General features: G+C 67.3%; 51 protein-coding genes (2 of these 51 only partly in view). 20 read left to right on the top strand and 31 right to left on the bottom strand.

Going from position 1 to position 57,671, the window contains the following annotated elements; translation table 11 throughout:
- From MJ603_RS18585 to MJ603_RS11840, 3 genes are all read right to left on the bottom strand, one after another.
- Positions 1-2,955, bottom strand: the 5' portion of a protein-coding gene (locus tag MJ603_RS18585; RefSeq protein ID WP_308220594.1) for an AAA family ATPase. Its footprint begins 6 nt before the window's first position; only the first 2,955 of its 2,961 coding nucleotides appear in the window; it begins with the start codon at positions 2,953-2,955; its stop codon lies off the left edge, out of view.
- A 58-nt stretch (positions 2,956-3,013) separates the two neighbouring features.
- Entirely contained in the window at positions 3,014-3,208 is a 195-nt protein-coding gene (locus MJ603_RS11845; RefSeq protein ID WP_243063937.1) for a hypothetical protein, read from the bottom strand.
- An 89-nt stretch (positions 3,209-3,297) separates the two neighbouring features.
- Positions 3,298-3,492, bottom strand: a complete 195-nt coding sequence (locus MJ603_RS11840; RefSeq protein ID WP_243063936.1) for a hypothetical protein — start codon at positions 3,490-3,492, stop codon at positions 3,298-3,300.
- Positions 3,493-3,642: 150 nt separating this feature from the next.
- Between MJ603_RS11840 and MJ603_RS11835 the strand changes: the two genes are divergently transcribed.
- Complete coding sequence (locus MJ603_RS11835; RefSeq protein ID WP_243063935.1) at positions 3,643-3,921, top strand: acylphosphatase; 279 nt, start codon at positions 3,643-3,645, stop codon at positions 3,919-3,921.
- 18 nt (positions 3,922-3,939) lie between these two features.
- Here MJ603_RS11835 and MJ603_RS11830 read toward each other — a convergent pair whose 3' ends face one another.
- On the bottom strand, positions 3,940-5,235 hold the full coding sequence (locus MJ603_RS11830) for a M18 family aminopeptidase (RefSeq protein WP_243063934.1): 1,296 nt from the start codon (positions 5,233-5,235) through the stop codon (positions 3,940-3,942).
- Positions 5,236-5,299: 64 nt separating this feature from the next.
- Between MJ603_RS11830 and MJ603_RS11825 the strand changes: the two genes are divergently transcribed.
- Positions 5,300-5,806: a glutathione peroxidase gene (locus MJ603_RS11825; protein ID WP_243063933.1), complete on the top strand. Its 507-nt coding sequence runs from the start codon at positions 5,300-5,302 to the stop codon at positions 5,804-5,806.
- A 35-nt stretch (positions 5,807-5,841) separates the two neighbouring features.
- The gene (locus MJ603_RS11820) at positions 5,842-6,072 is read left to right on the top strand and encodes a hypothetical protein (protein WP_243063932.1); all 231 of its coding nucleotides are present in this window, start codon (positions 5,842-5,844) and stop codon (positions 6,070-6,072) included.
- Between the two features lie 14 nt (positions 6,073-6,086).
- Here MJ603_RS11820 and MJ603_RS11815 read toward each other — a convergent pair whose 3' ends face one another.
- The 4 genes from MJ603_RS11815 to MJ603_RS11800 form a co-directional block, all read right to left on the bottom strand.
- Complete coding sequence (locus MJ603_RS11815) at positions 6,087-9,608, bottom strand: bifunctional RecB family nuclease/DEAD/DEAH box helicase (RefSeq protein WP_243063931.1); 3,522 nt, start codon at positions 9,606-9,608, stop codon at positions 6,087-6,089.
- Between the two features lie 37 nt (positions 9,609-9,645).
- Positions 9,646-10,677: an aldo/keto reductase gene (locus MJ603_RS11810; RefSeq protein ID WP_243063930.1), complete on the bottom strand. Its 1,032-nt coding sequence runs from the start codon at positions 10,675-10,677 to the stop codon at positions 9,646-9,648.
- Between the two features lie 28 nt (positions 10,678-10,705).
- The gene (locus MJ603_RS11805) at positions 10,706-11,068 is read right to left on the bottom strand and encodes a MerR family transcriptional regulator (protein ID WP_243063929.1); all 363 of its coding nucleotides are present in this window, start codon (positions 11,066-11,068) and stop codon (positions 10,706-10,708) included.
- Positions 11,069-11,153: 85 nt separating this feature from the next.
- A complete protein-coding gene (locus tag MJ603_RS11800) occupies positions 11,154-11,813 on the bottom strand; it encodes a nicotinamide mononucleotide transporter family protein (protein ID WP_243063928.1) in 660 nt (219 codons plus the stop codon).
- Between the two features lie 238 nt (positions 11,814-12,051).
- On the opposite strand from MJ603_RS11800, the gene MJ603_RS11795 reads away from it, so the two are divergent.
- The 5 genes from MJ603_RS11795 (at position 12,052) to MJ603_RS11775 (ending at position 15,707) form a co-directional block, all read left to right on the top strand.
- Complete coding sequence (locus MJ603_RS11795) at positions 12,052-12,402, top strand: hypothetical protein (RefSeq protein ID WP_243063927.1); 351 nt, start codon at positions 12,052-12,054, stop codon at positions 12,400-12,402.
- An 85-nt stretch (positions 12,403-12,487) separates the two neighbouring features.
- Positions 12,488-12,925 carry a hypothetical protein gene (locus MJ603_RS11790; protein WP_243063926.1) on the top strand — a complete coding sequence of 146 codons (438 nt, stop codon included), beginning with the start codon at positions 12,488-12,490 and terminating at the stop codon, positions 12,923-12,925.
- A 9-nt stretch (positions 12,926-12,934) separates the two neighbouring features.
- Positions 12,935-14,053: a sensor histidine kinase gene (locus MJ603_RS11785; RefSeq protein ID WP_243063925.1), complete on the top strand. Its 1,119-nt coding sequence runs from the start codon at positions 12,935-12,937 to the stop codon at positions 14,051-14,053.
- Entirely contained in the window at positions 14,050-14,706 is a 657-nt protein-coding gene (locus MJ603_RS11780; protein ID WP_243063924.1) for a response regulator transcription factor, read from the top strand. The genes MJ603_RS11785 and MJ603_RS11780 overlap by 4 nt, the downstream gene beginning before the upstream one ends.
- A gap of 62 nt (positions 14,707-14,768) precedes the next feature.
- Entirely contained in the window at positions 14,769-15,707 is a 939-nt protein-coding gene (locus tag MJ603_RS11775; RefSeq protein ID WP_243063923.1) for a phosphodiesterase, read from the top strand.
- A 21-nt stretch (positions 15,708-15,728) separates the two neighbouring features.
- On the opposite strand, the gene MJ603_RS11770 is transcribed toward MJ603_RS11775, so the two are convergent.
- The gene (locus tag MJ603_RS11770) at positions 15,729-17,306 is read right to left on the bottom strand and encodes a stealth family protein (protein ID WP_243063922.1); all 1,578 of its coding nucleotides are present in this window, start codon (positions 17,304-17,306) and stop codon (positions 15,729-15,731) included.
- Between the two features lie 32 nt (positions 17,307-17,338).
- Entirely contained in the window at positions 17,339-19,252 is a 1,914-nt protein-coding gene (locus MJ603_RS11765) for a thioredoxin domain-containing protein (RefSeq protein WP_243063921.1), read from the bottom strand.
- Between the two features lie 82 nt (positions 19,253-19,334).
- On the opposite strand from MJ603_RS11765, the gene MJ603_RS11760 reads away from it, so the two are divergent.
- On the top strand, positions 19,335-19,667 hold the full coding sequence (locus tag MJ603_RS11760) for a hypothetical protein (RefSeq protein ID WP_243063920.1): 333 nt from the start codon (positions 19,335-19,337) through the stop codon (positions 19,665-19,667).
- Between the two features lie 5 nt (positions 19,668-19,672).
- Here MJ603_RS11760 and MJ603_RS11755 read toward each other — a convergent pair whose 3' ends face one another.
- Genes MJ603_RS11755 through MJ603_RS11745 form a run of 3 tightly spaced genes read right to left on the bottom strand, consistent with a single transcriptional unit; the run spans position 19,673 to position 21,923 of the window.
- Complete coding sequence (locus MJ603_RS11755) at positions 19,673-20,368, bottom strand: phosphotransferase (RefSeq protein WP_243063919.1); 696 nt, start codon at positions 20,366-20,368, stop codon at positions 19,673-19,675.
- 54 nt (positions 20,369-20,422) lie between these two features.
- The gene (locus MJ603_RS11750) at positions 20,423-21,253 is read right to left on the bottom strand and encodes an aldo/keto reductase (RefSeq protein ID WP_243063918.1); all 831 of its coding nucleotides are present in this window, start codon (positions 21,251-21,253) and stop codon (positions 20,423-20,425) included.
- Positions 21,254-21,284: 31 nt separating this feature from the next.
- Positions 21,285-21,923, bottom strand: coding sequence for a helix-turn-helix transcriptional regulator (locus MJ603_RS11745; protein ID WP_243063917.1), 639 nt, complete (start codon positions 21,921-21,923; stop codon positions 21,285-21,287).
- 81 nt (positions 21,924-22,004) lie between these two features.
- Here MJ603_RS11745 and MJ603_RS11740 point away from each other — a divergent pair, with 81 nt between their 5' ends.
- Positions 22,005-23,279: an MFS transporter gene (locus MJ603_RS11740; RefSeq protein WP_243063916.1), complete on the top strand. Its 1,275-nt coding sequence runs from the start codon at positions 22,005-22,007 to the stop codon at positions 23,277-23,279.
- A 3-nt stretch (positions 23,280-23,282) separates the two neighbouring features.
- On the opposite strand, the gene MJ603_RS11735 is transcribed toward MJ603_RS11740, so the two are convergent.
- The 4 genes from MJ603_RS11735 to MJ603_RS11720 form a co-directional block, all read right to left on the bottom strand.
- Complete coding sequence (locus MJ603_RS11735; RefSeq protein ID WP_243063915.1) at positions 23,283-24,896, bottom strand: long-chain fatty acid--CoA ligase; 1,614 nt, start codon at positions 24,894-24,896, stop codon at positions 23,283-23,285.
- A 68-nt stretch (positions 24,897-24,964) separates the two neighbouring features.
- Positions 24,965-26,356: a M20/M25/M40 family metallo-hydrolase gene (locus MJ603_RS11730; protein ID WP_243063914.1), complete on the bottom strand. Its 1,392-nt coding sequence runs from the start codon at positions 26,354-26,356 to the stop codon at positions 24,965-24,967.
- Between the two features lie 191 nt (positions 26,357-26,547).
- Positions 26,548-26,859, bottom strand: coding sequence for an AzlD domain-containing protein (locus MJ603_RS11725; protein ID WP_243063913.1), 312 nt, complete (start codon positions 26,857-26,859; stop codon positions 26,548-26,550).
- Positions 26,856-27,572: an AzlC family ABC transporter permease gene (locus MJ603_RS11720; RefSeq protein ID WP_243063912.1), complete on the bottom strand. Its 717-nt coding sequence runs from the start codon at positions 27,570-27,572 to the stop codon at positions 26,856-26,858. The genes MJ603_RS11725 and MJ603_RS11720 overlap by 4 nt, the downstream gene beginning before the upstream one ends.
- A gap of 42 nt (positions 27,573-27,614) precedes the next feature.
- Between MJ603_RS11720 and hrpA the strand changes: the two genes are divergently transcribed.
- Together hrpA and MJ603_RS11710 are read left to right on the top strand one after the other, a co-directional pair.
- Entirely contained in the window at positions 27,615-31,484 is a 3,870-nt protein-coding gene (gene hrpA / locus MJ603_RS11715; protein WP_243063911.1) for an ATP-dependent RNA helicase HrpA, read from the top strand.
- A 139-nt stretch (positions 31,485-31,623) separates the two neighbouring features.
- Positions 31,624-31,878, top strand: coding sequence for a DUF302 domain-containing protein (locus MJ603_RS11710; protein WP_243063910.1), 255 nt, complete (start codon positions 31,624-31,626; stop codon positions 31,876-31,878).
- A gap of 167 nt (positions 31,879-32,045) precedes the next feature.
- On the opposite strand, the gene MJ603_RS11705 is transcribed toward MJ603_RS11710, so the two are convergent.
- Complete coding sequence (locus MJ603_RS11705; protein WP_243063909.1) at positions 32,046-32,261, bottom strand: hypothetical protein; 216 nt, start codon at positions 32,259-32,261, stop codon at positions 32,046-32,048.
- 1 nt (position 32,262) lies between these two features.
- The gene (locus MJ603_RS11700; RefSeq protein WP_279239329.1) at positions 32,263-32,808 is read right to left on the bottom strand and encodes an NAD(P)H-dependent oxidoreductase; all 546 of its coding nucleotides are present in this window, start codon (positions 32,806-32,808) and stop codon (positions 32,263-32,265) included.
- Between the two features lie 91 nt (positions 32,809-32,899).
- Between MJ603_RS11700 and MJ603_RS11695 the strand changes: the two genes are divergently transcribed.
- Positions 32,900-33,334: a CGNR zinc finger domain-containing protein gene (locus MJ603_RS11695; protein ID WP_243064265.1), complete on the top strand. Its 435-nt coding sequence runs from the start codon at positions 32,900-32,902 to the stop codon at positions 33,332-33,334.
- Positions 33,335-33,384: 50 nt separating this feature from the next.
- On the top strand, positions 33,385-36,102 hold the full coding sequence (locus tag MJ603_RS11690) for a phosphoenolpyruvate carboxylase (protein WP_243063907.1): 2,718 nt from the start codon (positions 33,385-33,387) through the stop codon (positions 36,100-36,102).
- Positions 36,103-36,126: 24 nt separating this feature from the next.
- On the opposite strand, the gene MJ603_RS11685 is transcribed toward MJ603_RS11690, so the two are convergent.
- Positions 36,127-37,743 carry a carboxylesterase/lipase family protein gene (locus MJ603_RS11685; RefSeq protein WP_243063906.1) on the bottom strand — a complete coding sequence of 539 codons (1,617 nt, stop codon included), beginning with the start codon at positions 37,741-37,743 and terminating at the stop codon, positions 36,127-36,129.
- A gap of 194 nt (positions 37,744-37,937) precedes the next feature.
- Here MJ603_RS11685 and MJ603_RS11680 point away from each other — a divergent pair, with 194 nt between their 5' ends.
- Positions 37,938-38,945, top strand: coding sequence for a LacI family DNA-binding transcriptional regulator (locus tag MJ603_RS11680; protein WP_243063905.1), 1,008 nt, complete (start codon positions 37,938-37,940; stop codon positions 38,943-38,945).
- A gap of 93 nt (positions 38,946-39,038) precedes the next feature.
- On the opposite strand, the gene MJ603_RS11675 is transcribed toward MJ603_RS11680, so the two are convergent.
- From MJ603_RS11675 to MJ603_RS11665, 3 genes are read right to left on the bottom strand one after another with little or no spacing between them, the layout of a single operon-like run.
- Positions 39,039-39,950 carry a carbohydrate ABC transporter permease gene (locus tag MJ603_RS11675; RefSeq protein WP_243063904.1) on the bottom strand — a complete coding sequence of 304 codons (912 nt, stop codon included), beginning with the start codon at positions 39,948-39,950 and terminating at the stop codon, positions 39,039-39,041.
- 1 nt (position 39,951) lies between these two features.
- A complete protein-coding gene (locus tag MJ603_RS11670; RefSeq protein WP_243063903.1) occupies positions 39,952-40,929 on the bottom strand; it encodes a carbohydrate ABC transporter permease in 978 nt (325 codons plus the stop codon).
- Between the two features lie 32 nt (positions 40,930-40,961).
- The gene (locus MJ603_RS11665; RefSeq protein ID WP_243063902.1) at positions 40,962-42,308 is read right to left on the bottom strand and encodes an extracellular solute-binding protein; all 1,347 of its coding nucleotides are present in this window, start codon (positions 42,306-42,308) and stop codon (positions 40,962-40,964) included.
- Between the two features lie 485 nt (positions 42,309-42,793).
- On the opposite strand from MJ603_RS11665, the gene MJ603_RS11660 reads away from it, so the two are divergent.
- Together MJ603_RS11660 and MJ603_RS11655 are read left to right on the top strand one after the other, a co-directional pair.
- Complete coding sequence (locus tag MJ603_RS11660) at positions 42,794-44,335, top strand: alpha-N-arabinofuranosidase (protein WP_243063901.1); 1,542 nt, start codon at positions 42,794-42,796, stop codon at positions 44,333-44,335.
- A 175-nt stretch (positions 44,336-44,510) separates the two neighbouring features.
- Positions 44,511-45,257 carry a class I SAM-dependent methyltransferase gene (locus tag MJ603_RS11655; protein WP_243063900.1) on the top strand — a complete coding sequence of 249 codons (747 nt, stop codon included), beginning with the start codon at positions 44,511-44,513 and terminating at the stop codon, positions 45,255-45,257.
- Positions 45,258-45,371: 114 nt separating this feature from the next.
- Here the strand turns inward: MJ603_RS11655 and MJ603_RS11650 are convergent, their stop codons facing one another.
- From MJ603_RS11650 to MJ603_RS11615, 8 genes are all read right to left on the bottom strand, one after another.
- Complete coding sequence (locus MJ603_RS11650) at positions 45,372-46,124, bottom strand: amino acid ABC transporter ATP-binding protein (protein WP_243064264.1); 753 nt, start codon at positions 46,122-46,124, stop codon at positions 45,372-45,374.
- Positions 46,125-46,153: 29 nt separating this feature from the next.
- Positions 46,154-47,161, bottom strand: coding sequence for an amino acid ABC transporter permease (locus MJ603_RS11645; protein ID WP_243063899.1), 1,008 nt, complete (start codon positions 47,159-47,161; stop codon positions 46,154-46,156).
- A 2-nt stretch (positions 47,162-47,163) separates the two neighbouring features.
- Complete coding sequence (locus tag MJ603_RS11640; protein ID WP_243063898.1) at positions 47,164-48,063, bottom strand: ABC transporter substrate-binding protein; 900 nt, start codon at positions 48,061-48,063, stop codon at positions 47,164-47,166.
- Positions 48,064-48,327: 264 nt separating this feature from the next.
- Positions 48,328-48,969: an FMN reductase gene (msuE, locus tag MJ603_RS11635; protein ID WP_243063897.1), complete on the bottom strand. Its 642-nt coding sequence runs from the start codon at positions 48,967-48,969 to the stop codon at positions 48,328-48,330.
- 212 nt (positions 48,970-49,181) lie between these two features.
- The gene (locus MJ603_RS11630; protein ID WP_243063896.1) at positions 49,182-50,930 is read right to left on the bottom strand and encodes an ABC transporter ATP-binding protein; all 1,749 of its coding nucleotides are present in this window, start codon (positions 50,928-50,930) and stop codon (positions 49,182-49,184) included.
- Complete coding sequence (locus MJ603_RS11625; RefSeq protein ID WP_243063895.1) at positions 50,927-52,009, bottom strand: ABC transporter permease; 1,083 nt, start codon at positions 52,007-52,009, stop codon at positions 50,927-50,929. Before MJ603_RS11625 ends, MJ603_RS11630 begins: the two co-directional genes overlap by 4 nt.
- 1 nt (position 52,010) lies before the next feature.
- Positions 52,011-53,111 (bottom strand): ABC transporter permease, encoded by a 1,101-nt coding sequence (locus MJ603_RS11620; RefSeq protein WP_243063894.1) that lies wholly within the window; start codon positions 53,109-53,111, stop codon positions 52,011-52,013.
- A 136-nt stretch (positions 53,112-53,247) separates the two neighbouring features.
- Complete coding sequence (locus tag MJ603_RS11615; protein ID WP_243063893.1) at positions 53,248-54,876, bottom strand: ABC transporter substrate-binding protein; 1,629 nt, start codon at positions 54,874-54,876, stop codon at positions 53,248-53,250.
- Between the two features lie 254 nt (positions 54,877-55,130).
- On the opposite strand from MJ603_RS11615, the gene MJ603_RS11610 reads away from it, so the two are divergent.
- The 3 genes from MJ603_RS11610 to MJ603_RS11600 all read left to right on the top strand — a co-directional run.
- Positions 55,131-57,155, top strand: coding sequence for a DUF5107 domain-containing protein (locus MJ603_RS11610; protein WP_243063892.1), 2,025 nt, complete (start codon positions 55,131-55,133; stop codon positions 57,153-57,155).
- Positions 57,156-57,213: 58 nt separating this feature from the next.
- Positions 57,214-57,489, top strand: coding sequence for a hypothetical protein (locus MJ603_RS11605; RefSeq protein ID WP_243063891.1), 276 nt, complete (start codon positions 57,214-57,216; stop codon positions 57,487-57,489).
- 91 nt (positions 57,490-57,580) lie between these two features.
- On the top strand, positions 57,581-57,671 hold the beginning of the coding sequence (locus tag MJ603_RS11600) for a membrane protein insertase YidC (protein WP_243063890.1). 656 nt of this gene lie beyond the right edge of the window; 91 of the gene's 747 nt are visible here — the first part of the coding sequence; the start codon lies at positions 57,581-57,583; the stop codon falls past the right edge of the window.

Here is a 57,671-nt window from a genome sequence, read left to right as displayed (position 1 = left end):
CGAAGCGCTCCTCGCCAGGTACGCAGCCTCGGTGCGGCTCGTCGCACCGAGCTTGCGCAGGATGGCCGAGACGTGCACGCTCGCCGTCTTCGTGCTGATGTAGAGCTTCTCGCCGATCTGCTTGTTGCTGAGCCCTTGGGCGATGAGCTCGAGCACCTGACGTTCGCGGTCGGTCAGTTCGGCGGCGCGACCGACGCGTCCCCTTGTCGTCACCGTGTGTTCTGCCGATGCGTGCACGTCGAGTCCCGCGCGTTGCACGAAGTCATCGAGCCATCCGATGATGAGGCCGGCGCCGAGAATCTCCGCGAGCCGTCGCGACTCAAGGGCTTCTTCGTGCGCCGCCGAGCGATCGGATGCCGCCACGAGCGCCTGCGCAAGGCGGAAGCGAGCATACGGTGCCAAGTAGGCAGGAGCCTCCGATAGCGCACTCGCCGTGACCGCGGCTCGCCAGGCGGCGACATCCAGGCCGTCGTCGGCGAGTTCGGCGTCGAAGAACGGCGACCACACCGCAGCCGTCGGCCAGTCCTGCGCGCTGGCCAGCACCTCTCGCAGCGCGGACTCGGCGCCGCCGAGGTCGATGTGCTCCACGCTCGAGGCGCCGGCCGCGCCGGAGCGCAGCAGGGCGAGCGTACGAGCCGCGTCGGCAAGAAGCGGAAGGTCGTATCCGCTCATGCTGCGGTGGTCACGGAGCAGCACGCTCACCGCCCGCCAGGCCCGTTCCACGTCGCCGAGAGCCAACGCCAGCTCGGCCTCGACGCGGGCAACCCCGAGCCGGGACTGCACCTCGATCTCGCACTGCACCTTCATCATCGGCGCCCAGGTGCGCCACAGTTCTTCTGCGGTGTTCTGCTCACCCTTCCAGGTGAGCAGCCACAGTTTCATGCGCTGCAGATGCACGCGGAAACCTGGTGGCGGCTTCAGTGCGAGGGCCGGCTCGAGCAAGGCGAACGCGTCATCCCAGCGCCCGAGAGCGGACAGCGGTTCGACCGTGTTGGACGCGAGAATGACGCCGCTCGTACGCTGCACTCCCAGTTCTCGTGCCCGCTCGACGCCCGCGTTGCCGATCTGTACGGCGTCGGCGTACCTGCCGATCAGGTGCATCACATCGGACGTGTTCACCCGGTAGCGGAGCATCGCGCCGTCTCGGGTCAAGGCGAGTTCTCTCGCCCGATCGAGATCGACCAGCCCTTGGTCGATGTGGCCACTGCCGACGAGCGAGACTCCACGGATGTTGTGGGCCACGGATTCACGCGACAGCGACCCGGAGGCCTCCGCTCTCGCCAGCGCCTTCGTCGCCACGTCGACGGCGTCGTCGAACCGGGCCTCGAGCATGAGCCGCCCGGCGAGGTCGCCGAGTACGGCCGATGTCGTGTCGGAGCATCCGTTCTCGCCCAGCTCGGCGAGGGCCTGCTCGAGGAGCGCCGTCGACCCCGGCCGGGACAGAGCGGCGAGATACCGAGCCTTGTCGACGAGAAGCCCCGCGTGCTGTTCGGTGTCTGTCGGATCGCTCTCCGCCAACGCGGCGTCGATCAGAGTCAGCGCGCGCTCCGTGTCTCCGGCATCGCGCCAGGCAGCCGACGTGTTCTGCATCAGGGCGGTATGCGACGTGCCAGCGACGGATTCCGGGTCGCTGATCTGCTCCCAGAGTTCGAGTGCGCGCTCACCCATGCGTGTCGCGCGAGCGAAGGCGAACGACTGCCGCGCCTCACGCATGGCATCGAGGCTGGCGGGAAAGGCGCGCGCCGCATCGTGTGCCGCCATGCGGTGCCGCGAGATCTCGTGCGCGACAGGGCGCCCTGCAGCCGCCTGGGTTTCGAGAGCATCTGCAAAAGCACTGTTGTACCGCACCAACTCGCCAGGAAGGACCTCGCCGACCACGGCGGCGCGCACGAGGGCATGGCGGAAGTCGTAGCAGGTCTCCTCGATCACCAGCATGCCGCCGTCGACAGCCGCGCGGATCTGCACCTCGAGCTCGATCGCGGATCCCGAGTAGACGAGATCGAGAAGATCATGGCGAACGCACTGCCCACCCACGGCAAGCAGGCGCAGAAGGTGCTGCGTGCCGTCATCGAGCCGCTCGTAGCGTGCCAGCAGCAGTTCGCGAAGCGTTTCGGGAAGCACGGGGTTCATCCCGGATTCGCCGGAGCCGCGGCCCGCGCCTGCAAGCTCCTCCACGAAGAACGGCACGCCCTCGCTCCGCTCGAACAGATCGTCGATCACGGCGTCGTCGATGGTGCTCTGCACGCCAGGGCTCTGCTCGTCGGCGCTGCCGACGGACGTGATGGCCGCAAGCTGCGCCGCGACTTGGTCGCGAGTGAGCCGCTCGAGCTCCCAGCGCGTCAGTCGGCGCGAACGCTCCAACTCCGGCAGCACGGGACGCAGCGGATGCCCGCGCACGATCTCGTCGCTGCGGTACGTGACGACGATGAGAATTCCTGCGCCCGTCAGCATTCCGACCAAGAATCTCAACAGCTCGATCGTCGACCGGTCCGCCCAGTGGATGTCTTCGATCACGAGCACGAGCCGGTGGTCTCTGGCTACGTTCTCGAGAAGCACCGCGACGAGCTCGTACAACCGCTCCGTTCCGGCGCGCGGCGGCATGCCGTCTGCCGATTCCAGTTCCGGCAGCACGACGGACAACACGGCACGGGCCGGCCCCGCCGCCTCGAGCAGGGCATCGGTGCCGATGACGGAGGCCAGCTGTCGCACGATGGCGGTGAAGGGTGCGTACGCCGCGCTCTCCGTGCCGATGTCGACCGACTTTCCGAGGAGTACCAGCGCATCGCTGTCGACCTCGCGCATGAACTCGCGCACCAGCCTCGTCTTGCCGATGCCCGCCTCTCCCCCGATGGCGACGGCCCGTGGCTCGTCGGCGCTACGCCGGTACTCGGCGCGAAGGGCCTCCAGGTCTGCCTCGCGTCCGATCATGCGGGGGCTGGTGATCGGGGTTCTCACATGACCGATGCTCCCACGAACCACCGACGGCCAGGCGTGTTGACCCGGCGGATCGGTCTCAGCCTGCGACATGCGCGATCCGCAGGGTGCGGCGCACTCCACCGGACCTCGCACGGGCGCTGTGCACGACCGGCTCGCCCGCGTTCACGACCCGCAGGGCCAGAATCTCTCGCTGTGCTCGCTCGCGCTCGAGGGTCACGTAAAGACGCTCCCGATCGGCGTTCAGAGCCGCAGCATATGCGTCGTTGTACATCGTTTCTCCCCTTCGTCTCGCCGTTTTCGTACTGTCGATACTGCCTGGTACCACCGACATTTCAGAGGGTCGAATCGACCCGTGAAACGTCATCTTCCGGCGTGTGCGATCCGCAGTGATCCGGCCTTCCTCCGGCGGGGACTGCGGGCCTTTTCGCCGCGCCGATCGGCATCGGCGGCAACACGCTGCGCGAGGATCTCGCTCTCCCGACGCTCCCGCTCCAGTTGGGCGTAGAGCCGCTCGCGGTCGGCGTTCATGGCCGAAACAAACGCGTCGTTGTACATCGTCTTCACCTTCGTCTTGTGGTTGTGAAGACGATGCTCGCGACTAAGGTAGGGCGTCCGGATCAGGCGGATGCCCTATCTTTCGATCCGCTCGTCGAAGGGCACGCTAAGGGGTCGCGTCACGCGGCATCGCTCAGGAGGGAATCGGGCATGGCAGAGGCGCGCACGCGCATCCTCGCCCAGGCCGTCGGCCACGTGCAGGGCGTCGGATTCCGCTACTCGTGCCTGCTGGTCGCCCGAGAGGCGGGAGTGGCCGGCTGGGTGCGCAATCGTTCGGACGGCAGCGTCGAGGCCGCCTTCGAAGGCTCGCCTGCGGCCGTGGAGGCCATGACGTCGTGGATGCGTCACGGCCCGCGAGGAGCGCGGGTGACAGCTGTCGAACTCACCGCGCAGTCGCCGGAGGGTGCGAGCGGCTTCGAGATCCGCTGAACACCGGGGTTCCGAAGGTCAGCGCCCCCGATAGAACGCCGACAGCGCCGCCGACAGCCGCCCCGGGTCGTCGACGTGGCACAGCTCCCTCGCCGAGTGCATCGAGAGCAGCGCGACACCGACATCCACTGTGCGGATGCCCAGCCGCGTCGCCGTCAGAGGCCCGATGGTCGTTCCGCACGGCACGTCGTTGTTCGACACGAACTCCTGGTACGGCACGTCAGCTGCTGCGCACAGCCGCGACCAGAGCGCAGCGCCGTGGGCATCCGTCGCGTAGCGCTGGTTCGCGTTGATCTTCAGCAGCGGTCCGCCGCCGGCGATCGGCCGGTTGGCAGGGTCGTGCTTCTCGGGATAGTTCGGGTGAACGGCGTGGCCTGCATCTGCCGAGACGCACCACGATGCCGCGAACGCCCGCTTGCGATCCTCGACGTCTGAACCCAGCGCAGTGCCGATGCGAGTGAGTACATCGTCGAGGATCGGTCCGTTCGCGCCAGAGCGCGACTCCGAGCCGAGCTCTTCGTGGTCGAACGCGACGAGCACGCTGATGTGGCCCGAGGACGGCTCCCCGTCGCCGCCAGCCTGCTCCAGCAGCGCGTGCAGGCCGGCGTAGACGGAACTGAGGTTGTCGAGCCTCGGCGAGGCGAAGAGGGTGCCGTCGGCCCCGAACACGTGAGGGGGCTGCGTGTCGCACGTCACCAGGTCGTAGCCCGCGACGTCGGATGCCTCGACCCCGCTTCCCTCGACCACCCGCGCCAGCAGATCGGCCTCGTTCACGTCACCGACGCCCCAGACCGGCGCAGTGTTCCGTTGCTTGTCGAGCTTCAGGCCCTCGCTGTTGACGCCGCGGTCGAGGTGGACGGCCAGCTGCGGAATGCGCAGCAGCGCACCGCTGCGCACGAGGTGCTCCGTACCGTCAGCGGTGACCACCCTGCCCGCCAGTTCGAGCTCGCGGTCCAGCCACGAGTTCAGCAGGGGTCCTCCGTAGACCTCGACGCCTGCTTGCAGCCATCCTGCCGCGCCGGTCGTCGGCATCGGCTTCAGCTTGAATCCCGGCGAGTCCGTGTGCGCACCCACGATGCGGAACGGCGTGGTCGCGTCGGCGTCGGCCGGGATCGCCCAGGCGACGACCGCCCCGTCGCGCACCAGCACTCCGCGCGACCTGACGCCGAGCTCTGCCGCCGGCCAGGCATCCGACTCGTCGACGCGAGAGAATCCGGCCCGTTCGAGCTGCTTCGCGGTCTCTGCCGCCGCGTGATACGACGACGGTGATGCCTGGATGAACGCGCTGAAGCCTTCGAGGTAACCGGATGCCATGGCCCCTATGCTCCCATGCAACGTGGAGGCACCACTTCGGGGCGGGCGTCTTACGCTGACGAACATGACCACCGTGACCGACACCGTGCGCGACATTCCGCTCACCACCATCGACGGCGAGAACACCTCGCTGCGCGCCTTCGACGACAAGGCGCTCCTCATCGTCAACGTCGCTTCCCGCTGCGGGCTCGCGCCCCAGTACGAGAAGCTCGAGGCTCTGCAGGAGCAGTACGGACCCCGTGGGTTCACTGTTCTCGGCTTTCCGAGCAACCAGTTCCTGCAGGAGCTCGGCAGCGAGGACGCCATCAAGGAGTACTGCTCCACCACCTGGGGTGTGACGTTCCCGATGTTCGAGCGCATCAAAGTGAACGGAAAGTCGGCGCATCCTCTCTATCAGGAGCTGAAGAAGACACCGGATGCCTCCGGCAAGGCCGGCCGCGTCACCTGGAACTTCGAGAAGTTCCTGCTGACGCCCGACGGCGAGGTCGTCAGGTTCCGCCCACGCGTTGAGCCCGACGCCCCAGAGGTGATCGACGCCATCGAGGCCGCACTGCCCGCCGCTGCCGCCTGAGCCGGCTCTCGGCTCGACGCCCTAGGCTGTCAGCCGTGAAAGCGCTCCTCCCCGTCGGCATCGTGCTCATCGTGATCGGCCTGTTCGGTGGCTTCGGCTACCAGGTGATCGTCGCGGTCAGCACGGGTTTGCCGACGAGCGGTATCGGCTGGCTGCAGACGACCGGCTTCGTGGTCGCGGCGGGCGGGGCGATCCTGATCGGCGCGTACATCGGCCGTCGGCGCAAGCAGCGCAGGGATGCCGATTCCGGCACCGTCCGCCACTGACCGATCAGCGCGCGTCAGCCCTCGACGAGCGTGATGAACGCGCTCAGTTCTGCGACAGCATCCGGCCAGTGCGGCAGGTATTCGGTGAGTTGCGGCGAATAGATCAGGAATGCCGCCCATTCGGCGCGCGAGATCGCGACGTTGAGCCGGTTCTTCATGATCAGGAATCCCATGCCGCGCGGCGCATCGAGGGCTGACGACGCGGCGAGCGACACGATCGCGATCACCGCTTCCTTGCCCTGGAACTTGTCGACTGTCCCCACCCGCACGCCGTCATGGCCGGCGGCGACGAGCGCGTCGTGCACGCAGCTCAGCTGCGCGTTGTAGGGCGTCACGACGATGATGTCGTCGTCGCGGAGCACACGTTCCCCGCCGCCCGACCGCCAACGTCGTCCGACCAGGTCGCCGACGAGCACCACGACGCGCTCGGCCTCGACCTGCGACGACGTGGAATCGCCGTCGTGGTCGACCGGAACCGGGTGCAGGCCAGGGTCGATGCTCTCGAGATACCGGGCGGCGGCATCCGGATGCGCCTGAAGCCTGCCCTCGTACGACAGCAGCGACACGGGTTCGGCGAGCGCCGGATGCATGCGCCTGGTCTGGGGCAAGAAGAAGCCGAGCTCGGCGGGGAGCACGTCGTGCCCGGCACTGATCCAGCCGAGGGCCGACTGGTCGACGGGCTCGGGATGCAGCCCCTGACTCACCTGAGGCAGCTGCTGCGGATCGCCGAGCAGAAGCAGATTGCGTGCGGCGACCGCGGCGGCCGTCGTCGACGCGAGCGAGAACTGACCCGCCTCATCGATCACGAGCAGATCGAGGCTGCGAAAGATCACCCTGGCCGGGTTGCTGAAGTCCCACGCTGTTCCACCGACCACGAACCCGGTGTCGGTGTGGTCGAGCGCGAAGTCGAGCTGCCCGTCCTTGGGGAGCGCCGTGAACGGCGAAGAGGGGTCTGGATCGGTTCCGCTCTGCGGCACCTTGCCGACCAGTGACCCGTCGAGCTGGGCCGTGGTCACGACGCCGGAGAGCAGGTTCTCCACGACAGCGTGGGACTGGGCGACGACGCCGATCTTCCAGCCCTTGTCGCGCACCAACGAGGCGATCACGTGAGCGCCCAGATACGTCTTGCCGGTTCCGGGCGGTCCCTGCACGGCGAGGTAGGAGTCGTCGAGCGACGCGACGGCATCCGTCACCACCTGAACAAGCGAATCGGCGGATGCCCGTGCCGCGCGCTGCGCAACCGACTCACCGTGCACTCGCGGCGGAACGCGCCGCAGCAGATCGGTCACCGGGTCTCGCGGCCACTCCGGCTGTGCGTCGACGATCGATTGCGCCCACGACCGGATGGCCACGTCCTGCGAACCCGCTCGGGGTGGTGGTCCCGGCGTCAGGGCGCTCGGCAGCACGGAGTAAGGATCGGCCTCGGCGGGCAGCGTCTCTTCGATCAGCACCCAGTCGTCGCCGACCTCGACGGTCGTGACCTGTTTCACGCTCCGCGCACCAGGTTCACCGCCGAACGCCGGGAAGGGGCCGGGGAATTCGTAGACCGCGAAGCGTTCGGCCCGCGCCTTCATCGTGCTGCCCGGCGCGAATTGCCCGTGCAGCCGGATCAGCCTGCGATCGACGCGCTGCCCGGGATCGCGGTACCAGTCCCGCTCCACGACGCCGCCGTCGACGACGAACACGTCCCTGGTGTTCGCCCAGGCCTCGATCGGTTCTACCAGTCGGGCGAAATGACTCCACCAGAAGCTCTTCTGCTCGCGGCGGTGATAGTCAAGTGTGGCAGCGGCGAACGCCGCAGCCGTCTCGTCGGCGCCGCGGGTGTGCGTGGCGTCGGCGGCGGTCTCGTGCGGTACTGCAGCCTCCCCGGCGAGCGCGAGCAGATCGTCGCGCAACGTCGACGGCTCGAGTTCCTGCACGGGGCGCTCCGGTGCGGGGAGCCCGATCGGCACCCCGGCATCCGTCGCCTGCCGCAGCAGGTAGTCGCGCAGCCGAAGCGTGGAAAGGCAGTCGTACTCGTTGTAATCGGCGATCGCGTCGAGCATCCGCTGGCCCGTCTCGATGTCGCCCGTCAGCATCAGTCTGCGCGCCGCCGCATACTCCTCGATCGAGGTTCCCGCGTCTTGCACCTCGCCCGTGCGCAGTTGATCGCCCATGTACAGCGGCTCGAGCTTCTTGATCGAGTACGACCTCGATCCCACCCGAAGCGTCTTGCGCACCATCGGGTAAAGATCGACGAGCACGTTGTCGCGCAGCAGGTCGTCGACGGCGTCTTCGCCGACGCCGTGTCTGGCCGCGAGCTGCAGCAGGTGAGTGCGCTCGTACGAGGCGTAGTGATAGATGTGCATCCGTGGATGCTCGCGCCTGCGCCGCGCGACATCGTCGAGGAACGCGATCAGCGCCTCCCGCTCCTCGGCGAACGTGTGCGCCCAGAACGGCACGAAGACGCCGTCCGTCTGCAGCACCCCGAACAGGTAGTCGATTCCCCATTGCCCCTCGAAGGCCGGCTCGGTATAGAGCGGATCGCCCTCGAAATCGAAGAAGACGTCGCCTGCATCGGGCTCGGGCAGCACTGCGAGCGCCGGCGCGTTGTAGACCCGCACCGGAGGCGGACTGCCGGGGACCGCATCCAGTTGCAGCCGCGCCTGCTCGCTCTGCGCGTCGAGCGTCGTCGTGGCGATGCCCTCGACCGCGGTTCCGCTCGGCCTGGCGGCCAGATCGTCGATGGTACGGATGCCCGCAGCCAGCAACCGCGGCCGCTGCGTCACCCGCACCCCGGCCACCAGCAGCACGTCCCGGTTCGCCTCGACCTCCTCGGCACACGTGTCGCAACGCCCGCATGCGACGAATCGCTCGTCGCCCCACTGCACCATCGCGCCGTCCGACAGATGTTCCCGCACGATCTGATGCAGCCGTGCGATGCGTTTGCGGTAGACCGGCACGATGTCGGCCAGGCGGTGGTTGCTCACGCTTCCGTCGCCGAGTAGCAGTCTGACCTCGTCGGCCGGTTCGACGCCGATGCGTTCCAGCTGCTCGGCGTACGCCGCGACCTGCAGCAGCGCGGTCACCTTGGCCCGCCTGGCGAGCTTGGTGTCTTCGACCCGGTACCTGCCGTCCGGCTCGCACACGATGAAGTCGGCGTAGCCGACGAACGCGAACGACGTCTGCTGCGATGGCGTCGAACCGCCGTCGAACGCGTCGAAGAACACCCCTTGATAGACGACAGGTGCGCCGGCGCGGAACGCCTCGGCTGTGGCCTGGGCTGCGGCGGCCAGCCCTTCGGCGTCCGGATGCTCGGGGCGCTCGAAACGCGCGACACCTTCGCCGAACTGCTCGATGTACCGGTCGAGCACCCTGTGTTCGTGCTCGTCGCCGAGACGCGAGGTGCGCTCGAGCATCGCGTCGATGGGTCGAACGACCCGTGGTCCCCAGCCGAGCCGGCCGTCGAGTCTGCGCAGAAAGTCGAACTCGCACGTCGAGGCCGTCGTGAGGTCGCTCGGGCTGAGAACCACCGTGCCGTCGTCGAGCAGGAACATGCGGCAACGCTAGCGCGCACGACCGTCATCGCGACGGTCAGCGACCGCCCTCGATGCGGCGGTGGCGCTGCTGAACGCCAGGCCCACCGTAGGGGTATGGCTCGACACGCGGTGCGCTCGCTTCGCCGAGAGCAGCCAGCTGCTCGGCGGTCAGCTCCACGTCCCCTGCTCCCAGGTTGTCGCGCAACTGCTCGAGAGTGCGCGCACCCAGGATGACGCTGGTCACCGCGGGCTGCGCGAGAAGCCACGCCAGCGCGACCTGCGACCGCGACGCGCCGAGCACGTCGGCGATCTCGGTGACGACGTCGAGGATGCGCCATGTGCGCGGATCGTCGTTGCGGGCCCGCCAGGCCTCCATGCCGCGCTCGGGATTCTCGCCGAGCCGGGTGGATCCCGTCGGCGGAACATCGCGCTCGTACTTTCCGCTCAGCCATCCGCCTCCCAGCGGGGACCACGGCAGCAGGCCGACTCCCGCGTCGAGCGCCGCCGGCACGATCTCGTGCTCGATGCCGCGCACGATGAGGTTGTACTGCGGCTGCAGCGTGACGGGCTCGGCCCAGCCGTGCGCCCTGGCGACGTGCACGGCCTTGGTCAGCTGCCAGCCGGTGAAGTTCGAGAAGCCGTAGTAGTTGATCTTGCCTGCTGTGATCGCGTCGTTCAGAAATCGGAGCGTCTCGTCGATCGGCGTGAGGGCATCCGATGCGTGCAGCTGGTAGAGGTCGATCGTCTCGACGCCCAGGCGCCGCAGCGACGCGTCGAGCGCCCGGGCGAGGTGACGCCGTGAGAGTCCGAGATCGTTCGGTCCCTCCCCCATCGGAAACCGTCCCTTGGTGGCGATGACCACCTGTTCGGCCTCGCTGGGGTGCGCCGCCAGCCATCTGCCGACGATCTCTTCCGAGACGCCGTCGCTGTAGACATCCGCGGTGTCGATGAAGTTGCCGCCTGCGGCGACGAATGCGTCGAGGATGGCGTGGGATGCCTCCTCGCTCGCCTCGTTGCCGAACGTCATGGTTCCCAGCGTGAGCTGCGAGACGGCTGTCCCGCTGCGGCCAAGTGTGCGGTAGAGCATGGTTCTCCCTGTCAGGTGGGTCGTCTCGTCATGAGGCGAACCCCTCGTAGTACTCGATCTTGTGCTGGATGTGTTCGAGCGCCTGCTGCTGGCGACGGATGTCTTGCAGCACCCTCTCGCGATGCCCGCGCAGGATCGCGAGGCGCTCTGCCTCTGTGCCGTCGCCCTCGCGCGCCAGTTCGACGAACGCGCGAACGGCCCTGATCGGCATGCCCGTCTGCCGCAGGCACTTGATGACGTCGATCGATTCCAGATCGACGTCGGTGTATGCGCGGCGGCCCGCAGCATCGCGGCCGACGGGCGAGAGGATGTCGGCGCGCTCCCAATAGCGCAGGGTCTCGGCCGGGATGCCCAGGTTCGCCGCCACCTGGCCCGGCGTCATCGTGGTCATGTCACCATGGTGACTGCTGGAGCGCGCTCCGGGTCAAATCCTTCGGAATACGTTGCGGCTCATCGTGACGCCTCGTCGTGACGTCTCAGGCGACGAGGTCCTCGTCGACCGCCTCGTCGGTGACGGAAAACTCGAGCGGTGCGGATGCCGCCGCTTCCCGCCGCCACCGCCGCCATCCGTACGTTCCTGCGACGACGATCAGCACGGAGGCCGCCGCAGTCGGCCACGACGACGCCGCAGCCGCGAGCACCATGGAGACGATCCCCGAGCCGATCACGGCCCACCATCCGATGACGAGGCTGCGGGCGAGCGCCGCAACCTGCACGAACACCGCTGCGACGATGACCGCCGAGCCCCACGCCACCGAATCGTCGGACTGATCCGTCAGGGCGTAGGCGGCGACGACCGTCACGATCGCGAACAGCACGACGCCATAGGCGATCTCTCGACTCTCGGCTCTGCGTGGGCGATCGATACCGCCCGCGCGTCGCACCTGCCACCCGTACGCGCACAGCAGGGCGAGCACGAAGCGGATGCCGGCATCCACGAACCGCCCGTCGGCGAGCGCCTCCACGCCGAACAGCACAGCTGCGATGGCGGCCGTCGGCCAGGCCCAGCGCAGACCGCGTGCCACCGTGACGAGACCGCCGACATAGGCGACGATGCCCAGCAGTGTCATCAGCGTGACGTCCTCGGAGCCGACCGTCGCCAGCGGCGAGGTGAGCACGTCGAGCACAGCGGGCATGGATGCCTTTCTCGACGGGCCTGCGGGAGCTACCCATTGTGCCGTGAACGAGGTTCGAGGGAGGCCTGCTGGGCGGCTGCCGGGCGACTCCTGGGGGAATCGTTATCGACGTGAGACACACGGTGTCGGTCGATTCGCACCCCCTCGGCCGCCGTCGTACTCTGGTCGCACGCGTACCCGCACCGGCACTTCGGCTGCGGGTGGGGAGACGTAGAACCGGGAGCAGCTGAGGGGGCGGATGACGGACATGGACGTCGAACGACGGTATCCGGTCAGCCTCGAAGTGCTGCGTCAAGAGGCCAGGGACGAGCTGGCCGCCGTGGTCGAATTCCGCTGCAGGCTCGGCGACGATCCGTGGGATTTCCTGCCCGATCTGCCGACCGTGGACGAACAGGTGGTGCTGACGCTGCGCGAGGAGACCATCGAGGCGCACGACCTGAGAGAAGCCCGTTCGCGCGCTTATCACCCGTCGGCGCCACGCCAGGACAGGGAGCGGTTCGAGTATCAGCTGCTGCGCAGGGTCGCGCTGGATCACCCCGAACTGTCGCTGGCGGTCTGGGGCATGCTCGGTCGGCTGAACGCCGCATAGCCACGCGTCGTCGACCAACCGATCGATGACGCACTGGGGCCGACCGGTCGATCCGCTCCGTGCCCGCTCTCGCGACGCTGTAGTCATGACTGAGACATACACTTCACGCTCTGCCCGTCAGGATGCCGACGTCGCGCGCCGCGCCGCGTTCCGTCCCGCGGTCATCCTCGTCACCGCCTTCCTCGCCATCAGCGCGGCGATGATGGCCTTCCTCGCCGTCGCGACCTCGATCGGGATCGGGATCGACATCGCCATCTGGATCCGCTGCTCCCTCGTCTTCGGCAGCGCGATCGTGCTGCTGGTGTTCACCGTGGGAACGTCGCGCGGTTCACGCGCTTCGTGGATCCGACTGCGCATCGTCAGCCCGATCATCGTGGTCGCCGTGATCGTGATCGTGTCGATCCCCGGGTTCCTGCCTGATTGGGTGCGCATCGAGCAAGCAGTCTGCGGGCTGCTGGTGCTGCCCGTCGCGATCATGGCCAACCTCCCGCGCATGGCCGCCCACTTTCCCCGGCACGCGTAGGGTCGAATCATGGTCGACCCGCGCTGGCGCAGCGTTCTCACGGTCGCGCCGTACGCGGTGCTGGCGTTACTGACCGCCTTCGCCCTCGCGACGCAGTGGGGCGACTGGGGGCGGGTCATCCCGCAGCTCGTACTCCTGGTCGTGTACGGGCTATGGGTGCTGACGCTGCGCGACCTGCGGATGCCGTGGCGCGACGGGCCGGCGACCGTGGCCGTGTTCATCACGGGCGCCATCGCGATCAACTTCGCGCTTGTGCTCGTCGACAGCTGGTTCGCGTTCCTCACCATCGCGACGTTCTCGTTCGCCTACTCGATGGTCGAATGGCCAGGGGATCTTGTCGCCGTCGCCGCGACGGCGGTCGTTGCGGGGTACGCGCAGGCATCCGGCTTCGACGACGACCCGGCGGGCATCGTCGGCAAAGCGGTGGTGATCCTGCTCAACATCACGGTGATGTGCGGACTCTCCTGGGGCCTGCGGCTGGCGCAGAAACAGCAGGAACGGGCGGCGACGGATGCCGCGACAGCAGCGGAGCGCGCACGTCTCGCCCGCGAGATCCACGACACGCTCGCCCAGGGTTTCACGGGCGTCGTGACGCAGCTGCAAGCGGCGGAGCAGGCACCGGACGAAGAGTCACGACGACACCACACCGACGCAGCGCTCGCACTCGCCCGCGACGGGCTCGCCGAGGCGCGGCGTTCGATGCAGGCACTGCGTCCGGCAGCGCTCGAGGCCGGCGGGCTGTCCGAGGCGATCGCCGCCGTCGCGCGCCGATGGTCGGAGCGCACGGGCATCCCCGCCGAGCTGCACACCGAGGGCGCCAGGCGAACGCTGCCGACGGACGTCGAGGTGGCACTCCTGCGCACCGCCCAGGAGGCGCTCGCGAACGTCGAGCGCCACGCGCACGCCAACAAGGTCGTCTTGACGCTCCGACACGATGAGCACGGCGCACGCCTGGAGGTACGCGACGACGGGCGCGGCTTCGACGTCACGGCGCAGCGACCCGACACCGTCGACGGCGGCTACGGACTCATCGCCATGCGCGAGCGCATCGAAGCACTCGCGGGCGACCTGGTCGTCGAGACCGTGCGGGGCAGAGGCACCGCCATCCGAGCGGAGGTTCCGGCATGAGCCCGGTGAGACTTCTCGTCGTCGACGACCACCCCGTCGTACGCGACGGCATCGTCGGCATGGTCTCCTCCGACCCCGACATCGAGGTCGTCGGCGAGGCATCCGACGGCGGTGAGGCCATCCGCCTCGCCCTGGGTCTGGAACCCGACGTGGTGCTGATGGACCTGCGGATGCCCGGCACCGACGGCGTCAGCGCGATCCGCGAGCTCGCACGCCTCGGCGTGCCCAGCCGGGTCGTCGTGCTCACCACCTACGACGCCGACTCCGATGTGCTCCCCGCCATCGAGGCCGGCGCGACCGGATACCTGCTGAAGGATGCCCCGCGCGACGAGCTCGTGCGCGCCGTGCACGCCGCGGCGCTCGGCCGCACCTCGCTCGCGTCGTCGGTCGCCTCGCGGCTGATCGACAGGGTGCGCTCGCCGGAGGCGAGCCTGCTCAGCCCGCGCGAACTGCAGGTTCTGGCCCTCGTCGCCGACGGAGCGACGAACCGTCAGGCCGGCGTGCGGCTGCACGTCAGCGAAGCGACGGTGAAGACGCACCTGCTCAGCATCTACGCCAAGCTCGGGGTTTCGGACCGCGCCGCCGCGGTCGCGGAGGGATTCCGGCGCGGGCTGCTCGGCCTCTCGCCGTCTGACTCCCCCGGCGCACGGTGACGAGTCTGCCGATTTCGCGTGGCATTCACGAGCCGGACAGTTTGCGATGATCGAATGATGTCGTGACTGTGCGCACGGCGGAGTATCCCCGACCCGACCACTTCCTGGTCCACATCAGCGACACGCATCTGCTGGCGGACAGCGGACGCCTCTACGACCGCGTCGACTCGGCCGAGCACCTGAGCCGGGTTCTCGACGAGCTCTCGGCATCCCGCGGACGTCCTGAGGCGATCGTCTTCACCGGCGATCTCGCCGACAAGGGCGAGCCGGATGCCTACCGACAGCTGCGCGAACTCGTCGAGCCAGTCGCCGCCGAGCTCGGCACCCAGGTGATCTGGGTGATGGGGAATCACGACGACCGCGCATCGTTCCGCGCCGAGCTGTTCGGCGAGGTCCCGACCATGCGACCGGTCGACAGGTCGTACGACATCGGCGGGCTCCGGCTGATCACGATCGACAGCACCGTGCCGGGGGCGCACCACGGCGAACTGACAGGCGAACAGCTCGACTGGCTGGCCGAGGAACTCGCCTCGCCCGCCCCGCACGGGACGATCCTCGCGATGCACCATCCGCCCGTTCCGAGCGTGCTCGACCTCGCGGTGAGCGTCGAGCTGCGCGACCAGGCTGGACTGGCCGAGGTGCTCGAGGGCTCGGATGTGCGCAGCATCCTCGCGGGCCATCTGCACTATTCGTCGACCGCGACGTTCGCGGGCATCCCGGTGTCGGTAGCGAGCGCCACCTGCTACACCCAGGATCTGAACGTGCCCGTCGGAGGTACCCGCGGGCAGGACGGTGCGAGGGCGTTCAACCTGGTGCACGTCTACCCGACGACCGTGCTGCACTCCGTGGTTCCGGCCGGGCAGTACGCGGCGCTGGACTACATCGACGCCGACGAGAGCGCGAGCAGGTTGCGCGGGGAAGGCATCCGCATCGCCGATCGCGTCAATCCGCCGGTGCTGGCCGAACCGCCGATGACCATGCCGGTCGCCGTCCCCGCCTGAGCTGTCACGAAGCGAGAGCGCTCAGCGCTCCCAGGGGGCGGGGATCGGGAAGTAGCGCTCGAGAAAGTCCGTCACCGTCGCGATGCGCTGCTCGTCGGAGACCTCAGGACTGCTGCCGTCGTTGAGGCAGAACATGTCCTGATCCCGCCGGTGCAGCAACCGCGCCATCTGGCCTTCGGCACGCGCCAGCGTCGTCTCGATGTACTGCACCCTCGCCTGGGTCTGCTCGACCGCGTGGCCCTTGAGCAGGGCGTAGTAGTGGTACAGCGAATTCGTCACCGAGATGTCGGTGGCCGAGCGGAAGCGACTCGCTGCGGTGCGGGCGAAGTCGTCTGCGAACTCCCGCTCGAGGTCGAACGAGACCCTCGTGCTGAACGGTGCCGCGCAGTGCTCGAGGTGTCTGGTGATCACCCGGCCGAAGCGCTCCCGCAGCAACCGCCGGTTCACCCTGGCGGAGTTCTCGAACCCGCTGCGCCACTCGGCGTTCTCGCCGAGACCGATGCGGGTGGCCGCCTGCACGAACTTCGTGACCCCGCCTGGCGAGAAGAACAGCGCAGGCGACGCAGGACGGCCGAAGAACATGTCGTCGTTCGAATACAAGAAGTGATCAGCGAGGCCTGGAATGCGGTGCAACTGCGACTCGACCGCCTGGGAGTTGTGCGTCGGCAAGACGGACGTGTCGGCGAAGAACTCCTCGCTGCGCACGATCGAGACCTGCGGATGCTCGGCGAGCCAGTACGGTCGATCGGAATCGGTGGCGATGTAGATGTGGCGCACCCACGGGGCGAACAGGTGCACGCTGCGCAGTGCGTACTTCAGCTCGTCGATCTGCCGGTACCTGGCAGGTGAATCGTCGCCCTCGCCGACCACGTACGACCTCATGCGTTCGGCTCGCGCGCGCTGGTATTCCTCGCTCGACCCGTCGACCCACGAGAACACCATGTCGATCTCGAAGTCGACAGCTTCAACCGACGGCGCGAACATGTTCTGCAGCGTCGGCCAGGTGCGGCCGAAGAGCTGTACCTCGTCGTCGATCGCCTCGACGAGCGGCAGGCGCTCTCTGGTCAGGGCGTTGGCTCGCGGAGCGACGATCTCGTTGTCGCCGAACCGCCAGAACTCCAGCTGGAACGCACTCGCAGGACCGTATCTCAGTCGGCCGATGGGCTCGATTCGCGGCCGGTACAGGCTGAAGACCGACCCGCGGTGCTTGCTGCGCAGCCCGCCATCGGCGAGCAGTGCAGCACCGCCACGGTCCTTCTCGAGCGGCTTCGCATAGAACGGCTCGTTCGCGAAGGCGGTCGAGAGCGCCCTGTCGACCGCCTTGCGCGCCGCCCTGGCGATGGCGAGCACCGGACGGTCGTCGCCGCCGCGGATGAGCAGATAGCGGATGCCTGCTGCATCGAACGCGTCGCGCACCGCCAGAAGGTCCTCGATCATGCTCTCGCGGGGCGTGAGGAACGTGTTCCGCAGCGCGTACGCGTCGTTCCGCAGCACGATGTCGTCACGGTCGAACCGCTTCATGCGCCCGGGAATCGAGACGATGACGGGCTCCGGCTCGCCACTCACGGACGGACCCGTCACATGATCGAATTGCGGCATTCGTCTCCCTCTGTCGGTCGATCCTAAGCGGCTCAGGGAATGAAGCGTTCCGGCAGTTCGCACACGAACGCCTCGCAGGCGTATGCGGTGGGCCGGCCATCCACCGCGGTGCGCGCTTCGAAGAGACCGAAGCCCGAATCCGCGAGCTTCGCTGCAGCCTCCTCCGTCACCACGATCGCGACAGTCCCGCGCGTCCCGCGCCGTGCAACGGCGCTCACGGCACCGCTCAAGGCAGAGGGATCGACCGGGTCTTCTGCAGGGGCCGTCGCCGGTCGAACGACGACGAACTGGCGTGGCACGCCGGTGAGCTCCGCCGCCACCCGCAGCGTCGCGCCGAAGGCGAGCGGATTGCCCGGAGCGACGCCGGCCACCGCGCCGATCGCCGCGTCCGCCACCTGGCGGTATCGATCGTCGTCGGTGAGCGCGTAGAGCACGCGCGCCGTGTCGGCCAGCGCGGACTGCCCACTCGGGTACGCACCCTCTGACGGGTCGGCGTCTGCCACCAGCTCGTGGGCGGCCAGCACGGGATCGCCGCCACCGGGCAGCGCGAACGGCGCGTTGCCGCGGGACTGCTCCGCCGCGTCGATGGTGGCATCCGCCATGGCACGTGCGGCGAGCGCGAAGCGCGGCTCCCCCGTTGCGAGGAACACGTCGAGCAGGCCGCGGGCGAACAGGCCGTAGTCCTCGAGGGCGGGTGCCGCGGATGACGCGCGTCCGTTCAGCGAGGCGCGCACGAGCATCCGGCCGCCTGCCGACACGTGCGAACCCATCAGGTGGTCCGCAATCTCGGCCGCGGCGACGACCCAGTCGGGTCGCTCGAACAGTGCGCCGGCGTGAGCGAGCGCCCCGATCGCGAGCCCGTTCCATCCGGTGAGCACCTTGCGATCGAGCCGTGGCGCCGGCTGCGCCGCGCGTGCCTCGGCGTCGAGCAGGTAGTAGGCGCCCTCGCGGCGAACCCCGTCGACGTCGCTCTCGGAGTCCTGTGCCGATGCGAACCCGCCGTCCACGCGCATCGTGGTGAGAAGGAAGCGTGCGACGCCGTGCGCCACGTGGATGAAGAACGGCGCATCCTCGTCGCTCGACGCCCTCAGCACCGCGGCGTCCGCGTAGAGCCGCAAGAGCCCTGCGTTGTCGTAGAGCACGCGCTCGTAGTGGGGTTCTCCCCAGTCGCGGCGGGTGCCGTACCGGAAGAACCCGCCATCGATTCCGTCGAGCAGCGCAGAGCCTGCCATGCGACGCAACGTGTGCAGCGCCGCCGATCTGCCGGTGTCCGTTTCGCTGTCCAGCAGGAAGGCGAGTGCCGGCACCGCGGGGAACTTGGGGCCCGCGAACTCCGGCGGCGCGCCGAATCCGCCGAATTCCGGGTCCTCGGCCGATGCCAGCGCGATCGCCGCCCGGTCGAGCGCGGTCCGGTCGATCGCGGATGCTCCTCCGCCGCCCGTCTCGCGCATCGCGTTCACCGCGGATGCCACCCGTGCCGCAGTGTCGGCGACGTCGTCGCGGCGCTGCGTCCAGGCATCCGTCACGGCGTCGAGCACCTGCCCGAACGACGGCAGGCCCCCGCGTGGCTGCGGCGGAAAGTAGGTTCCGGCGAAGAAGGTGTGCCCGTCGGGCGTCGTGAACACGCTCAGCGGCCAGCCGAGATTGCGGGTGAAGGCGCTCGCAGCTGCGAGGAACGCGGCATCCACGTCGGGATGCTCCTCGCGATCCACCTTCACGGGCACGAACCGTGCGTTGAGCCGAGCCGCGAGCTCGGGGTCGCTGAACGACTCGCGGGCCATCACGTGGCACCAATGGCACGTGGAGTAGCCGATCGAGACGAACACCGGCACGTCCCGTTCGCGCGCCTCGGCGAACGCTTCCTCGCCCCACGGATGCCAGTCCACCGGGTTGTCAGCGTGCGCCAGCAGGTAGGGGCTGACGGCATCAGCGAGACGATTGGGCATGCCGCCAGCCTAGGCTCGGGCCCTCCGGCGGTACTCGGGCAGGTTACGCCTCGAAACACGCGTCGCTCGGTAGGCTCTGGCCGTGAAGTTCTCGATCGTGGACGGTCCGACGGCCGCGGCGCTGGCACAGATTCTGCCCCTGCTGCTCCTCGCGTTCACAGTCGAGCTCAGGCGCACGGCGTTGCACCGCAGGGGTGCGAGGCCCGGCTGGCTGATCGCGGGGCTCGCCCTCTTCTACGCGCTGTTCGGACTCGTCGAGACGACGATGGTCATCTCGATCGACGGCCACCTTTTCCCGTCGAAGCCGAGCGACATTCTCGCCGGGTTGTTGATCTTCCTGCTGCTGTGCCTGCTCTTCGTGATGGCGCTCGTGCCGTCACGTGGCGACGGCAGCGGCAGTTCAGACGACGACTGACGGCGTCACGCGCCGCGGCGCTCCAGATAGAACGCGTCGAGACAGTCCGGAGCCACCTTGTCGAGCCACCGGTTCTCCGCCGCCGTGTTGGCCGGTATCGCCCTGCGGTAGGCGATCGCTTCGTCCAGTCCACCGCGCGGATCGACTCCGCACGTCTGCAGAAACGCATCGACGAGGAGCGAACGCAGCCCGTCGACCTGCTCGGCGACCGTCGCCTCCACCTCGAGTTCGGCTCCCAGCAACACGATCACGGTGATCGCCGCGTCGACGGATGCCCGCCCGGCCGCCACATCGTTCCAGTCGATGACGACGGGGCCGCGTTCGCTCAGCAGCACGTTGTTCGGGTGCAGGTCGCGGTGCACGATCACCGCATCGCGCGGACTGTCGGGCCCGGTGAGCCACGCGGGGGCGGACATCCGATGCAAGCGCTCGTGCAGTTCGCCGAGCAGCCGCCCGTAGCGTTCGTACTGCTCCGGCTCCTTCACCAGTTGATCGAAGAGCGTGCCGCCCTTGACGCGCTCCATGACGATGTCGGTGCCATCGGCCTCGAAGACGTGCGGAACGGGATATCCGTACGTCTCGAGGTGCCGCATCACGCGCACCTCCGGCTCGGCCGACAGCGCGACACGGTACCGGCGCAGCGCGCGCCCGTCGCCGAGATCGAAGACGTCTGCCGTTCGTCCCTGCGCGATCAGCTCCATGAGAACGAGCCTAGAGCGCGCCCGGTCACCTGAGTCAGGGGCGCGCCCCCTCGCTCAGCGCATCTGGAGCGGATGCGTTCCCCTGCGCCCCTCGTCGCCACGGTCGAGCGCGGCGATGGCGGCGAGGTCGTCGTCGGTCAGCTGGAAGCTGAAGATGTCGAAGTTCTCCGCCATGCGATCACGGTGGTTGGACTTCGGAATCGCAACGTTGCCGACCTGAATGTGCCAGCGCAGCACCACCTGGGCGACCGACTTGCCGTGCGCGGCCGCGATCTGCTGCAGCACGGGTGCGTCGCTGAGGGTGCCACCGCCGAGCGGGTACCACGCCTCTGTCGCTATGCCGTGCTCGAGGTGGAAGGCCCGCAGCTCGCGCTGCTGGAACTCGACGTGAAGCTCGACCTGGTTCACCGCGGGCGTGACTCCGGTCTCGGCGATGATGCGCTCCAGGTGCTCGATCTGGAAGTTCGAGACCCCGATCGCCTTCGCCCGCCCGCTCTCCGCGATGGAGGTCAGGGACTTCCACACGTTCGGGTAGATGCCCTTCTCGACCAGCGGCCAGTGGATGAGGTAGAGATCGACGCAGTCGAAGCCGAGTGCGTCCAGGCTCGCCTGGAAGGCATCCTCAGGATGCTCCTGGTCTCCGTTGGCGAGCTTGGTCGTGATCCAGAGGTCGTTGCGCGCGATGCCGGATGCCCGCACCGCTTCGCCGACACCTGCCTCGTTGTGGTAGCCGGCAGCGGTGTCGATGTGCCGATAGCCGACCTCGAGCGCGGTCCCAGCGATCTCGGCGGTGCGAGCCGGATCGACTCGGAACACGCCGAATCCGAGCTGCGGAATCGCGGTGCCGTTGTTCAGCGCGATGGTGGGGATGGTGGTCTCGGTCATACGCCAACGCTAGCGAACCGGGCGCGATCGCTCAGGTCGCGATCGAACCGTTCTCGTCCGGGGCGCCAGCGACCGATCCGCCCAGGTCGTGCACCTCGACGTCGCGGACGGCGTCGCCGGGCCGCGGGTTGCCGACGAACGCTGCGGTGAAATGGAAGACCCGCTCCGGGTCGTCCGGATGCGCCGCGACCTCCCGCACGCCGAGCTCCCGCCATCGGTCGAACACCTCGACCACCTCTTCAGCCATCGTGCGCGACTCGTCCTTGGTGAGCATCACCGCTCCCAGATAGATGGCGCGCGTGGCCTTCGGATCCCTCTGAATGCTCTCATCGAGGATTCCGCGCAACCAGTCGAGCCGTTCCGCCATCAAGGGATCGACGCCGGGGCCGCCTTCGACAGACGGCAGATCCAACCCCTCCGGATGCGTCATCTGCCAGACGCGATCCCGGCCGTCACGCGCGTGCTCCGGTGATTCCTGCACCAGGCCGGCCTTCGCCAGCGTGCGCAGGTGAAAGCTGAGTGAGTTCGCCGGCGCCCCCGTGACGGCGGCCAGATCGGCTGCCCGCGCGTGACCACGTGCCGCGAGCTCCCACATGATCCGCTGGCGCAGCGGATGGGCCAGCGCGCGAAGCATCGCAGGATCCGTCACGGGATACGCCTGTTCGACCACGCTCGGAGTCTAACAAAGTAGGCAACAGATATTGCGCAATGTATCTTGCGCAATATCTGTTGCCTATCTATGCTCTCGATCATGACCGACTCCACAACCACCGCGCACAGCACCTCCACCCTGTGGCGCAACACCCCGTACCTGCTTCTGATGACCGGCAAGACCGGCCAGCTTCTCGGCAATGGAGTCGCCGTTTTCGCCGTGCCGCTGATCGCGTACGGCATCACCGGGTCTCTCTTCTGGGCCGGTGTGATCGCCGCCATCAGCGAGATCGGCGTGCTCGTTGCGACACTGCCTGCCGGTGTGATCGCCGATCGCGTCGATCGGCGCCGCATCCTTCTGGTCTGCTCCGTGCTGGGCGTCGTGATCTGGCTCGGGCTGTGGTGGGCGGATGCCGCCGGCGTGCTGAACGGATGGGAGCTCGCGATCGCGCTGCTGGTCGCCTCCGGCATCGCGGCGTTCTCTGCGCCGACGGAGGCAGCGGGCATCCGGTATGTCGTCAGCTCGGAGCAGCTCGGATCGGCGATGGCCGCCATGCAGGGCCGCGGCGCCGTCGCCAGCCTGCTCGCCAGTCCCATCGGTGGCCTGCTCTATGGACTGAGCAGGGCGCTGCCGTTCCTCGCGAGCGCCGTCACCTACGCGCTCGCGGGCGTGACGACGCTGTTCGTCCGGGTGCCGTTGAACGACCGTCGCAGGGCCGACGACAGCCAGAGTGCGATCGCCTCCCTCACCGAGGGCTTCAGGTTCGTGCTCACCGTGCCGGTCATCCGCACCGGCATCGGCGTGTTCGCCATGCTCAATCTCGCGTTCGGCGGTGTCATCGTCGCGATCAACCTGCACCTCGTCGCCACCCGCACGGCACCGCTGCTGATCGCCCTCATCGACGTGATCTCCGGTGTCGCCATGCTCGTCGGTGCGGTCATCGCGCCGAGCCTCGTGAAGAGGTTCCGCGGCGGTCCGCTCGCTGTGATCTGTCTCGCTCCGTCTGTGGTGGGCGCATTCGGAATGGCCCTCGTCACGAACTACACCGGATACGCGGTGCTGACCGTCGTCATGACGCTCTTCATCCCGCCTGCGAATGCCGCATTGCTCGGCTACGTGAGCGCCATCACCCCGCAGAACATGCAGGCGCGCATGAACTCCGTCGTCTCCCTGTCGTGGACCCTCGTCGCCCCGATCGCACCGCTTCTGGGAGGCATCCTGCTCAGCACGGTCGGCGTCGGCTGGACGCTCGCCGTGTTCGCGACAGTGCTGCTGCTGGGCTTCCTCGCCTTCGCCGCGAATCGGGCCGTACGCAGCATCGGTCGCCCCGACACGTGGGACGCCGACCTGGTCGCCTGGCCGCCGAGCGCGTGAGCGTCACACGTCGTAGACGCGGATCAACTCCCGCTTGAGCACCTTGCCGCTCGGCCCGAGCGGCAGCGACTCGACGATCTCGAGGCGCCTCGGGTACTTGTACGCGGCGACGCGCTCCTTGACGTGATCGATCAGTTCGTCCGGCGTGGCGGTGGTTCCCGGCATGAGCGTGACGGCCGCCATGATCTCCTGACCGTGTGTCTCGTGCGACACCCCGAACACCGCGACCATCGAGACAGCAGGATGAGCGGCCAGCACCTCCTCCACCTCGCGCGGGTAGACGTTGTAGCCGTTGCGCACGATCATGTCCTTCTTGCGGTCGACGATCGTGACGTAGTCATCGTCGCTCTTCGTGCCGAGGTCGCCGGTGCGGAACCAGCCGTCGATGACGGCCTCCGCTGTGGCCTCCGGCAAGTTCAGGTATCCCTTCATCAGGTTGTGGCCGCGCACGACGATCTCGCCGAGTTCACCGCGTGGCAGCAGCTCGATGCGATCGTCGATCTCGGCGTCGGCCACCTCGACCTCGACACCCCAGAGGGGCTCGCCCACCGTGCCGGGGCGGGTCGGCTTGCCGACGATGTTGAACGTGGCGACGGGCGACGTCTCTGTGAGGCCGTACCCCTCGTGGATGTCGACGCCGTAGACCTCCTTGAACCGCTCGATCACCGCGAGCGGCAAGGCCGACCCACCGGACAGTCCGTACTTGAGCGGCGGTCGCTCGGGGTTGGCCTTCGCCGCCTCGAGGAGCGCGATGTACATGGTCGGCACACCGGTCATGATCGTGCAGTGGTGCTTGTTCAGCAGGTCGAGCGCCGTTGCGCCGTCGAACTTCGGCACCAGCACCACAGTGGCACCCGCACGGAAACCGACGTTCATCACGCACACCTGGCCGAACGTGTGGAAGAGGGGCAGGCATCCGAGAACGATGTCGTCGGTGCTGAGATCGAACGCGTCGGTGAGCAGGGAACTGGTCTGCTCGACGATCGCGAAGTGGCATCCCTCCGCGCCCTTCGGCTTGCCGGTCGTACCGCTCGTGTACAGGATCGTGGCGGTGTCGAACGGGTTGCGCTGCACGTAGTCGTCGATCGGTTCCGCGACGGATGCCTCGTCCTCCAACCGCGGGAACGGCAGCGTCGCCTGCATCTCGTCAGGCACGAGAACGCTGAGCACATCGACGCCGGCGGCCGCAGCTCCCTTGGCGCCCTCGCCGAGAAGCGGAGCAGCGCAGATCAGCGAAACCGCGCCGGAGTCCTTGAGCACGTATGCGATCTCGTCGGCCTTGAGCAACGCGTGCACCGGCACGACCACGCCGCCGAGGGCGAGGACGGCGAAGTAGACGCGCGGAAAGTCGGGCACGTTGGGAATGAGCACCGCGACCGGCGTTCCCTCCCCGACTCCCCTGGCGCGCAGCGCGCCCGCGTAGCGCTTCGTCTCCCACCACAGCCGGGCGTAGCCGATCTGCTGCTCGCCGAAGATGACGGCGGTGCGCTCCGGATACTTCCTGGCGGCCTCAGCCAGGATCGAGGCCACCGAGATGGTCGCGAATCCGGTGGGCTGCGCACTGCTGGTCGAGACGGCCGGCTGCGCCGGGACTCCGAGAACGGCGTTATCGGTCATGGGTTGCTCCTTGTCGTCGTTGACACGGCATCCTGTGCGCTGAAAAGCAGCGCGTGATGGTGAGAAACCTACACGTTTGCGCTGGGTGCAGGCTTCGCCTCGTCGACGGCCGCCGGCGATCCGAGGTAGCGGTGAACGACCCCGCGCAACGCGATGATCGTCGCCTCGATCGACGCGACGTCGATGTGCTCGTCGTTGCCGTGCATCGCGCGCCGTGCCTCCGCGTGGGTCCATCGCTCGCTGAGCACGCCGAAGCCGTAGGTCGGGATGCCCGCCCAGCGCAGGAACCGTCCGTCCGACCCGCCTGGCGCCATCACCGGTACGGCGTCGGCCTCCGGGTACACGTCGGCGATGGATGCCCGCAGCGCCTCGAAAAGCGGCGTGTCCGTCGCGGAGTAGCTGGCGGGGGCATCCGCCTCGCCTATCACGGTGATGCGCGGTGCGAGGTCGCCGAGCGCATCGATGATGAGCGCGTCGACCGCCTGCGGAGTGACGCCGGGCAGAGTGCGCACGTCGAGCACCACGTCGGCGGCGCCCGGGATGACGTTTCGTGCGTCACCGCCATGCACGATGGTCGGCGAGACGGTGGTGTGGGTGAGCGCGTGCACGAGTCCGGCGAGGGGGCCCAGTTCGCTGAGAGCCTCGTCGAGCGTCGCCGGGGTCATGAGGCGAGACGCGAGATCCGGCTCGAATCCCGCTGCCGCGACGTAACGCGGCCACAGGTCATCGATCACAGCACGTGACGGATGCGCCGCGATGCGCTCGATCGCCCGCGCGGCGAGCACGGCCGCGTTCACCGATCCGTACGGAGTGGATCCGTGGCCGGGCACCCCGCGCACCTTCAGCCGCCTGGTCGAGATGCCCTTCTCCGCGACCGTCACCGTCACCCCTCGCACGGGTCCCGGTTCGCCGGTCGACGCGTCGGCCGCGCGCAACGGAACGCCGCCGGACTCGGTGAGCGCGGCGTCGACGCGCAGCAGCTCTGGGCGATGCTTCAGGATCCACTCGGCGCCGAGCGCGCCGCCGCTCTCCTCGTCGGCGACCGCGGCGAAGACCAGTCCACCCGATAGTGGGGTCTCGGCGACCTCGCGCGCGATGACCGCGTATGCGGCGGTGAGCGAGAGCATGTCGAGTGCACCCCTGCCCCAGATCACGCCGTCCACGAGGTCGGCGGCGAAGGGGTCGTGGGTCCAGGCATCCGCGACGGCGGGAACCACGTCGGTGTGACCGACCAACGCCAGGGTCGGAGCACTCGGGTCGGTGCCGGGGATGCTCACCACCAGGCTCACCCGACCGGGCTCGGGTTCCACCAGCTCGACGTCCACACCGAACGCCGCGAAGTACCCCTCGAGCGTGCGCGCACTTCGCTCTTCGCGCCCGGAGCCGGGGCTGCCGTCGTTCACGCACGCGTTGCGTATGAGTTCGCGCAGCAGCGCAACAGCTTGGGTCGTCGCATCCATCGCCCCATTCTCCCTGCCCGCCCCTGCCATCCCGGCCTCACCCCCTCACCCGGGTTCACCCCGGGCTCGCCCCGGCGCAAAACAGGCAAGGTCGCGCTCTCCTCGCGAAAACAGGCTAGAGCTGCCTGTTTTCGCGTTATCTGCCTGTCTTCCTGCGGGTGGGCTAGGGCGGGTGGGCTAGGGCAGGTGGGCTAGGGCAGGCCGGCCAGCCGCAGCAACGCCGCCGCTACGGCGCCGACGATCACGACGACGAGGAACGGCGCTTTCAGCAGCAGAGCGATCAGGGCGGCGACGAGCGATCCGATGCGCGAGTCGAAGACGACCTGCTGACCAGACGCGAACGTGTTGAGCACCGTGAGGGATGCCAGCAGCCCGATCGTGAGCGCACCGGCGACCCGCGTCATCCGCTTGTTCTTCAACGCCTTCGCCGGCACGAGATAGCCCAGCAGTTTGGTGAGATAGGCGACGACGGCCGCGGCGAGGATGTAGAGCCAGGTGGTCACGATGGGCTCGCCTCATGCGGTTCGACGTCTGGCTCGAGGCCCTCGTCGGCACGCCCGACACCGAACAGTCCCCACACCGCAGCGACGACCGCTGCCACCAGCACGGGGATGCCCGGCGGCACGAACGGCACGACGATCACGGTGACGACGGCGCAGGCGACGGCGATCGCCTCCGGTTCGCGCGACTTGAGTCTGGGCCAGAGCAACGCCAGGAAAGCCGCGACGGCTGCACCGTCGAGTCCCCACGCCTTGGGGTCGCCGATCGCGTTGCCGAGGAGAGCGCCGAGCGCCGTGAAGACATTCCACAACAGGAATATGCCGATGCCGGTGACCCAGAACGCCCGCTTCTGCTCGGCTGGATCGGTCTGCGCGCTGGCCGTGGCCATGGACTCGTCGATCGTGACGTGCGCGGCGCCGAGTCGCAGCCATCCGCGGGGTCGCAGCAGCGCGTTCAGCTGCATGCCGTAGACGGCATTGCGGATACCCAGCAGCGCCGCCGACCCGAGCGCTGCCCCACCGCTGCCGCCTCCGGCGAGTACCCCGATGAAGGCGAACTGCGAGCCGCCGGAGAACAGCAGAAGGCTGAGCGCCATCGTCTGCCAGACATCGAGACCGGATGTCACGCCGAGCGCTCCGAACGACACACCGTAGAGCCCGGTGGCGATCGCCACGGATGCCCCGGTGCGCGCCGCAGGAGACCGCCAGAACTTCATCCGGTCAGTCTGCCCGACACCAGCAACTAGAATCGAACGCTCATGTCTTCCGCGCCCGCCACCGCTGATCGCGACCTACCCGCCATCCACTTTCCGCCCGAGCTGCCCGTCAGCGCCCGGCGGGAGGAGATCGCGCGCGCCATCGAGGCGAACCAGGTCGTGATCGTCGCCGGCGAGACCGGTTCGGGCAAGACCACGCAGCTTCCCAAGATCTGCCTCCAGCTCGGCCGCGAGTCGATCGGACACACCCAGCCGCGGCGCATCGCGGCCCGCGCCATCGCGGAGCGCGTCTCCGAAGAGCTCGGCGACGAGGTCGGCGGGCTCGTCGGCTACAAGGTGCGGTTCACCGACGAGGTGTCGAAGGCGACGCGCATCAAGGTGATGACCGACGGCATTCTGCTGAACGAGATCCATCGCGACCGCGACCTCGAGGCCTACGACACGATCATCATCGACGAGGCGCACGAACGCAGCCTCACGATCGACTTCTTGCTCGGATACCTGAAACGCCTTCTCCCGAGGCGCCCCGACCTCAAGGTCATCGTCACCAGCGCCACCATCGACCCCGAGAGCTTCGCGCGGCACTTCGCGGATGCCGCAGGCAACCCCGCCCCTGTCGTCGAGGTCTCCGGTCGCACCTACCCGGTCGAGGTCAGGTACCGCCCGCTCGTCGCGGAGGACGAGGGCACCGACGACGTGGACGCCACGCCATCGGCGGACCGCGATTACCTGCAAGGCATCACGGATGCCCTCGACGAGCTCGCGCATGAAAAGGCGGGCGACGTGCTCGTCTTCCTCTCCGGCGAGACGGAGATCCGGGATGCCGAAGACGCGGTGCGCGGACACATCACCCGCCGTGGCGAGGCGGAGACGACCCAGGTGCTCCCGCTGTACGGACGTCTCTCCGCAGCGGACCAGCATCGGGTGTTCGGGCCGGTGCCGGCCGGCATCCGTCGCCGCGTCGTGCTGTCGACGAACGTGGCGGAGACGAGCCTGACGGTGCCGGGCATCCGGTACGTGATCGACGCCGGTACGGCCCGCATCTCGCGGTACTCGACGCGGGCGAAGGTGCAACGGCTGCCGATCGAGGCGATCTCGCAGGCGTCCGCGAAGCAGCGCTCTGGGCGCTCGGGACGCACGAGCGACGGCATCGCGGTCCGGCTCTACTCGCAAGACGACTACGAGAAGCGACCGGAGTACACCGAGCCCGAGATTCTGCGCACCAATCTGGCGGCGGTCATCCTGCAGATGATCTCGCTCGGTCTTGGCGACATCGCGGCATTCCCGTTCCTCACCCCACCGGACTCCCGCGGCATCAAGGACGGCCTCGACCTGCTCGCCGAGCTGAACGCCGTGCACAACGGCACGCTCACCAAGACCGGCCGCACGCTCGCACGGCTGCCGGTCGATCCGCGGTTCGGACGCATGCTCGTGGAGGCCGGCGTCAACGGCGTGGTGCGCGAGGTGATGGCGATCGTTGCAGGCCTGACGATCCAGGACCCTCGCGAGCGTCCGCTGGAGCGTCGCGCCCAAGCGGACCAGCAGCACGCCAGGTTCGTCGACCCCACGAGCGACTTCCTCACGCTGCTCAACCTCTGGAACCACATCGAGCAGAAGCAGAAGGAGCTGTCCTCGAGTGCGTTCCGCAGGCTCTGCAAGGCGGAGTTCCTGAACTACCTGCGCATCCGCGAGTGGCAGGACCTCTACCGTCAACTTCGGCGCACGGCCAAGCCGCTGGGGCTGATACCGAAAGATGCGCGGATCGATGCCGACGGCATCCACAGGGCTCTGCTCTCGGGGCTGCTGTCGCACATCGGTCTGCGCGACGCGCAGAAGAAGGACTACCTCGGGGCGAGGAACACCCGGTTCCTCGTTTTCCCGGGATCGGCCCTGGCCTCAAAGAAGAACGGCGCAGGACAGCCGCAGGCGATCATGAGTGCCGAGCTCGTGGAGACGAGCAGGCTCTTCGCCCGGATGAACGCGGCGATCGACCCGGAGTGGGCAGAGCCCCTCGCCGGAGATCTCGTTCGTCGCAGCTACAGCGAGCCGCACTGGGAGAAGCGACAGGGATCGGCCGTCGTGTTCGAGCGGGTGACCCTGTTCGGGCTGCCGATCGTGGCCAAGCGGCGAGCGCAGCTGAATCGCATCGACGCGCCGCTGGCCCGCGAGCTGTTCATCCGTCACGCGCTCGTCGACGCCGAATGGCCGAGCGACACCCGAGATCACGCGTTCGACTTCCAGCGCGCCAACGCGAAGCTGCGCACCGAGCTCGAGAAGGTCGAGGAGCGCACGCGTCGCCGCGACATCCTGCTCGACGACGAAACGATGGTCGCGTTCTTCCAGGAGCGCATCCCGCGCGACGTCACCGACACCCGTTCGTTCGAGTCGTGGTGGCGGCAGGAGCGCCGCATCAACGGCAGCCTCCTCACGATGCGCCGCGAGGACCTGGTCGACGACGTCGAAGAGGCCCGTGTCGACGAGGATGCCTTCCCTCCGATCTGGCAGCAGGGCGACCAGCGGCTCGCGCTGACGTACCGCTTCGAGCCCGGCGAGGAGGACGACGGGGTCACCGTGCAGGTGCCCCTCGCACTGCTGCCACGGCTCTCGCACGTCGGATTCGACGCGCAGGTGCCCGGGCTGCGCACGGAACTGATCACCGCGCTGATCCGCACGCTGCCGAAGGCGCTGCGCCGCTCCGTCGTGCCTGCCGCCGACTGGGCGGCCCGCATCGCCGCCGAGCTGCCGGCAGGCATCGGGTCCTCGCTCGGATCGGCCGACAGCTCGGCGAACGAGCCGTTCGCCGTCATCCTCGCCCGCACGATCAAGCGGCTCACCGGCACCCCGGTCGATGCCGGCGATTTCGACGTCGAGCGGGTTCCGTCGCACCTGCGCATGACGTTCCGCGTGGTCGATGAGCGCTCCCGCGTGGTGGCTGCCGGCAAGGACGTCGTCGAGCTGCAGCGCGAGCTCGCCCCGAAGGTGCGTGATTCGGTGGCGAGGGCATCCGTTCGCCGTCGGGATCCGATCGAGCGCACAGGGCTCACGACGTGGGACTTCGACGAGCTGCCGCGTTTCGTCGACACCGAGCAAGGGGGCCGCGGAACCGGGATGCCGCGCAGCGTCATCCGCGGGTACCCGACGCTCGTGATCGAGAAGGACGGCGTCGCGATCCGCGTGGTCGGCACGCAGCAGGAGCAGGAGCGGTCTCTGCCCGACGGGGTGCGCAGGCTGCTGCTGAACGACATCCCCTCCCCCACCGGTTACGTGCAAGAGCACCTCACGGGCGCGGAGAAGCTGGCGCTTGCCGCCAGTCCTTACCCGTCGACCAAGGCGTTGTTCGAAGACTGCCTCGCCGCGGTGATCGATTCCGCATTGTTCGAGGCCGCGCCGGGTGGGCTGGTGTTCACGCGAGCGCAATTCGAGGGCATCCGCGAGCAGATCTCGGCGGGTGTGATGGATGCCCTGTTCGACACGGTCTCGCTCGTCGCGCGCATCCTCACCGAGCATCGTGCCGCCGAAAAGGTGCTCTCCGCGACCTCGTCGATGGCGCTGCTCGGCGCACTGACCGACGCGAAGACGCAGCTCGCCGGCCTCGTCTTCCCCGGATTCGTCTCGCGTTCGGGACTGACACGGCTACGGCACCTGCCGCGATATCTGCAAGCGATCACCTGGCGCATCCAACGACTTCCCGACAACCCCGGGCGCGACCGCGTCTGGATGACCGAGGTGCAGACCGCGACCACGCGCTTGACGGATGCCGGCGGCAGCATTCCGCTCCCCGCACACTCGGCGCCGTCGCTCGTGCACGCCCGCTGGATGCTCGAGGAGCTGCGCGTCAGCCTCTTCGCCCAGCAGTTCGGCACCGCGGAGACGGTGTCGCTTCAGCGCATTCAGAAGGTGCTGGCCGACTGACGCGGCCCTCATTGCCGACTGACGCGGCCCTCATTATCGGCGGAGAGGGTGTCGATCATACGATGGCGCCATGTCTACACGGCGTCCGGGATGGGCCGGCCCGCGGTGAGGACGCCATTCAAAGGACGGAGAATGCACCATGAACGATCCGATCGTCACGGATGCCCGAGGTTCGGTCGCTGATGCCGTGCAATCGCTGGAACGCGAGCTCTCGACCCGTGGCATTCAGATCTTCGCGAGAATCGATCATGCAGGTGGCGCCCGTGCGGTGGGGCTGGAGCTCGCGGACGAGGTCGTTCTCGTGTTCGGGAACCCGGCCGTGGGAACGTCGCTCATGCAGCAAGACCCGATCGCCGGACTAGATCTTCCCCTGCGCATGCTGGTGTGGGACTAGAACCGGCGAACGAGGGTCGCCTTCCATGATCCGCGCGACCTCGTGCACCGCTACGAACTTGTCGAACACGCCGGAGTGCTCGACAAACTCCACGCGCTGCTCGTCAGCCTCGCCGCCTCGCTCGGAGGTTGAGGTCCGACGTGCTGCGGCGCCCGGCGCCTTGGCAGTCAAGCACCGCCGAGGGGAGTTCGACCGGCATCCACCCGCTCGCGTCCTGATGCGTCCGCTCGTTTCTCCACAGCGGCATCGGCACGGCGCAGCACGCTTTCGGCACGACTCGCACCCCGCCGCACGGTGGTGACGAGCAGAATCGAGCGAATGCTCACCGCGAGTCCCGCGAGGCCGAACGCGATGGCCAGAGTGTTGAGCGGGATGCGTTGCATGTCAGGCCGCCATTCCGGCAGAGACCGTCTGGCCATCGCGTTCACCGACGACCTCGACGAACGCGCTCGCGAGATCGGCCAGCTCGCGGTCGTCGATCTCCCTCACTCCTTGGATGAGGAAAGGCTCGTTCCACCGCATGCCGAGCCGGTGAGCAGTCGCCTTCATCGGTGCGAGGATCGCGTCGTACTCGAAGCTGTGAAGTTCGCCCGGCCGATATGCCTCCTTCGAACCGCCCGTCGTGGTGGCGACTCGAAGCGATTTGCCTGCCAGCGCGCCGGAACCGCCCGTTCCATACGCCCAGCCGCGTTGCAGCACCTCGTCCATCCATCGCTTGAGGAGGGCCGGCGTCGAATACCAGTGGGTCGGGTAAAGGAGCACGATGTCGTCGGCACTCGTCAGAGCGGCCTGCTCCGCGGGAACGTCGATGCGCCCGTCCGAATACAGGGCGTCGAGAATGCGCACGTCTACCGACGGCTCGCTGAGGACGCGACGGGTCAACGCAGCGCTGACCCGTGAATGTGCAATGTCGGGATGACCAACTATCAAGACCGTGCTCAAAAGGCACTTCCCTTCGTGATCGCGTCAACATAACCGATTGGCTCTAACTTGTCAAATTAGTTATAGTGGTTAGGTGGTCATGACAGAAGAGGATCTGTTGGGCGTGCTGAACAGTGCGCCTGTCATCGACGGCCAGGTCGTCGAGACGCTGGACGATCCACAGTTGGCGACGCTGCGAGACGAGTTGCACGCCATCATCCGAGGTGAAGTCGATCCGAGTAGCCTCATGCCCATTCTCGCGAACGCCCACCAAGTCCCGGTGATGAATGAGCAGGGCATCCAGTGGCAGTTGGTAGCGCCCGCGGCGGAGCTTCAGCGTGCGGAACTAGTGCTGGAGTGGGCACGCGTAGAGCGCGAGCTGCCAGGGCGGCTGCGCCCGTGTGCCAATCCCGAGTGCAACAAGTTCCTGATCGACCACAGCAAGCCCAACACGGCTCGATGGTGCTCGATGGCGACCTGCGGCAATCGAATGAAGGCCAGACGTCACTACGCCCGACGCCGCGAAGAGGCGTGAGCGGCTGCTCGTTTTCTCCCTGCAACATGCGCTGGGTAGCCTTGGAGGCGATGACGAACGCACCGCTCCCGAACCCGGCCACGGCATCCGCTAACGGCGACCCCGAATCCCGCCCCTTGCGCAGCGGAGACGTGCCGGAGGCGCTGCGCTCCGATGTGCGCTTCCTCGGCGAGCTGCTCGGCCGCGTACTGGCCGAGTCAGGCGGGCAGGACCTTCTCGATGATGTCGAAAAGTTACGCGCGCTCACGATCGGTGCCTACGAGCGCAAGGGCGAGGCATCCATCGAAGACGCGGAGGCGCTCGTCGAGGGTTTCACCCTTGAGCGCGCCGAGCAGGTGGCGCGCGCTTTCACCTGTTACTTCCACCTCGTGAACCTCGCAGAGGAACGTCACAGAGTGCGCGTGCTGCTGGCTCGCGACCCCGGTGCCATCGACGGCGCGCGTCCCGCCGAGTCCTTCGCGAGCGCCTTCGCCGCGCTCAGCGTGGAGGTCGGAGACGACGAGGCGCGCAGGCGGGTGGCCGAGCTGGAGTTCCGCCCCGTGCTCACCGCACACCCGACGGAGGCACGACGCCGTGCGGTCGCATACTCGATCCGCCGCATCAGCGAACTCGTCGCAGAGCACGACGACCCACGGCTCGGCGCCCTTGCGCGTTCGGAGAACGAGCGCGAGCTCCTGGCCGAGATCGACACGCTCTGGCGCACGCAGCCACTGAGAGCAGACCGCCCCACCCCGCTCGACGAGGTGCGCACGGCGATGAACATCTTCGACCAGACCGTGTTCCAGGTGATCCCGCGCGTCTACCGCCTCATCGACGAGCGCCTCGCTGGAGCGGATGCCCCACCCCGCCCGCCGCAGTCCCGCTCCTTCGTGCGCTTCGGCAGCTGGATCGGCGCCGACCGCGACGGCAACCCGTTCGTCACCGCCAAGATCACCCGCAAGGCCGCCGCCATCGCGTCGGAGCACGTGCTGCTCGGACTCGAACGCGCCACGGACCGCATCGGGCGCACGCTCACCCTCGACGCGGGCGACACTCCCGCCAGCCAGGAGCTCGCCGAGCTCTGGCGCAGCCAACGCGGCCTCGCAGAAGACCTCGCAGCGGATGTCGCCACCCGCTCGCCCAACGAACCTCACCGCCGCGTGCTGCTCGTGGCCGCCGAGCGCATCGCCGCGACCCGTCGCCGCGACGCCGACCTGGCATACGAGAACCCGGATGCCCTGCTGAACGACCTGCGCATCGTGCAGCGCTCGCTCGAACAGGCCGGCGACCTGCGCAACGCCTACGGCGAGGTGCAGCACCTGATCTGGCAGGTGGAGACGTTCGGCTTCCACCTCGCGGAACTCGAGGTGCGGCAGCACTCCAAGGTGCACAGGCAGACGCTGCAAGCGATCGCCGCCAGCACCCACGGCGACGACGATCTGGACGAGATGAGCACAGAAGTGCTCGACGTGTTCCGCGTGATCGCCCAGTTGCAGAGCCGCTACGGGGTGGATGCCGCACGCCGGTACATCATCTCCTTCACGCAGTCGGCAGAAGACATCGCCAACGTGTACCGGCTCGCCGAACACGCGCTCGGCTCGGCAGACGCCGTGCCCGTGCTCGACGTCATCCCGCTGTTCGAGACGTTCGATGACTTGAACGCGTCGACGGACATCCTCGACGAGATGATCACGATTCCCGAGGTGGCCGCGCGCCTTGCGAAGACCGACCGCCGGCTCGAGGTGATGCTCGGTTATTCCGACTCCTCGAAGGATGTCGGCCCCGTCTCCGCCACACTCGCCTTGTACGACGCACAGGCACGCATCGCGCAGTGGGCGGAGCGCAACGACATCGTGCTCACGCTGTTCCACGGCCGCGGCGGCGCGCTCGGGCGCGGCGGCGGGCCGGCCAACGAGGCCGTGCTCGCCCAGCCGCCGGGATCCGTTGACGGGAGGTTCAAGCTCACCGAACAGGGCGAGGTCATCTTCGCCCAGTACGGCGATCCCGTCATCGCCGTAAGGCACCTGGAGCAGATCGCGGCGGCGACGCTGATGGCATCCGCTCCGTCGATCGGCGAGCGCAACGCCACCGCCGCCACCGAGTTCGCCGACCTCGCCGCCCGCCTCGACCGCGTCAGCCGCGAGCGATTCTTCGAGCTCGTGCGCGCCGACGGGTTCGCACCATGGTTCGGACGGGTCACCCCGCAGGAAGAGATCGGGCTTCTCGCGCTCGGCTCGCGCCCCGCGCGCCGCGGCCTCTCGCTCGAGTCGCTCGAAGACCTGCGAGCCATCCCGTGGGTGTTCGCGTGGACTCAGGCACGCATCAACCTCACCGGCTGGTTCGGCCTCGGCTCGGCTCTGGCCGCGGTCGGCGACGAGAAGCTGCTGCAGGATGCCTACAAGCGCTGGCCCCTGTTCCGCACCATGATCGAGAACGTCGAGATGTCTCTCGCGAAGACCGACGACCGCCTCGCCCGTCGCTACCTCGGCCTCGGCGACCGCGACGACCTCGCCGATCTGGTGATCGACGAGATGGCGCTGACGCGCGAGTGGGCACTCAAGACGAGCGGGGCATCCGAGCTCCTTGCAGGCAAGCCCGTGCTGCGACGTGCGGTGCGTCTGCGCAGCCCCTACGTCGACGCCCTCTCGCTGCTGCAGCTGCGCGCCCTGCGTGCGTTGCGCTCCGATGCGGATGCCTCAACCATCGACCAGACGCAGCAAGACGAGCTGAGACGCCTGCTCCTGCTCTCCGTGAACGGCGTGGCAGCCGGTCTGCAGAACACGGGCTGATCAGCGCGCCGGCGCAGAGGCGCATCAGGCGTCGTCGGCGAGTTCCGGAAGGAATCGGTTCCACGCTTCGCGGCGTTCGTGCCACGGGTCGTGCGCGACGCTGTTGCGGTCATCGATCAACAACGTCGCCCGCTCCGGCTCGCGGTACGCCGGCCAGCCCTCGGACACGCGGCCAGTTCCGGCGAAGTTCAGCCACTCGACGCGCATCCGCTCGCCCGCCCGTGCGTATGCCTCACGTCCCCCTATCGCCGTGAAGGCACGAGCTGTCGGATCGTCGATCCTGCCGAACAGCGCGAACATCTCGACGCCGTGCGTGGCGTCCAGCCCCGCGATCTTCAGAAGGCGTGGCGCGAAATCGAAACGGTAAGCGTGCACGTCCGCGAACCGTGAATGAAAATCGGCGACCCTCGACGTCGGGTACCAGAACCCGAAGTCACCGCTGAAGTCCGCTACCGCCCGACGACTGGCGAACCGGTCGTACACACGCCGCATCTGCTCGCGCGACTCGGGCGGTGCCGCGTCGAACAGCGCCTGGATGCGCGCAGGCGAACGCGGCAGAATGTCGATCCTGCCACGGAAGATCGAGCCCTCCCGTTCATTCGTGCCGATGATCAGCGGCACGCGATGCGCCCGTCCTCGACGGAACGCGGTCATCGGTCGTTCGGGCAGGAAGTCGCCGTCGATCACCGGGGCCAGGCAGAATGCGCCGGGATAGGCATCCGGTGTGCGGATCTGAAGCGTCACCGCAGCGTTCACGAGTTCGGCGGGCGACGCCGTGATGAGCAACTCGAGCCCGGCGCCGGGTTCCTCGCCGTGTCGTGGCTCCCCGCGCTCGACAGGCTTGCGTCGGCCGTTGTGGCGGACGCGCCCGGCGAGCTGATCGCGCAGGATGTCGACGAACTCCGCCGCCCACCGCGCCGTGACATCGGGTGTGTAGATCGCGTTCGTCGGTGAGCTCTGGGCGATGGCGCGCGCGAACAGTCCGCCGGCCGCCGGCGTGGCCATCAGAGTTGTGACGGCGTTTCCACCCGCTGACTCCCCGAAGATGGTGACGTTGCCGGGATCACCGCCGAACACCGCGATGTTCTCTCGAACCCAGCGCAGAAGGGCCACCTGGTCGCGAAGCCCGAGATTGCTCTCGATCGGTCTGCTCTGCGAGCCGTATCGGGTGAAATCGAGGTAGCCGAGAGCTCCGAGCCGATAGTTGAAACTCACGTACACCACGGGTCCGCCGAGCACGAAACCTTCGCCTTGACCGGAGAAGTCGCGCGACGAACCTGTGCTGTAACCGCCGCCGTGGATGAAGACCATGACGGGCTGGGCGGCAGAGGACGCACCCCAGGTGCGTGCGGCAACCCGCACGTTGACACTCAGGCAATCCTCGCTCGACGGCACCTGTGCGCCTGCGCCGTTGAACTGTCCGTGATGAGATTGCGGAGCGATGTCGCCGTATCGCGACCCGTCGCGCACCCCCGGCCACGGAGCAGGCGGCAGAGGCGCGCGGAATCGGGCGGTCCGACCCGTCGATGCTGCATACGGGATGCCCCGCCACGCGATCGTCCGCCCTTCGGCGACGCCGCGCACGGTTCCGCCCGACACGTGGACGTCGAGCGCGTCATCCTGCCCTCGCAGTGCCTTCACGGCCGACCCCCGATGCGATCCCCACCGGCACGACGCCTCGTGCACGGAGTCGAATCACCATGACCGGATGCTGTCACTCTACGTACGGTGCCCTGGCTCGGCACCTCGGCAGGGTGGTGGCCGAGCAGCCCGAGTGCGCCGACGCGGCGCACTCGACACATCTCGATAGGCTCAGTTGGGCGAAAGGTGGGGCTATGCGCGCAACTGTCAAAGATGTGGCCGCGCTCGCCGGCGTCTCTCCGAAGACAGTCTCGAATGTGATCAACGGGGTCGTCTTCGTGCGCCCCGAGACGAAGGAGCGAGTCGAGGCGGCCCTGGTCGAGCTCGACTACGTTCCCAACCTCAGCGCACGCGGTCTGCGCAACGGTCGCTCCGGCGTGATCGCGCTGGCCCTGCCCGACCTCGCCACCGCCTACTCCGCCGAGATGGCGCACCACTTCGTCGAGGGCGCTCACGACCGCGGCTGGGGAGTGCAGATCGAGGAGACCGGCGGCAAGCCGGAGCGCGAAGCCGAGCTGCTGTCGAGAGCACGGGCTCGCATGATCGACGGACTTGTGCTGAACCCGATCGTCTCCGACGAGTTGGCACTCCCCGACGACGAATCACAGGTGCCGCCAGCCGTGCTGATCGGCGAGGTGGAGCAGAACCGCCTCGACCAGGTACGCGTCGACCCCGACCAGGCAGCGTACGACATGACGACCACTCTCATCGGGCATGGCCTGCGACGCATCGCCGTCGTCGGATCGCCCGTCACGAGCAACACGTTCACCGCGCGGCTGCGCACCAGCGGCTACCGCAGAGCGCTCGCCGATGCCGGCATCCCGCACGATCCGATCCTCGAGATCGGATGCGACGGGTGGGAGCCGCGCGGCGGCGCAGAGGCCGTGCGCGCGTTCCTCGACCGCGAACGCGTTCCGGATGCCTTCTTCTGCTTCACCGACTCCCTCGCGATCGGCGTGCTGAGCGAGCTGTGGCGGCGTGGCGTCCAGGTGCCTCAGGGCGTCTCGGTCGCGGGCTTCGACGACGTGGCCGACGGGCGTTTCGCCACTCCCCCGTTGACGACGGTCTCGTTCGACAAACACGCCTTCACCGACGCAGCGCTCGACCATCTCTCCGAGCGCATCACGGATCGCTCACGACCGATCACGGTGACGAACATCCCGCACCGCATCATCGAGCGCGAGAGCACGCGCAACGGTTGACGCTCCGGCCGTGTGCAACCCGATGGGTGAACACGACGAAGGGCTCTGCCCGACCGATGACATCCGGTCGAACAGGGCCCTTCGTGCGTTCGATCAGCCCTTCAGGCCGCTCCCGGTCACACCCTCGACGATCTGCCGCTGGAAGATCAGGTACAGGATGATCAGCGGCAGCGCAGCCAGCATGGCGCCCGCCTGGATGTCTGCATAACGCTGACCGTAGCTGCCCTGCACCGTCGCCAGACCGACCGGAACGGTCATCAGGTCGGGGTTCGAGAGCACGAACAGCGGCAACAGCAGGTTGTTCCAGACGCCGACGAACGTCAGAATGATCACCGCGGCGATCACCGGCCGCGACAGCGGCAGCACCACTGACCAGTACACCCGCCAGAGGTTGGCGCCATCGATTCTCGCGGCTTCCTCCAACTCGACGGGGAGCCCGTCGAAGAACTGCTTGAAGATGAACACCGCGATCACGGCCGGCACCTGGGGGAAGATCACCGACCAGTAGGTGTTCAGCAGGCTCATCGCATTCAGCTCTTGGAAGATCGGCACGATGAGCACCTGGCTGGGGATCATGATGCCCAGGATGATCAGCAGAAGCACCACGTTCGATCCGCGGAACTTCAGTCGCGACAGAGCGAACGCGGTCATCGATGCGAAGAAGACCGTGAGCACCGCGGTGACGACGGACGTGATGCCGCTGGCGATGTACCAGTTCCAGATGTCCCCGGATTGGAAGTACGACGCGTACGAAGCGATCGTCGGGTTCCAGTCGGTCAGGATCGACGAGGCGCCGAGCGCCGCTGTGCCGTTCGAGGTCAGCGACGTCTTCAGCGCGAACAAGCTGGGGATCAGCCACACGATCGCGAAGACGATCAGCACGATCAGCGACACGATGTTGAAGGAGCGGCCGCTCACCTTCGATTTCGACTGCGACGACCGCGCTGCGGGTGCGGCGCCGGACACGGGGGATTTCATGCGCGGCCGAGGCGTGGAGATCGCCATGTCAGGCCTCCTTTCCGGCTGCTGCGCGATCGTTTCTCGCAGAGACGCGATCGACGATCTCGCGAATGATCGCAATCACGATGATGACGATGAAGAGCAGAACGCTCGCGGCCGACCCTGCACCGAGCCGGTTGTCCGTGAACGCCGTACCTGTGATCAGCTGCAGCGAGACCTGGGTCGAGACACCGGGTCCACCGCTCGTCATCAGATAGACCTGGTCGAAGATCTTGAGGCTGGCGATGATCTGCAGCAGCACGACCAGGGTCGTCGTGCGGTTCAGCAACGGCAGCGTGATGAACCTGATCTGCGACCACGCCGTTGCGCCGTCGACGGCCGCCGCCTCGTACAGCTCGCGCGGAATCTCCTGCAGGCCTGCCAGGTAGAGCACGTAGTTGAACCCGAGCGTCCACCAGAGCGTTGCGATGGCGATGCCGATCATCGCGGTGTTCGGGCTCGAGAGCACGCCGGAGCCCGGTGTCATCCCGAACCAGGACTGCACGAGCGCCCACAGTCCGGTGCTGGGCGTGAAGATGAACACCCAGATCAACGAGATCGTCGCCGACGGCAGGATGAACGGCAGGAAGAACGCGAGGCGGAAAAACCACTGACCCCTGTTCATCCGGTTGGTCAGCACGGCGAAGATGAACGCCAGGATGACCAAGGGTGGCGTCGTGTAGATCGTGAACTGCAGCGTGTGCCACAGCGAGCTCCAGAAGTCCGGGCGGCTGAGCATCTCGGCGTAGTTCGCGAACCCCGCGAACGAACCGAGGCCGGTGTGCACCAGCGACGTGTTGAAGAAGCTCATCACGAGCATGTAGATGGTCGGTCCGAGCAGGAACGCCAGGTAGAAGATGCCGAACGGCGCGATGAAGAGCCAGGCGCTTCGACTGTCCTTGCGATGCAGCGGTGATTTCGTATAGGTCGTCGACAGTCCCCGCGCGGTGCGGGGACGCGCTTGTGTGACGGATGCGGTGGTCACGTCCTTGTTTCCTCCGGTCGAAGATTCTTGGGTCAGAGTGGGCTCGGGGTGTTCAGGTACACACCGAGTTGATCCTTGACGCCCTGCAGGGCCGCCTGAGGAGTGAGCGCAAGCTGTTGGATCAGCCCGAGCTGGGCACCGACGATGCCCTCGAAGGTGGATCCCGATCCGCCGTACCAGGCCGGATCGTCGTAGACCGCATGCTCAGCGGCCGAGGCGTAGTCCGACTGCGGAGAAAGCGCCTTGTACGCCGCGCTGTCAGCCACCGGGAGGTAGGCCGGAATGTGTCCGCCCTTTGCCCACGTGAGACTCTGGTCGAGCATCGACTTGATGAAGAGCATCGCCTGCTTGCGCTGCTCGTCGGTGCGGTCCTTGCGCGGCAGCACGAACGTGTGCGAATCGGCTTGCGTTGCAGGCGTGTCGTAGAGGGTCGGGATGGGCGCCATTCCGAACTTCAACCCCTTGATGGACTGCGCCGTCGTGATCTCCCACTCGCCTTCGAGATAGATGCCGGCCTTGCCCGTGAACATGTAGGACTCGGCGGTCGCATAGTCGAGAGCTTTGTTCACCCAGCCCTTCTTCACCCAGGACTGGAGCCTGTCGTTCACCTCGCCCCAGACATCCGCGTCGACCGTCAGCTTCGATCCGTTGTCGGACAGGAACGGCGAGACGCCCTTGTGCTGGTTGTAGAACGTCCAGAACACACGCCACGGCGTCGCCGTCTCTCCGCCGACGTTCGGGATCGTCATCGCCACGCCACCCGTGACCTTGCTGATGGCGGCGAGTGCGGCTTCGAACTTGTCCATGTCGTCGAGGTTCTTGAGCCTGCCCGCGGAGGTCAGCAAGCCGGCCTTCTTGCACACGTCGGCGTTGAAGAACGCGACGATCGGATGCGTGTCGAGCGGGATCGCGATGTTCTGGCCGTCGGTGCGCTGGGCATCCCACGGGCGCTTGGAGAAGTCCGAGGCGCTCAGTCCCACCAGCGCCAGATCGTCTTCGGTGATGGGCTCCAGCAGCCCGCCGCTCCACAGCGGCTTGGCGCGGGTGAGGTGCGAGACCGCCACGTCCGGCGGCTTGTTGCCGACCGTGGCGAGGGTCACCTTCGTGTAGTAGGGATTGCCCCACGCGAACGTGGTCGCCTGCAGGGAGTTCGGCCCGTACTGCTTGCGGTACCCGGCCTCCATCGCCTCCATGCGGGTGCCGTCGCCGCCGCCGAACAGGTTCCAGTAGACGAGGGTGTCGGTCGGCAGCCTCGTACCGAACAGGCCGGAGACCACCGTGGTCCCGAGGTTGCTCGAGCAGCCCGCCAGCAGTGGGACCGCGGCCGCGCCCAGCCCGGCTGCGAGAAATCCGCGCCGGGAGAGCGATCTGTTGCTCATCGCCATGTCTTTGACGACCTCCTTGTCGTGAATTGCTGTGATTCCTGGGGCGATCGCCCGGCCGAAAACCGCGGAATGACGGTCATGTGACCGCTCCCACCGGATTTCAACGTGGTAACCGTAGCATCCGCCGTGGCGTGCGCAACACCCGTTTCGCACGTCGTATTCGACTGCGTGCAGCCGTCCCCCGAGCGGTCCCCTTCAGAGCGCGACCGATTTCGGGTGGTGGAGGCGAAGAATCGCTGAAACGACGTCGACGATCGGTTCCGTGCCCCTCGAACACGGGCCGAGCCGACACCCTCGCGATGCCGGGTCAGCAGCGCGCAGTCGTGATCGCGCATCCGGCGGGAGCACTTCCGCCGGACGATGCTGAATTCCGAATGCCGGGCTTTGCCGTTCACTCCAACGATGTAATACTGTTTCTTGCCCGGACGCGACGAGGTCCCTCGCGGTTCGCGGCGAGGCCACGTCACCCAAGGAGTTCCATGTCTCGCGCCACTATCACCGTCGATCGCGACTTCACGGTCGGCCCCGTTCCCCGGCGGTTGTTCGGCAATTTCGTCGAACACATGGGCCGCTGCGTCTACACCGGAATATACGAACCGGGGCATCCGGACGCCGACGAGAACGGCTATCGCCTCGATGTGCTCGACCTCGTGAAGGAGCTCGGTGTCAGTGTCGTGCGCTACCCGGGCGGCAACTTCGTCTCCGGCTACAACTGGGAAGACGGCGTCGGACCCGTCGACCAGCGCCCGCGCCGCCTCGACGGCGCATGGCACACCGTCGAGACCAATGCCTTCGGCCTGCACGAATTCGCCGGCTGGGCAGAGAAGGCGAACGTCGAGATCATGGAGGCGATCAACCTCGGCACCCGCGGTGTCGATGCAGCTCGCGAGCTCGTCGAGTATGCCAACCACCCGGGCGGCACCTACCTGAGCGACCTGCGAAAGAAGAACGGCGCATCCGACCCGTTCGGCATCAAGCTGTGGTGTCTCGGCAACGAGATGGACGGGCCGTGGCAGATCGGCCACAAGACCGCCGACGAGTACGGCCGCCTCGCGCAGGAGGCCGGCAAGGCCATGCGCCTGGTCGACCCGTCGATCGAGCTCGTCGCCAGCGGCAGCTCCAACCGCGGCATGCCCACGTTCGGCGAGTGGGAGCAGACCGTGCTGGGCCACACGTACGACGTGGTCGACTACGTGTCGCTGCACGCCTACTACGAGGAGAAGGACGGCGACGTCGCGAGCTTCCTCGCGTCCGGCGTCGACATGGATCTCTTCATCGACGGCGTCATCGCGACGGCCGACTCGGTGCGCGCCCGCGGCAAGCACTCCAAGTTCATCAACCTCTCGTTCGACGAGTGGAACGTCTGGTACCAGACCGCTCGCGAGGGCGACGACATGCCGGGGACGATCGAGGCGCGCGGCGAGTGGCACGAGCATCCGCGCATCATCGAGGACGAGTACAACGTGACGGATGCCGTCGTCGTCGGCACCCTGCTCAACTCACTGCTGCGCCACGGCGATCGTGTCTCGATCGCGAACCAGGCGCAGCTCGTCAACGTGATCGCGCCGATCCGCAGCGAAGAGAACGGGCCCGCATGGCGTCAGTCCATCTTCTGGCCGTTCGCTCGGATGTCCGAACTGGCCCGCGGCGAGATCCTGCGCCTGTCCGTGACCAGCGATCGCTACGAGACCGCGAAGTTCGGCGACACCGATCTCGTGGATGCCAGTGCGACCTGGGACGAGGAGTCCGGCCGTGTCGCCTTCTTCTTCGCGAACCGCGGGCTCGACGAGGCCGCAGACGTCGAGGTGAACCTGCGTGGCTTCGACGCCTCGCGGATCACGCGTGCCGAAGTGCTCGAGATCCCCGAGAACGGAGATCGCTTCGCCACGAACAACGAGCAGAGTCAGGATCGCGTCGGCCTGACTCCGCTTGCGAGCGCGGCCGTCGACGGAGGAACCCTGCGAGTCTCCCTGCCCGCGCTCTCCTGGGCGGTCGTCGAGCTCGAGGTGTCGAAGGCGTAGCAGGGGTCCATCAGACCCATCACCGACGCAGCCTCTCAGCTCCCGCGAGAAGGCGTCTCAACTGCAGAAATGGCGCGCGATAGTGTGCGCGATCAGCCATTTGAGCAGTTGAGACGTACTCTCATTCGCCGCGCCGAACGTGGCTTCTCTCGTCGCTGCGGGTTATCGTCGAGCGGTGAGCTTCGACGTCGATGCGGATGCCTACGACCGGTTCATGGGTCGCTACTCCGAACCGCTCGCGATGCGAATGCTCGAGACGATCACGCTGCCGCCTGCCGGTCGCGTCCTGGATGTCGGAGCCGGCACCGGTGCCGTCACCGCGCTGCTGGTGCGCGAGCTCCAGCCTTCAGCGGTCACAGCGGTCGACCCCTCGTCGTCCTTCGTCGACGCATTACGGCAACGGTTCCCCGAGGTCGAGGTGGAGCGAGCATCCGCGGAGAGCCTGCCGTTCGCAGACGGCGCCTTCGAGCTGACGATCGCTCAACTGGTGGTGAATTTCATGTCGGATCCGGTTGCCGGGCTGAGCGAGATGGCGAGGGTCACGAGGCCGGGCTGCACCGTGGCCGCCTCTGTCTGGGATTTCGCCGGTGCGCGGGCGCCCCTGTCACTGTTCTGGCGCGTGGCGCGGCAGTTCGACGAGGATGTCATCGACGAATCGGCCCTTCCCGGCGCGCGCGAGGGCCACTTGCTCACGCTGTTCCGTGCTGCCGGTCTTCGCGATGTGAGCTGCGGTCAGCTGACCGTCGAAGTCCCGTACGCCGATCCGGAGGATTGGTGGCGCCCCTACACACTCGGAGTCGGACCGGCCGGCTCGTATCTTGCAGGGCTCGACGTCTCACACCGGGAGGCCCTCCGACGTCGGGCGGTCGAAGAGATGGGAGACGTCACGGCCACCGCATGGTTCGCAGTCGGAGCCGCCTGAGTCCTCAGCTCCCACGAGAGTGCGTCTCACCTGCAGAAATGGCTCGCGATAGCGTGCGCGATCAGCCATTTGAGCAGTTGAGACGCACTCTCGTTCACGCGTTGAAGGGTCGCGTCAGAGCACCTTCGACAGGAAGGCCTTGGTGCGCTGGTGCTGCGGGTTGCTCAGCACGTCGCGGGGAGTTCCGGCCTCGACCACGACACCGCCGTCCATGAAGACGAGCGAGTCACCCACTTCGCGCGCGAACCCCATCTCGTGCGTCACCACGACCATGGTCATGCCGCTCTCGGCTAGCCCGCGCATGACATCCAGAACGTCGCCGACGAGCTCAGGATCGAGTGCGCTGGTCGGTTCGTCGAACAGCATGAGCTTCGGATCCATCGCGAGCGCACGGGCGATCGCCACACGCTGCTGCTGGCCGCCCGACAGCTGAGCCGGATAGTGGTTCGCGTGGTCGGCGAGCCCGACCTGGGCGAGCAACTCGCGGCCGCGAGCGACGGCATCCGACCTCGAGATGCCCTTGACCCTGATCGGGGCCTCGACCAGGTTCTCGAGGGCAGTCATGTGCGGGAACAGGTTGAAGTGCTGGAAGACCATGCCGATGTCGCGCCGCTGCAGCGCGGCCTCGCTGGGCTTGAGCTCGTAGAGCTTTCCGCCCTTCTGCCGATAGCCGACCAGTTCGCCCTCGACGGAGAGTCGCCCCGCGTCGACGCGCTCGAGATGGTTGATGCATCGCAAGAAGGTGGACTTGCCAGAGCCGCTCGGCCCGATGACGCACATCACCTCGCCCGGCTGCACCTGCAACGTGATCGACTTGAGCACCTCGTTGCTGCCGAAGCTCTTCGAGACGCCGGCGGCGTCGACCATCGGCACGGATGATTTCACGGACGCATCACTCATCGCACACCCCCAGCGCCGCCCATGATCGCCGCCGAAGCCGGATCGTTCGGCTCTCCGACCACGGGTCTGCCGCGCGTGGTGCCACGAGCGAAGCGTTTCTCGAGGAAGTACTGCCCGATCATCAGGATCGATGTGAAGAACAGATACCAGAGCGACGCCACGATGAGCAGCGGAATCGGCGTGAACGTCTCAGCCGAGATGTCGCGAGAACGCCCGAACAGGTCGAGCGTGAACGGCACTGCGGCGACGAGCGTCGTCGTCTTCAGCATCGAGATCACTTCGTTGCCGGTCGGCGGAATGATGATGCGCATCGACTGCGGAATGACGATGCGGATCATGGTCTGCCACCACGACATGCCGAGCGCCTTCGCGGCCTCTTCCTGGCCGGGATCGACGGACAGCAGCCCTGCTCGCACGATCTCCGCCATGTAGGCGGCCTCGTTGAGCGAGAGGCCGACCACGGAGATGAAGAACAGCGGCGGAATCCACGTGATGTCGATGGTCGCCCAGGTGTGCACGAACGGAATGCCGATCACGATCGTGTTGTAGATCAGGGTGATCAGGCCCCAGAACACGAGCTGCACGTAGACCGGCGTACCGCGGAATACCCACAGGTAGAGCCAGGCGACGGCCTTGAGCACGGGATTCGGCGACAGCCGCATGATCGCGAGCACGAGGCCGAGGACGATACCGATGATCATCGAGTACACCGTCAGCTCGAGCGTGATCAGCGCGGCCTGGCTGATGCGCGTGTCGAAGAGGTACTTGCCGACATCCGCCCAGCCGAATGCCTTGCGCTGCGCCGCGTCGAGCACGAACAGCACGAGCAGCACGATGAGCACCACGGCGATCGCGATACGCCACGGATGCCTGAGCTTGACCGCCTTGATCGCCTCGGCCCGCTCCGTCGGCAGCGCGCCCGTCGCGGTCGGTCCTGCGCCGCTCGCGCCGCCCGACGGGGTGGGCGGTATGCCCGCCCCGTCGGGCCGCTGCGTGTCGCTCATCGCTATTGCTTCGACGCCGCGTTGACCGCGGCCGAGGTGACCGCGCCGTCGTCGACGCCCCACTTCGTGAGGATCTTCGTGTAGCTGCCGTCATCGATCAGCGACTGCAGCGCGTTCTTGACCACGTCGGTGAGCTTGGAACCCTTGTCGACGGCGATGCCGTACGGCGCGACGTCGAACGTCTTGCCCGCCGCCTTGATCTTGTCCTTCTGCTTGCTGATCGCGTACTCGGTGATCGGCGAGTCAGCGCTCATCGCATCGACCTGACCGAGCACGAGCGCGTTGGTCGCCTGGTCCTGACCGTCGTACTTGAACACCTGGATGGCGGCCTTGCCGGCATCCGTGCACGCCTTCGACTTCGCCGGGATCTCATCGGTGTCCTCGTAGGTTCCGGCTTCGACCGCGACCTTCAGGCCGCAGGCGTTGTCAGGGTCGACCGTCTTGTCTTTCTGCGACGCCCACAGGATGCCCGCGTTGTAGTAGTTGACGAAGTCGACCTGCTTCTCGCGCTCGGTCGTGTCGGTGAAGGACGAGACGCCGATGTCGTAGCGTCCGCCGGTGATGCTCGGGATGATGTTGTCGAACTTGGCGATGGTGTAGTTCATCTTGACGCCGAGCTTCGCGCCGATCGCGTTCGCGAGGTCGATGTCCCATCCGATCGGCTTGCCGCTCGAATCCTTGTACTCGTTCGGGGCGTACGTGGCGTCGACGCCGACCGTGATCTGTCCGGCCTTCGTGATGGCGGAGGGAAGCGTCTTCGCGAGGGCGTCGTCCTTCTTGACGCCGTAGGGGTTCGCCGCTCCGGTAGAACCGGAGCCTGAGCCGCCTGAGTTGTCGACGCAACCGGTGAGCAGGAGCGCCGTGGCCACGGCGACCACCGGGAGCGCGTATCGGATTCGCATATGTGTAGGTACCTTTCCTCGTCGTTGAGGCGCGACGCGTGCTGTGAACGCGTCTGTTCATCGCCAAGGGAGACGACTGACAAAGTCTACGTAAGTCAGGCGGCTCATCTGGTGACGATCGGGTCTCGGCGCCTCACCACTACGGTACTTCCCGGTCATTGCGTCGCTGTTACCCGGTCATTTCCGCGAAAGTGCAGGTCTATCGCGCCCAGCCCATGACGCGATACGCCGCAAATCGCCGAGCTCGTTCTGCCCACGCCTCAATCACGTGTACAGACGCACGGGCTTCTGCGGGTCCTGCGGCGCGACCGTCGTGTCGACCTGCTCGCCTTCGTCGAGTGCCTGGCGGATGCGCCGCTTCTCCTGCACGCTCGACGTCACGAGCGGCAGCCCACGGCGGATCGAGGTCTTGATGCGCTCGACCAGCAGCGGAGAGTCGATGCGGTAGCCGTCGAAGTCCGACTCGTGCGCGTAGACGCCGACCGGCAGCGTGAGCGCTTGGAAGAACCCGAAGAGGGGCCGCAGCTGGTGTTCGACGATGAGCGAGTGCCGTTCGCTACCGCCGGTCGCGGCGAGGAGCACGGGTGTGTCGACCAGCGCGTACTGGTCGACGAAATCGAAGAAGTGCTTGAACAGACCGGTGAACGACGCGCGGTACACCGGTGAGGCGACCACGAGGAGATCGGCGGTCTCGACGCGGCGCAACTCGTCTTCGACGGAGCGCGGAAGCTCCTTGCGGTTCAGTGCGCCGGCGAACTGCGGCCCCACATCCGTGATGCGGATCACGTGCGACTCGATGTCGAGTTCCTCGCCCAGTTGGCGGACGATCTCGTCGATCAGCACGTCGGTCTTCGACGGGTTGTGCAGGCTGCCTGAGACAGCGACGACGCGGAGCGGCTCGGTCATGGCGGTCTGTCCTTCTCTCTAAGCGCGGGTCTGGTGCCGCGGCACCGGCTGATTGGCGGGCAGCGTGGCGCGACCCGTCGCATCCCGCGGCATCGTCGGCACCGGACGCGCTACCGAGACTAGGCACGCACGCACGGCTGCGCATGTGCGCACGTCACACGACGACACGCGCGCGTCGTGCGGAGCCCTCCCACCGCGCCGGACTCGCTGTCTCAACCCTCCGACGCGACGAGCTCCTGCAGCGCCTCGCGGCGTTTCGCTTGCTCGATCGGGTCCGGAACCGGCAGGGATGCCAGCAGCCGGCGCGTGTAGGCATCCTGCGGCGCCTCCAACACCTGCTCGCCCGCGCCCTCCTCGACCAGCCGGCCGAGGTGCATCACCGCGATGCGGTCCGCGACGATGTCGACGACCGCGAGATCGTGGCTAATGAACAGGCAGGCGAACCCGAAGTCGCGCTGAAGGTCGGCGAACACCTCGAGCACGCGCTGCTGCACCGAGACGTCGAGCGCACTCGTCGGCTCGTCTGCTATCAGCAGCGGCGGCTTCAGCGCGATGGCCCGTGCGAGGCTCGCGCGCTGCCTCTGACCACCGGAGAGTTCGTGCGGGTACCTGTCTCCGAACGACTTCGGAAGCTGAACGGCCTCGAGCAATTCGTCGACGGCGGCGCGGGCATCTGCGGCATTCGACGCGCGCCCGTGCACGATGAACGGCTCGGCGACGCACTGTGCGATCGTCAGCAGCGGGTTGAAGCTCGACGCCGGGTCTTGGAACACGAACCCGAGTTGATCGCGCGAGCCGCGGAAGCTGCGCTCGGAGACGCCGTTCATCTCGTGCCCGAGCACCTTCAGCGAACCGCCTGTCACGCGCGTCAGGCCGGCGATCGAACGCCCGATAGTGGTCTTGCCCGACCCGGACTCGCCGACGAGCCCGAGCACCTCGCCGGGGCGAATCTCGAAATCCACGCCGTCGACCGCGACGAATCCCGCCCGGCCGAGGCGCCCCGGGTACTGGATGCGAAGTCCGGATGCCTTCACAACAGGCTCCGACTCCGCCCAGCCCTTCGGCCGAACCCTCGCCCGCTCCACTGCCTCCACCGTGCCCCCGCCGATGCGCGGCACGGCCGCCAGCAGCCGCTTCGTGTAATCGTTCTGCGGATTCGCGAAGAGCGACGACACGTCAGCCTGCTCGACGAGCTGCCCGTTGTACATCACCGCCACCCGGTCGGCGAGATCGGCGACGACGCCCATGTTGTGCGTGATGAGCACGATCGAGGAGCCGAACTCCACCCTGCACCGCCGAAGCAGCTCGAGGATCTCGGCCTGCACCGTGACGTCCAGCGCAGTGGTCGGCTCGTCGGCGACGATGAGCTTCGGTCCGAGCACGAGCGCCATCGCGATGACGATGCGCTGCTTCTGACCGCCGGAGAACTGGTGCGGGTAGTAATCCACCCGCGTCTCGGGATCGGGGATGCCCACCTTGCGCAGAATGTCGATCGCTTGCGTCCTGGCATCCTTCTTCGAGATCTTGCCGTGGGCACGAAGGCCCTCCGCTATCTGCCACCCGACCTTGAACACCGGGTTGAGGGCGGTCGACGGCTCCTGGAACACCATGGCGACGTCGGGTCCGCGCACCTGACGCAGCTGCTTGTTGGTGAGGGTGACGACGTCGACCTCACCGCGGTCGGTGTTCAGGAACACGGCACCCGACGACGTCGCCGTCTCGGGCAACAACCCGAGGATCGTGCGCGCGGTGACTGTTTTGCCGCTCCCCGACTCCCCGACGATCGCGAGCACCTCGCCGGCGCCCACGTGCAGACTCACTCCGTCGACGGCCTTGACCGCGCCGGCGTCAGTGGAGAACGAGACGCTGAGGCCATCGATGCGCACGGTGTCCCCGGTTCCGCGATGGGACGTGTGCTTGTCGTGCGCGGTCGGCTTCTGCGCCGGATTCGTCGCGTTCATTCGCGCACCTCGATTCCCTCTTCTTCGATCCCCGCGCCGGGTTCGAGGCTTTCCAATCCGCCTGGTGCTTCATTCGGGCCGCCGGGCACGACGCTGATGTCGGCGGTCTCACCCGCCGTCGCCGCGACCGCCCTCCTGCCGCGAAGGCGCGGGTCGGCGAGATCGTTCATGCTCTCGCCGACGAGCGTGATGCCGAGAACGACGAGCACGATCGCAAGGCCCGGATACAGCGCGGTCCACCAGATTCCGCTCGTCACATCGGCGATCGCCTTGTTGAGGTCGTAGCCCCACTCGCTCGCCGACGACGGCTCGATGCCGAAGCCGAGGAATCCCAGGCCGGCGAGCGTGAGGATCGCTTCCGACGCGTTCAGCGTGAAGATCAACGGCAAGGTGCGGGTCGAGTTGCGGAACACGTGTTTGAACATGATCCTGCCCGTGCTCGCACCGACCACCTTGGCCGATTCGACATACGCCTCCGACTTGATGCGCACCGCCTCGGCACGGATCACACGGAAGTACTGCGGAATGTAGACCACGGTGATCGAGATCGCCGCGGCGAGTATTCCGCCCCAGACCTGCGACTGACCGCCCGAGATCACGATGGACATCACGATGGCCAGCAGCAGCGTGGGGAAGGCGTAGATCGCGTCGCAGACGACCACGAGCACACGGTCGATCCACCCGCCGAGGTATCCGGAGACCAGGCCGAGCAAGACGCCGGCGAAGATCGACAGCACGATGGCGACGATGATCACGGATGCCGCGGTCTGCGCACCCCAGATCACGCGCGAGAACACATCGTACCCACCGACCGTGGTTCCCCAGATGTGCTCGGGACTCGGCGGCTGCTGCGACCCGAAGTCCTTGCCGTTCGCGCCGTGCAGCTGCGCGAAGCCGTACGGCGCGATCAGCGGTGCGAAGACGGCGACGATCACGAACACAGCGGTGATGACCAGTCCGGTGACGAGCATCCCGCGCTGCACGCCGACGGATTGACGCACCTGGTGCACGATGGGCAGGCGCTCCAACAGGCTGCGCTTGCGAGGCACGACGAGAGCCATTGCGGATGTGGTGGCCATCTCAGTACCTCACTCTCGGGTCGATCAGAGCGGCGATCACATCGACGATGAAGTTCGTGATGGCGACGATCACCGCCAGCATGGCGACGATCCCCTGCACGGCGACGTAGTCCCGCGCCTGCAGATATTGCGCCAGCTGGAAACCGAGCCCTTTCCACTCGAACGTGGTCTCAGTCAAGACGGCGCCACCGAGAAGCAACGCGATCTGGAGTCCCATCACCGTGATGATCGGAATCAACGCGGGCCGATAGGCGTGTTTGCGCACCAACCTGAACTCGCTCACACCACGGGAGCGACCGGATGACACGTAGTCGGTGGAGAGCGTGCTGATCACGTTCGTACGCACCAGCCTCAGGAAGACGCCTGCAGTGAGGAATCCGAGCGCGATGCCGGGAAGCACCGCGTGCGCCAGCACGTCGCCCACGACTGCAGGATCGCCGGTCTGGAACGCATCGATCAGGTAGATGCCCGTCGGATGAGGGAGCGACTGCATCGTGAGCTCATCACCGATACTCGCCCTGCCGGAGACCGGCAGCCAGCCCAGCCACACCGAGAAGATGAGCTTCAGGAGCAGGCCGGCGAAGAAGACCGGGGTCGCGTAGCAGAGGATGGCGAAGATGCGAAGGGCCGCATCCCACCCCTTGTCGCGGAAGTACGCGGCGAGCATGCCGAGCGGAATACCGACGATGAACGCGACGATCAGGGCGTAGAAGGCGAGCTCCAGCGTCGCCGCGCCATACGTCACGAGCACCGTGGTGACCTGTTGATGATCACTGAACGTCGTGCCGAAGTTGCCGGTGAAGATCTGCCCGAGGTACTGCAGGTATTGCACGAACAGCGGCTGGTCGTAACCGGCCTCGTGGATGCGCCGTGCCAATTCATCGGGAGGCAGACGACCGCCCTGAGCCGCCGTGATCGGGTCACCTGTCGAGCGCATCAGGAAGAACACGACGGTCACGAGGATGAACACGGTCGGGATGATCAGCAGGAAGCGGATGATGATGTACCGCAGCAGCCCCCCGCCGCCGCCTCGCTTGCCGTTTTCTGAGGTGGTAGACGCGGCCGGAATCAGAGGATCCGGGTCGTCGAGAAGGGCTGTCATAGGCTTCCTCGTGGTTCAGGCGGGGCCGTCTCCGGCCACGCGCCGACCGGCCCGATCGTCATTGGCCGGGCCGGTCGAAGGTGGAACATGTTGCGGGCGGGCGGAGTCTAAGGACTACCGCCCGCCCATCGAAACCTTACTTCTTGTAAATCGAGGCGATGCGCAGCTTGAACGACGCATCGAGCTGGAGCCCGGCGATATCCGAGCCCACAACCGCCACCTGCGAACCCTGCAGCATCGGCAGTGTCGACAGGTCCTGTGCAACCTTGTCCTGGATCTCCTCGATCAACTTGGTACGCGCGGCCTTGTCGGTGGTGCCGACCTGCTCCGTGATGAGCTTCTGAACCTCCGGGTTGTCGTAGTGGTTCGCCAGGAAGTTGTCCTTCGAGAAGAACGGCGTCAGGTAGTTGTCGGCGTCCGAGTAGTCCGGGAACCAGCCCAGCTGGTATGCCGGGTAGACATCCGCCACACGGTCCTTCGAGTACTGCACGTACTCCGTGGACTGCAGGTTCACCTTGAACAGCCCACCGGTTTCGAGCTGGTCCTTGATCAGCGCGTACTCGTCGGCGGACGACGGGCCGTAGTGGTCAGGCGTGTACTGCAGGCTGAGCGCGATCGGAGTGGTCACGCCGGCGTCCGTGAGCGCCTTCTTCGCCTTGTCGAGCGACGGGCCACCGCTTCCGTCGCCGTAGAGCGACTTGAGCGAATCGGTCGCACCGGTCAGGCCCTGCGGCACGTAGGAGTACAGCGGCGTGTACGTGTTCTTGTACACCTGGCTGGCGATCGCCTTGCGGTCGATCAGGTCTGCTGCGGCCTGACGGACGGCCAGCGCCTTCTTCGCATCCGCGTCGGACGTCTTCGCGCCGTACGGCATCGAGTTGAAGTTGAAGACGATGTAGCGGATCTCGCCACCGGGACCGTCGACGACCTTGACCTTCTTGTCGGAGCGGAGGCTGGCGATGTCGGTCGCCGACAGCTGCCGGTACGCCACGTCGATGTTGCCCTGCTGGATGTCGAGCTTCATGTTCGGCGCGCTCGTGTAGTACTTCATGTTCACGGTTGCGGTCTTCGCCTTGCCGAGCAAGCCCTTATACCCGTCGAACGCCTTGAACTGGATCAGGTTGTTCACCTGGAACGACTTGATGTAGTACTGCCCGGCGAACGCGTCGCCCTTGACGATGGCGTTGTCGGTCGTGACCTTGTCGGCCGAGAACACCTGCTCGTCCACGATCGGACCCGCGGGGCTGGAGAGCACCTGCGGGAACGTCTGGTCGTTGGCCACCTTCAGGTGGAACACGGCGGTCAGCTTGTCGGGCGTCGTCACGCTGGCGAGGTTGCCGAGCAGCGAAGCCGGCCCGTTCGGGTCGTTGATCTTCAGCTGGCGGTCGAACGTGAACTTCACGTCAGACGAGGTGAGGGCGTCGCCGTTGGCGAACGTGAGTCCGCTCTTGAGCTTGACCGTGTACTCCGTCGGCGAGGTGAACGATGCCGACGACGCGATGTCGGGCTTGACGTCAGGGCTGCCGTAGGGCGTGTTCATCAGGAACGGATAGACCTGGTTCATCACCGCGAACGAACCGTTGTCGTACGAACCGGCCGGGTCGAGGCTGGTCGTCTTGTCGGTTGTGCCGATGGTGATGGACCCGCCACCGCCACCGCTACCGGACGTGCTGTTGCCGGAGCATCCGGTGAGGGCGAGTGCCGCGACCGCGAGGGCTGAGACGCCCATGAGCACGCGCGCGCGGCGGGAAGATTCCGTTTTCATACGGGTAAGTGCCTCTCTGCTGGCCGATCGTGATGATCGTCTCTGAACGAACACGAAGAAGGCCGTGTCCGTTCACGGGTCCCTCTGTCCTAACACACGTCGAATGTCCACCCCCGCGCGGTATCCGAAACGGCTACATGATCGTTATTCGATGGAAACGCATCGAGCGTGTTTTCATCACGGGGGCGCACGTTCGCGCAGCATTCCTGCGCGATAATCGTCAGGCGCGCGAGGGCTCTGCGAGCATGGCCGTGATGAGCGCCCACACCCCCACCACCGTCCGCCTCGACGAACTCGTGATGCCGTCTGCGGAACTCGGCGAGACGAATCCGCTGCCGCCGCTCGGCAGTTCCGGCGACCTGCACGCGACGGATGTCGAGGGCGACGGCCTCGACGACGAGCTTCGCTTCGGCCTCACGTATGGCAAGGTCGACACGGTGCTGCCGTACCTCCTGCAGGACGGGTACGGGCGTGAACTGCGCGCGGCGCGGCATCCGGTCGCCGTGCTCGAGGACGATCGGATGCGCGCCGAGTTCCTGATCGGCCTCGGCGGCCGGCTGTGGTCGCTGGTCGACAAACGCACCGGCCGCGAGCTCCTGCACCGAAACCCCGTGTTCCGCCCGGCGAATCTCGCCCTGCGCAACGCCTGGTTCGCGGGCGGCGTCGAGTGGAACCTCGGCACCACCGGCCACTGGCCCCTGACCTGCTCCCCTCTGCACACCGTTCGCGTGCGCAGAGCGGACGGCACCGAGGCGTTGCGCATGTACGAGTACGAGCGGATGCGGGGGCTCGTCGTGCGCATCGACGCCTCCCTCGCCCCCGACGCACCTCTGCTCGTCGTGTCGGTCACGATCACCAATCCGCGATCCGTCGAGGTGCCGGTGTACTGGTGGTCGAACATCGCCGTGCCGGAACGCGATGATGTGCGCGTCATCACCCCCGCCGACTCCGCGTACCGCTTCGGCTACGAGGGCGTGCTCTCCAGGGTGCCGTTCCCTCAGGCGGGCGATCCAGCCGCCGATGGCGCGATCGACCGCAGCTACACAACGCGTTCGACCGATGCCGCCGACTACTTCTTCGAGCTCGATCGTGCACGCACGCCATGGATCACTGCGCTCGATGAAACAGGATCAGGGCTGTTCCAGGCCTCCACCGCACGATTGCGCGGTCGCAAGCTCTTCTTCTGGGGCACCGGTGCCGGCAGCGCGCACTGGCAGCGATGGCTGACGGAGGGCGAGCATCCGTACCTGGAGATCCAGGCAGGACTGGCGCGAACGCAACTGGAGCACCTGCCGATGCCGGCAGGTGCCGAGTGGACGTGGAGCGAGGCGTACGGGCTGGCCGAGGGCGATGCCGGCTCGGTGCACAGCGCATGGCAGCAGGCGGTCGGTGCGGCGGCGGAAGCCGTGGCCCGCACGAGTGCGCCCGAGGTGCTCGCTCGTGAAGACGCACGCGACGACAGCGGAGATCGCATCGAGGAGGTTCTCCAGCGGGCATCCGGTTGGGGCGCCCTCGAGGACGCCCGTCGAGCTCGAGCGGGCGAGCCTTCGCTGTCGAGCGCCGCCACGCCGTTCCCGGCGAGCGATCTCGGGCCAGAGCAGGAGTGGTGGGTCGGCGCGCTGCAGCAGCGGATCGCCGACGTCGATCCGCTCGCGGCTCCGCTCTCGTACCAGGCGGATCAGGCGTGGGCGCCGATCGTCGCCGCCAACGACGGTTGGCTGGCACGGCTGCACGAGGGAGCGATCGCCGCTGCACAGGGGCGGTGGGGGTCTGCTGCCGACGCGTGGCGGGAATCGATCGAGCAGCGCGACAACGGCTGGGCGTGGCGCAATCTCGCCCTCGCCGCGATGCGTGACGGTGACGGCGACACCGCGGCGGACGCGTACTCCCGCGCTCGCGCACACCTTCCACACGTTCTGCAGCTCAGTATCGAGGCGAGCGGGCAGCTGCTCGCCGCTGATCGCGCCTCGGACTCGCTGACACTCATCGCCGGTCTGGATGCCGGCCAACGCGCCAACGGGCGCATCCGGTTCATCGAGGCGCGGGCATCCCTCGCCGTCGGCGACATCGAGCGCTGCGGGGCGCTGCTGGATCAGGGAATCGAGATCGCCGATCTGAAGGAGGGCGAATCCTCGCTCGACGGCCTGTGGCTCGATTACCAGACGACGCGGCTCGCGGCCGAGGAGGGCGTTCCGATCGACGACGCGGTGCGCGAGCGGGCCTCCCGCGGGTTCCCACCGCCCGAGCGGTACGACTTCCGCATGAGGGTCGAGGACTGAGGCGACTGGGCACACCGGGGTACGATCGGCGCATGTCCCGTCGCCCGCAGCTGCTGCTGTGACCGTCCTGGGCACGGTCCTCCTGGGCACGGTCGCCGGGATCGGTGCCGCGTGGCAGCCTGGCACGGCATCGGGTCTGCTGGTCGCTGCCGTCATCACGCTGGCCGTCGCTACCGCGGCGACACGGATGCTCGCGCGCACGACCGCCGCGACGCATCCGGTTCCCGCCGAGGTCGCCCGCGACGCTTGGCTGCACGCGACGATCGCGCAATCGCCTGCACACACGGATGCCCGCGCCCTGATGCGCCCACGGCCTCCTTCGGCCTCTCGGTAGCGGGCGTCGAACGCTGCGGGTCGCAGGGCCCGAGGTTCGGTGACGCTCGTGCGCGCATCCGAGACCATCACCGACACCGAGGACGTACTTCATGGACCTCTCTTCATTTCCGCCTTTCGCCGCCGTGCTGAACGGCGCCGATGCCGCCGTCACCTGGATCGCTGGCGCCATCGACGGCATCC

Source organism: Humibacter sp. RRB41, assembly GCF_022761015.1.
GTDB lineage: Bacteria > Actinomycetota > Actinomycetes > Actinomycetales > Microbacteriaceae > Humibacter.
The sequence above is the reverse complement of the archived record's forward strand: the minus strand, read 5'-3'. Positions and strand labels throughout refer to the sequence as shown.

Excerpts from the sequence above, each read along its gene's own strand:
- MJ603_RS11705 (WP_243063909.1), bottom strand. The coding sequence starts at position 32,261 with ATGCAACGCATCCCGCTCAACACTCTGGCCATCGCGTTCGGCCTCGCG.
- MJ603_RS11845 (WP_243063937.1), bottom strand. The coding sequence starts at position 3,208 with ATGTACAACGACGCATATGCTGCGGCTCTGAACGCCGATCGGGAGCGT.
- MJ603_RS11720 (WP_243063912.1), bottom strand. The coding sequence starts at position 27,572 with ATGAAGTTCTGGCGGTCTCCTGCGGCGCGCACCGGGGCATCCGTGGCG.
- MJ603_RS11810 (WP_243063930.1), bottom strand. The coding sequence starts at position 10,677 with ATGCTCTACCGCACACTTGGCCGCAGCGGGACAGCCGTCTCGCAGCTC.
- MJ603_RS11805 (WP_243063929.1), bottom strand. The coding sequence starts at position 11,068 with ATGACCACGATGACGCCGGGCCAGGTGGCGGCGAACCTGGGCATCCCG.
- MJ603_RS11650 (WP_243064264.1), bottom strand. The coding sequence starts at position 46,124 with ATGGTCGACGCCGCCGGCGTCTCGAAGAGCTTCGGCAGCAACGAGGTG.
- hrpA (WP_243063911.1), top strand. The coding sequence starts at position 27,615 with ATGTCTTCCGCGCCCGCCACCGCTGATCGCGACCTACCCGCCATCCAC.
- MJ603_RS11780 (WP_243063924.1), top strand. The coding sequence starts at position 14,050 with ATGAGCCCGGTGAGACTTCTCGTCGTCGACGACCACCCCGTCGTACGC.
- MJ603_RS11630 (WP_243063896.1), bottom strand. The coding sequence starts at position 50,930 with ATGAACGCGACGAATCCGGCGCAGAAGCCGACCGCGCACGACAAGCAC.
- MJ603_RS11690 (WP_243063907.1), top strand. The coding sequence starts at position 33,385 with ATGACGAACGCACCGCTCCCGAACCCGGCCACGGCATCCGCTAACGGC.
- msuE (WP_243063897.1), bottom strand. The coding sequence starts at position 48,969 with ATGACCGAGCCGCTCCGCGTCGTCGCTGTCTCAGGCAGCCTGCACAAC.
- MJ603_RS11695 (WP_243064265.1), top strand. The coding sequence starts at position 32,900 with ATGACAGAAGAGGATCTGTTGGGCGTGCTGAACAGTGCGCCTGTCATC.
- MJ603_RS11710 (WP_243063910.1), top strand. The coding sequence starts at position 31,624 with ATGAACGATCCGATCGTCACGGATGCCCGAGGTTCGGTCGCTGATGCC.
- MJ603_RS11830 (WP_243063934.1), bottom strand. The coding sequence starts at position 5,235 with ATGGCATCCGGTTACCTCGAAGGCTTCAGCGCGTTCATCCAGGCATCA.
- MJ603_RS11665 (WP_243063902.1), bottom strand. The coding sequence starts at position 42,308 with ATGAGCAACAGATCGCTCTCCCGGCGCGGATTTCTCGCAGCCGGGCTG.
- MJ603_RS11765 (WP_243063921.1), bottom strand. The coding sequence starts at position 19,252 with ATGCCCAATCGTCTCGCTGATGCCGTCAGCCCCTACCTGCTGGCGCAC.
- MJ603_RS11680 (WP_243063905.1), top strand. The coding sequence starts at position 37,938 with ATGCGCGCAACTGTCAAAGATGTGGCCGCGCTCGCCGGCGTCTCTCCG.
- MJ603_RS11790 (WP_243063926.1), top strand. The coding sequence starts at position 12,488 with ATGACTGAGACATACACTTCACGCTCTGCCCGTCAGGATGCCGACGTC.
- MJ603_RS11835 (WP_243063935.1), top strand. The coding sequence starts at position 3,643 with ATGGCAGAGGCGCGCACGCGCATCCTCGCCCAGGCCGTCGGCCACGTG.
- MJ603_RS11625 (WP_243063895.1), bottom strand. The coding sequence starts at position 52,009 with ATGGCCACCACATCCGCAATGGCTCTCGTCGTGCCTCGCAAGCGCAGC.
- MJ603_RS11795 (WP_243063927.1), top strand. The coding sequence starts at position 12,052 with ATGACGGACATGGACGTCGAACGACGGTATCCGGTCAGCCTCGAAGTG.
- MJ603_RS11610 (WP_243063892.1), top strand. The coding sequence starts at position 55,131 with ATGAGCGCCCACACCCCCACCACCGTCCGCCTCGACGAACTCGTGATG.
- MJ603_RS11770 (WP_243063922.1), bottom strand. The coding sequence starts at position 17,306 with ATGCCGCAATTCGATCATGTGACGGGTCCGTCCGTGAGTGGCGAGCCG.
- MJ603_RS11815 (WP_243063931.1), bottom strand. The coding sequence starts at position 9,608 with ATGTTCCTGCTCGACGACGGCACGGTGGTTCTCAGCCCGAGCGACCTC.
- MJ603_RS11620 (WP_243063894.1), bottom strand. The coding sequence starts at position 53,111 with ATGACAGCCCTTCTCGACGACCCGGATCCTCTGATTCCGGCCGCGTCT.
- MJ603_RS11750 (WP_243063918.1), bottom strand. The coding sequence starts at position 21,253 with ATGACCGAGACCACCATCCCCACCATCGCGCTGAACAACGGCACCGCG.
- MJ603_RS11660 (WP_243063901.1), top strand. The coding sequence starts at position 42,794 with ATGTCTCGCGCCACTATCACCGTCGATCGCGACTTCACGGTCGGCCCC.
- MJ603_RS11755 (WP_243063919.1), bottom strand. The coding sequence starts at position 20,368 with ATGGAGCTGATCGCGCAGGGACGAACGGCAGACGTCTTCGATCTCGGC.
- MJ603_RS11735 (WP_243063915.1), bottom strand. The coding sequence starts at position 24,896 with ATGACCGATAACGCCGTTCTCGGAGTCCCGGCGCAGCCGGCCGTCTCG.
- MJ603_RS11740 (WP_243063916.1), top strand. The coding sequence starts at position 22,005 with ATGACCGACTCCACAACCACCGCGCACAGCACCTCCACCCTGTGGCGC.
- MJ603_RS11730 (WP_243063914.1), bottom strand. The coding sequence starts at position 26,356 with ATGGATGCGACGACCCAAGCTGTTGCGCTGCTGCGCGAACTCATACGC.
- MJ603_RS11675 (WP_243063904.1), bottom strand. The coding sequence starts at position 39,950 with ATGGCGATCTCCACGCCTCGGCCGCGCATGAAATCCCCCGTGTCCGGC.
- MJ603_RS11615 (WP_243063893.1), bottom strand. The coding sequence starts at position 54,876 with ATGAAAACGGAATCTTCCCGCCGCGCGCGCGTGCTCATGGGCGTCTCA.
- MJ603_RS11785 (WP_243063925.1), top strand. The coding sequence starts at position 12,935 with ATGGTCGACCCGCGCTGGCGCAGCGTTCTCACGGTCGCGCCGTACGCG.
- MJ603_RS11840 (WP_243063936.1), bottom strand. The coding sequence starts at position 3,492 with ATGTACAACGACGCGTTTGTTTCGGCCATGAACGCCGACCGCGAGCGG.
- MJ603_RS11645 (WP_243063899.1), bottom strand. The coding sequence starts at position 47,161 with ATGAGCGACACGCAGCGGCCCGACGGGGCGGGCATACCGCCCACCCCG.
- MJ603_RS11640 (WP_243063898.1), bottom strand. The coding sequence starts at position 48,063 with ATGCGAATCCGATACGCGCTCCCGGTGGTCGCCGTGGCCACGGCGCTC.
- MJ603_RS11800 (WP_243063928.1), bottom strand. The coding sequence starts at position 11,813 with ATGCCCGCTGTGCTCGACGTGCTCACCTCGCCGCTGGCGACGGTCGGC.
- MJ603_RS11825 (WP_243063933.1), top strand. The coding sequence starts at position 5,300 with ATGACCACCGTGACCGACACCGTGCGCGACATTCCGCTCACCACCATC.